The 57,671-nt window shown below is 63.9% G+C and carries 45 protein-coding genes, 1 tRNA gene and 1 other RNA gene (2 of these 47 cut by a window edge); 13 read left to right on the forward strand and 34 right to left on the reverse strand.

The features are described from left to right. The 3 genes in view from GTW58_RS00535 to GTW58_RS00545 are tightly spaced (at most 10 nt apart) and all read right to left on the reverse strand, a layout consistent with a single transcriptional unit that may run on beyond the window. On the reverse strand, positions 1-480 hold the 5' portion of the coding sequence (locus GTW58_RS00535) for a hypothetical protein (protein ID WP_119932487.1). It extends 255 nt beyond the left edge of the window; 480 of the gene's 735 nt are visible here — the first part of the coding sequence; the start codon lies at positions 478-480; its stop codon lies off the left edge, out of view. Beyond that, complete coding sequence (locus tag GTW58_RS00540; protein ID WP_119932486.1) at positions 477-1,175, reverse strand: hypothetical protein; 699 nt, start codon at positions 1,173-1,175, stop codon at positions 477-479. Before GTW58_RS00540 ends, GTW58_RS00535 begins: the two co-directional genes overlap by 4 nt. A gap of 10 nt (positions 1,176-1,185) precedes the next feature. Further along, positions 1,186-1,923 carry a hypothetical protein gene (locus GTW58_RS00545; protein WP_119932485.1) on the reverse strand — a complete coding sequence of 246 codons (738 nt, stop codon included), beginning with the start codon at positions 1,921-1,923 and terminating at the stop codon, positions 1,186-1,188. A 224-nt stretch (positions 1,924-2,147) separates the two neighbouring features. Between GTW58_RS00545 and ilvD the strand changes: the two genes are divergently transcribed. Then, positions 2,148-3,986: a dihydroxy-acid dehydratase gene (gene ilvD / locus GTW58_RS00550; protein WP_119932484.1), complete on the forward strand. Its 1,839-nt coding sequence runs from the start codon at positions 2,148-2,150 to the stop codon at positions 3,984-3,986. Between the two features lie 169 nt (positions 3,987-4,155). Further along, complete coding sequence (locus GTW58_RS00555) at positions 4,156-5,637, forward strand: alanine/glycine:cation symporter family protein (RefSeq protein WP_047692344.1); 1,482 nt, start codon at positions 4,156-4,158, stop codon at positions 5,635-5,637. Positions 5,638-5,790: 153 nt separating this feature from the next. Here the strand turns inward: GTW58_RS00555 and GTW58_RS00560 are convergent, their stop codons facing one another. From GTW58_RS00560 to GTW58_RS00580, 5 genes are all read right to left on the reverse strand, one after another. Further along, positions 5,791-7,251: a cryptochrome/photolyase family protein gene (locus GTW58_RS00560; RefSeq protein WP_119932114.1), complete on the reverse strand. Its 1,461-nt coding sequence runs from the start codon at positions 7,249-7,251 to the stop codon at positions 5,791-5,793. A gap of 29 nt (positions 7,252-7,280) precedes the next feature. After that, on the reverse strand, positions 7,281-7,988 hold the full coding sequence (locus GTW58_RS00565) for a 2Fe-2S iron-sulfur cluster-binding protein (RefSeq protein ID WP_047691480.1): 708 nt from the start codon (positions 7,986-7,988) through the stop codon (positions 7,281-7,283). Between the two features lie 41 nt (positions 7,989-8,029). After that, positions 8,030-8,788, reverse strand: coding sequence for a succinate dehydrogenase cytochrome b subunit (locus GTW58_RS00570; RefSeq protein WP_081994080.1), 759 nt, complete (start codon positions 8,786-8,788; stop codon positions 8,030-8,032). A gap of 31 nt (positions 8,789-8,819) precedes the next feature. Further along, positions 8,820-10,460: a glycosyltransferase family 39 protein gene (locus GTW58_RS00575; RefSeq protein ID WP_157980408.1), complete on the reverse strand. Its 1,641-nt coding sequence runs from the start codon at positions 10,458-10,460 to the stop codon at positions 8,820-8,822. A gap of 79 nt (positions 10,461-10,539) precedes the next feature. Beyond that, positions 10,540-10,938 carry a helix-turn-helix domain-containing protein gene (locus GTW58_RS00580; protein ID WP_119932116.1) on the reverse strand — a complete coding sequence of 133 codons (399 nt, stop codon included), beginning with the start codon at positions 10,936-10,938 and terminating at the stop codon, positions 10,540-10,542. Between the two features lie 257 nt (positions 10,939-11,195). Here GTW58_RS00580 and GTW58_RS00585 point away from each other — a divergent pair, with 257 nt between their 5' ends. Further along, entirely contained in the window at positions 11,196-12,671 is a 1,476-nt protein-coding gene (locus GTW58_RS00585; protein WP_119932198.1) for an anion permease, read from the forward strand. A 97-nt stretch (positions 12,672-12,768) separates the two neighbouring features. Here the strand turns inward: GTW58_RS00585 and GTW58_RS00590 are convergent, their stop codons facing one another. The 14 genes from GTW58_RS00590 to ffs all read right to left on the reverse strand — a co-directional run bounded on the left by GTW58_RS00590 (position 12,769) and on the right by ffs (position 29,004). Then, positions 12,769-13,521 (reverse strand): succinate dehydrogenase/fumarate reductase iron-sulfur subunit, encoded by a 753-nt coding sequence (locus GTW58_RS00590; RefSeq protein WP_119932117.1) that lies wholly within the window; start codon positions 13,519-13,521, stop codon positions 12,769-12,771. Between the two features lie 32 nt (positions 13,522-13,553). Then, positions 13,554-15,464 carry a fumarate reductase/succinate dehydrogenase flavoprotein subunit gene (locus tag GTW58_RS00595; RefSeq protein WP_370448254.1) on the reverse strand — a complete coding sequence of 637 codons (1,911 nt, stop codon included), beginning with the start codon at positions 15,462-15,464 and terminating at the stop codon, positions 13,554-13,556. A gap of 254 nt (positions 15,465-15,718) precedes the next feature. Continuing rightward, positions 15,719-16,462 (reverse strand): succinate dehydrogenase cytochrome b subunit, encoded by a 744-nt coding sequence (locus GTW58_RS00600; protein ID WP_047691490.1) that lies wholly within the window; start codon positions 16,460-16,462, stop codon positions 15,719-15,721. Between the two features lie 176 nt (positions 16,463-16,638). Further along, positions 16,639-17,154, reverse strand: coding sequence for a GNAT family N-acetyltransferase (locus GTW58_RS00605; RefSeq protein WP_052209684.1), 516 nt, complete (start codon positions 17,152-17,154; stop codon positions 16,639-16,641). A 47-nt stretch (positions 17,155-17,201) separates the two neighbouring features. Then, a complete protein-coding gene (gene purL / locus GTW58_RS00610) occupies positions 17,202-19,574 on the reverse strand; it encodes a phosphoribosylformylglycinamidine synthase subunit PurL (RefSeq protein ID WP_119932118.1) in 2,373 nt (790 codons plus the stop codon). Continuing rightward, on the reverse strand, positions 19,571-20,344 hold the full coding sequence (gene purQ / locus GTW58_RS00615) for a phosphoribosylformylglycinamidine synthase subunit PurQ (RefSeq protein WP_209436244.1): 774 nt from the start codon (positions 20,342-20,344) through the stop codon (positions 19,571-19,573). Before purQ ends, purL begins: the two co-directional genes overlap by 4 nt. Positions 20,345-20,375: 31 nt before the next feature. Continuing rightward, the gene (locus GTW58_RS00620; RefSeq protein WP_119932120.1) at positions 20,376-20,645 is read right to left on the reverse strand and encodes a phosphoribosylformylglycinamidine synthase subunit PurS; all 270 of its coding nucleotides are present in this window, start codon (positions 20,643-20,645) and stop codon (positions 20,376-20,378) included. 144 nt (positions 20,646-20,789) lie between these two features. Next, the gene (locus GTW58_RS00625; protein WP_342453283.1) at positions 20,790-21,356 is read right to left on the reverse strand and encodes a lipid II:glycine glycyltransferase FemX; all 567 of its coding nucleotides are present in this window, start codon (positions 21,354-21,356) and stop codon (positions 20,790-20,792) included. Positions 21,357-22,168: 812 nt separating this feature from the next. After that, positions 22,169-22,375 (reverse strand): hypothetical protein, encoded by a 207-nt coding sequence (locus GTW58_RS00630; protein WP_119932122.1) that lies wholly within the window; start codon positions 22,373-22,375, stop codon positions 22,169-22,171. Between the two features lie 198 nt (positions 22,376-22,573). Then, positions 22,574-23,530 carry a 3-methyladenine DNA glycosylase gene (locus GTW58_RS00635; protein WP_232817910.1) on the reverse strand — a complete coding sequence of 319 codons (957 nt, stop codon included), beginning with the start codon at positions 23,528-23,530 and terminating at the stop codon, positions 22,574-22,576. A gap of 8 nt (positions 23,531-23,538) precedes the next feature. Continuing rightward, positions 23,539-24,831 (reverse strand): aspartate kinase, encoded by a 1,293-nt coding sequence (locus tag GTW58_RS00640; protein ID WP_047691505.1) that lies wholly within the window; start codon positions 24,829-24,831, stop codon positions 23,539-23,541. 135 nt (positions 24,832-24,966) lie between these two features. Further along, positions 24,967-25,563, reverse strand: coding sequence for a recombination mediator RecR (gene recR / locus GTW58_RS00645; protein WP_119932123.1), 597 nt, complete (start codon positions 25,561-25,563; stop codon positions 24,967-24,969). Positions 25,564-25,625: 62 nt separating this feature from the next. Further along, complete coding sequence (locus tag GTW58_RS00650) at positions 25,626-28,811, reverse strand: DNA polymerase III subunit gamma and tau (RefSeq protein WP_119932124.1); 3,186 nt, start codon at positions 28,809-28,811, stop codon at positions 25,626-25,628. Between the two features lie 96 nt (positions 28,812-28,907). Next, an RNA gene (ffs, locus tag GTW58_RS00655) (signal recognition particle sRNA small type) lies at positions 28,908-29,004 on the reverse strand. Positions 29,005-29,196: 192 nt separating this feature from the next. On the opposite strand from ffs, the gene GTW58_RS00660 reads away from it, so the two are divergent. Next, positions 29,197-29,281: transfer RNA gene (locus GTW58_RS00660), tRNA-Ser, on the forward strand. A gap of 302 nt (positions 29,282-29,583) precedes the next feature. Here the strand turns inward: GTW58_RS00660 and GTW58_RS00665 are convergent. Then, a complete protein-coding gene (locus GTW58_RS00665) occupies positions 29,584-30,081 on the reverse strand; it encodes a flavodoxin domain-containing protein (RefSeq protein WP_157980410.1) in 498 nt (165 codons plus the stop codon). A 328-nt stretch (positions 30,082-30,409) separates the two neighbouring features. Between GTW58_RS00665 and GTW58_RS00670 the strand changes: the two genes are divergently transcribed. Together GTW58_RS00670 and GTW58_RS14950 are read left to right on the forward strand one after the other, a co-directional pair. Then, entirely contained in the window at positions 30,410-33,226 is a 2,817-nt protein-coding gene (locus tag GTW58_RS00670; protein WP_119932126.1) for a hypothetical protein, read from the forward strand. Positions 33,227-33,475: 249 nt separating this feature from the next. After that, on the forward strand, positions 33,476-35,395 hold the full coding sequence (locus GTW58_RS14950; RefSeq protein WP_157980411.1) for an LTA synthase family protein: 1,920 nt from the start codon (positions 33,476-33,478) through the stop codon (positions 35,393-35,395). A gap of 88 nt (positions 35,396-35,483) precedes the next feature. Here GTW58_RS14950 and GTW58_RS00680 read toward each other — a convergent pair whose 3' ends face one another. Together GTW58_RS00680 and GTW58_RS00685 are read right to left on the reverse strand one after the other, a co-directional pair. Further along, positions 35,484-36,152: a TetR/AcrR family transcriptional regulator gene (locus GTW58_RS00680; protein ID WP_119932128.1), complete on the reverse strand. Its 669-nt coding sequence runs from the start codon at positions 36,150-36,152 to the stop codon at positions 35,484-35,486. A gap of 52 nt (positions 36,153-36,204) precedes the next feature. Next, positions 36,205-37,035, reverse strand: coding sequence for a hydroxymethylpyrimidine/phosphomethylpyrimidine kinase (locus GTW58_RS00685; RefSeq protein WP_052209687.1), 831 nt, complete (start codon positions 37,033-37,035; stop codon positions 36,205-36,207). A 134-nt stretch (positions 37,036-37,169) separates the two neighbouring features. Here GTW58_RS00685 and GTW58_RS00690 point away from each other — a divergent pair, with 134 nt between their 5' ends. The 3 genes from GTW58_RS00690 to GTW58_RS00700 all read left to right on the forward strand — a co-directional run bounded on the left by GTW58_RS00690 (position 37,170) and on the right by GTW58_RS00700 (position 39,695). Next, positions 37,170-37,937, forward strand: coding sequence for a queuosine precursor transporter (locus tag GTW58_RS00690; RefSeq protein ID WP_119932129.1), 768 nt, complete (start codon positions 37,170-37,172; stop codon positions 37,935-37,937). A gap of 59 nt (positions 37,938-37,996) precedes the next feature. Beyond that, positions 37,997-38,617, forward strand: a complete 621-nt coding sequence (locus GTW58_RS00695; protein ID WP_119932130.1) for a DUF4126 domain-containing protein — start codon at positions 37,997-37,999, stop codon at positions 38,615-38,617. A 193-nt stretch (positions 38,618-38,810) separates the two neighbouring features. Further along, positions 38,811-39,695 (forward strand): hypothetical protein, encoded by an 885-nt coding sequence (locus GTW58_RS00700; protein ID WP_157980412.1) that lies wholly within the window; start codon positions 38,811-38,813, stop codon positions 39,693-39,695. Positions 39,696-39,705: 10 nt separating this feature from the next. Here GTW58_RS00700 and GTW58_RS00705 read toward each other — a convergent pair whose 3' ends face one another. The 6 genes from GTW58_RS00705 to GTW58_RS00730 form a co-directional block, all read right to left on the reverse strand. Beyond that, entirely contained in the window at positions 39,706-40,515 is an 810-nt protein-coding gene (locus GTW58_RS00705) for an MBL fold metallo-hydrolase (protein ID WP_232817911.1), read from the reverse strand. Next, on the reverse strand, positions 40,512-41,012 hold the full coding sequence (locus GTW58_RS00710) for an SRPBCC family protein (protein WP_119932132.1): 501 nt from the start codon (positions 41,010-41,012) through the stop codon (positions 40,512-40,514). Before GTW58_RS00710 ends, GTW58_RS00705 begins: the two co-directional genes overlap by 4 nt. A 24-nt stretch (positions 41,013-41,036) precedes the next feature. Beyond that, the gene (gene tgt, locus GTW58_RS00715) at positions 41,037-42,311 is read right to left on the reverse strand and encodes a tRNA guanosine(34) transglycosylase Tgt (protein WP_189587230.1); all 1,275 of its coding nucleotides are present in this window, start codon (positions 42,309-42,311) and stop codon (positions 41,037-41,039) included. Continuing rightward, a complete protein-coding gene (locus GTW58_RS00720) occupies positions 42,308-42,850 on the reverse strand; it encodes an NUDIX hydrolase family protein (RefSeq protein WP_047691529.1) in 543 nt (180 codons plus the stop codon). Before GTW58_RS00720 ends, tgt begins: the two co-directional genes overlap by 4 nt. 128 nt (positions 42,851-42,978) lie before the next feature. Continuing rightward, the gene (locus GTW58_RS00725) at positions 42,979-44,187 is read right to left on the reverse strand and encodes a glycoside hydrolase family 76 protein (RefSeq protein WP_119932134.1); all 1,209 of its coding nucleotides are present in this window, start codon (positions 44,185-44,187) and stop codon (positions 42,979-42,981) included. Positions 44,188-44,214: 27 nt separating this feature from the next. Beyond that, complete coding sequence (locus GTW58_RS00730) at positions 44,215-45,204, reverse strand: pseudouridine synthase (protein WP_232817912.1); 990 nt, start codon at positions 45,202-45,204, stop codon at positions 44,215-44,217. Positions 45,205-45,342: 138 nt separating this feature from the next. On the opposite strand from GTW58_RS00730, the gene GTW58_RS15070 reads away from it, so the two are divergent. The 4 genes from GTW58_RS15070 (at position 45,343) to idi (ending at position 49,419) form a co-directional block, all read left to right on the forward strand. Beyond that, positions 45,343-45,666 (forward strand): hypothetical protein, encoded by a 324-nt coding sequence (locus GTW58_RS15070; protein WP_425338819.1) that lies wholly within the window; start codon positions 45,343-45,345, stop codon positions 45,664-45,666. A gap of 3 nt (positions 45,667-45,669) precedes the next feature. Further along, positions 45,670-47,085, forward strand: a complete 1,416-nt coding sequence (locus GTW58_RS00735) for a hypothetical protein (RefSeq protein ID WP_157980413.1) — start codon at positions 45,670-45,672, stop codon at positions 47,083-47,085. A gap of 591 nt (positions 47,086-47,676) precedes the next feature. After that, positions 47,677-48,777 (forward strand): hypothetical protein, encoded by a 1,101-nt coding sequence (locus tag GTW58_RS00740; RefSeq protein WP_157980414.1) that lies wholly within the window; start codon positions 47,677-47,679, stop codon positions 48,775-48,777. Positions 48,778-48,855: 78 nt separating this feature from the next. Further along, positions 48,856-49,419, forward strand: coding sequence for an isopentenyl-diphosphate Delta-isomerase (idi, locus tag GTW58_RS00745; RefSeq protein WP_232817913.1), 564 nt, complete (start codon positions 48,856-48,858; stop codon positions 49,417-49,419). Here idi and GTW58_RS00750 read toward each other — a convergent pair. From GTW58_RS00750 to GTW58_RS00760, 3 genes are all read right to left on the reverse strand, one after another. Then, on the reverse strand, positions 49,416-54,188 hold the full coding sequence (locus GTW58_RS00750; RefSeq protein ID WP_119932139.1) for an ATP-dependent helicase: 4,773 nt from the start codon (positions 54,186-54,188) through the stop codon (positions 49,416-49,418). The two genes, idi and GTW58_RS00750, sit on opposite strands and share 4 nt — an antisense overlap. After that, the gene (locus GTW58_RS00755) at positions 54,181-54,975 is read right to left on the reverse strand and encodes a DUF4232 domain-containing protein (RefSeq protein WP_157980415.1); all 795 of its coding nucleotides are present in this window, start codon (positions 54,973-54,975) and stop codon (positions 54,181-54,183) included. Before GTW58_RS00755 ends, GTW58_RS00750 begins: the two co-directional genes overlap by 8 nt. 121 nt (positions 54,976-55,096) lie before the next feature. Next, positions 55,097-57,671, reverse strand: the 3' portion of a protein-coding gene (locus tag GTW58_RS00760) for an FAD-binding and (Fe-S)-binding domain-containing protein (RefSeq protein WP_198673399.1). Its footprint extends 296 nt past the window's final position; the window shows 2,575 of its 2,871 coding nt (coding positions 297-2,871); the start codon falls outside the window, past its right edge; the stop codon is at positions 55,097-55,099.

Here is a 57,671-nt window from a genome sequence, read left to right on the forward strand (position 1 = left end):
GCTGGATGCGCTGGTGGAGGTCTCGGTTGCCTCGAACTCGATGGAATTGGTCTGGGGGTCGTAGATGGAACAGGAGCCGGCCGAGCCGGACGAGACGGTGGGGTCGGCGGACATGACCCAATAGCTCTGCTCCGCTTCCAGGGTGTGAGTGCTTCCCGATTCCGCGTTGGCCATGTCCTGAGCGGTCCCGGCCATGGACACCACCGAGATGACCAGCAGGAGGATTCCCAACAACGGCCCGGCAACAGCCAGGGTGATGCCCAACCACAGTGGCGGTGTTCCCTTGATCTTCTGGCCCGAGCCCTGGGGTTGCTGACCGGAGGGGGACTGGCCGTAGTGAGGCTGTTGCCCTTGTGTGGCGTAGGGGTTCTGGTTGGTCTGCGCGTTGTATTGGGGCAGATCGGAGCCATGGGGTCCAGAAGTTCCATGGGGCCCAGGAGTTCCGGTGGGCTCCGGAGTTCCGTTGGTGGGAGTGCTCATGACGGTACCTTTCCTTGGAGAATCCAGATGATGCGAGTTCGGATGAGATCAAGTTCGGAGATGTATCGACGGTGCCGGAAATAACCGTAGATGCGAATCAGACCCGCAACGGCAGGTAGTGCGGCAAGCACGAGTGCTCCCACCTGCAGGGCTGGTAGGACGCTCAGCAGCTGGGTCTCAATCACCACGGGCTGCAGGCCGTCCTCCTGGACAACTCGGGGCCGCTCAGAGGTCCTGCACTCAAACGTGATGTCGCCACTGTGTTCAGGGCTCATGTCCCCGACCTGGCTGAACCACTGGTCACCCACGTGCAGGAGGGGATCGGGGGCAAAGGACCCACGCATGTGACCGTCCGAGCTGCTGCACTGGGTGCTGGCAGCAGAAGGGTCGTGCGCCAGAAAAACCAGGTACTCGTTGCCTTCCTCCACGGTGACGGTGGACGAGGCCTGCGTTTGTTGAATCCTCTGTGCCAGGTAGAGGTTGCCCAACGGGGTGATGCCCAACAGCAAAGCCGCAGCCAGAGGCCCGCTGAGGCAGACCAGAAGTGTGGCAACCCAGGGCCATCGGGGTGGTGGGGTACGCGCAAGTTCCGCGTCCACCTCGTAGAGCTGATGTTGCAGATCCACGCGCGCCGCCGCTTGATCCTCACGGCTGAGGTGAGCCAAGTGGTTCACCTCAGCGTTGCCGTATGCCATCGAGGCCTGCTCAGTACGGCCCGTAGGGAGTGGTTGCGCGCCGTGCGCGGGCCGCTGTGATGCGGTTGGCCACAATTAACACAATGCCCAAGGTCCCCAGGCCCAGCGCGGCCAGGACGGCCACCACACCACCCAAGCCCATGGTCACAAAGCCGTCCCCTGCAATTGCCACGGTGTCAAAGGAACCGTCGCACAGGATACGGTAGGTGCCTTCTTGATCCGTGGTGAACTCACCGGTCTCCCGGTACACCACTCCGTCAGGATCGGTCTGGGTGGTGGCGGAACTTGGAATCAGGGTCACTTGGTCAAAGTCCGGATTCACCACGGTGCACCCAGAGGCCAGGACGGCGTCGTCCTCCGGGGTGTAGAGGGTGTAGAGGGTGCCTGCGCGCAGCTCGTGCGTGATTCCGGGGTCGGCGTCGGCGATTTCCTGATCCAGCTGCTGCTGACCGATCACAAATGCCAGGATCAGGCCCACAACGGCCAGCACAGGTGCCAGGCAGGTGACCACAATTCCCAACCACAGAGGTGGTTTGCCCTTGGCAGGTGCTGGGGGCGGTGCATACGGGGAGGGCTGTTGGCCACCAGTGCCCTGCATGTACTGCGGAGCTTGGTATGGCTGCCCCTGGTACTGCGGCTGCTGGTACTGGGGCTGCTGCGGGGCGGGCCGCTGGTACTGGGGCGGACCGCTGTACTGAGGTGCACCCTGGTACTCGGGGTTGCGCGGAGGGGGGAACTGGTTGCTCACGTGGTGCCTCTCGGAGCGGATTTTCATTAGCAAATGTTGATGTTCAGATTAGCGGGCCGCTCGGCTTCGTGCCAATGTTGTGGTGGGCGTGTGGGGTTGAAGGCGCCAACATGACGGAACAAGGCGTTCGTCGACGTGGTTGGCGTGGAGTATCGGTGGTGGCCGTGCCCCAACACCGGGCCACCGCCCGCACGTCGAATGAGCTTGGATCTTGAGGAGTCACCGTGCCGCAGCTGCGTTCTGCCACATCAACCACCGGCCGCAACATGGCAGGGGCTCGCGCACTGTGGCGTGCCACGGGCATGGGCAGCGAGGACTTTGGCAAGCCCATCGTGGCCATTGCCAACTCCTTCACCCAGTTCGTCCCGGGTCACGTGCACCTCAAGGACATGGGTCAGTTGGTGGCGTCAGCGGTTCAGGAAGCCGGCGGTGTGGCCAAGGAGTTCAACACCATTGCCGTGGATGACGGAATCGCCATGGGCCACGACGGCATGCTCTACTCCCTGCCCAGCCGCGACATCATTGCGGATTCTGTGGAGTACATGATCAATGCGCACTGCGCGGACGCCCTGGTGTGCATCTCCAACTGCGACAAAATCACTCCCGGCATGCTCATGGCTGCCATGCGGCTGAACATTCCCACCATCTTTGTCTCCGGTGGTCCCATGGAATCCGGTGAGGGCGTTGAGGGCGTGGTGGAGCACCGCGTGGATCTGGTGGATGCCATGGTCATGGCCGTGGACGAATCCGTCACCGATGCCCAGCTGGCTCTGATCGAGGAGAGTGCTTGCCCCACCTGCGGCTCCTGCTCCGGGATGTTCACCGCCAACTCCATGAACTGTCTGACCGAGGCCCTGGGCCTGTCCCTGCCGGGCAATGGCACCGCACTGGCCACCCACGCCAACCGCAAGCGGCTGTTCCTGGAGGCCGGGCGCCGCATTGTGGAATCGGCCAAGAAGTACTACCACGACGACGACGAATCCGTACTGCCCCGCTCCATCGCCAACAAGACGGCGTTCAACAACGCCATGGCGCTGGACATTGCCATGGGCGGTTCCACCAACACGGTGCTGCACATCCTGGCCGCGGCTCAGGAAGCCGGTGTGGATTTCTCCATGTCAGACATTGACGCGCTGTCCCGGCGGGTGCCGTGCCTGGCCAAGGTGGCTCCGAACTCCACCAAGTACCACATCGAACACGTGCACCGGGCCGGTGGCATCCCCGCCATCCTGGGGGAGTTGCGCCGTGCCGGGCTGTTCGACGACTCCGTCTCTGCGGTGCACTCGCCCACCATGGGTGAGGCCCTGGATGAGTGGGACATCCGCTCCGGGAAGGCTTCTGAGGAGGCCAAGCAGTTCTTCCTGGCTGCACCCGGTGGTGTGCGCACCACGCAGGCCTTCTCCCAGGCCAACGAATACGAATCCCATGACGTTGATGCCGCTGAAGGCTGCATCCGGGACCTGGAGCACGCTTACACCGCAGAAGGTGGCCTGTGCGTGCTGTTCGGCAACATTGCCGAGGACGGGGCCATCATCAAGACAGCGGGCATTGACCCGGAGCTCTTCCACTTCGAGGGCAAGGCGTTTGTGGTGGAGTCCCAGGACGAGGCCGTGTTCGAGATCCTCTCCAAGAACGTGCAGGAGGGGGACATTGTGGTGATCCGCTACGAAGGCCCCAAGGGCGGTCCCGGCATGCAGGAAATGCTGTACCCCACCTCCTACCTCAAGGGCCTGGGCCTGGGGAAGAAGTGCGCGTTGATCACGGACGGCCGGTTCTCCGGAGGCACCTCCGGGCTGTCCATCGGCCACATGTCCCCGGAGGCCGCCGCCGGTGGCGCCATCGCGTTGATTGAAACCGGGGATCCCATTGTGATCGACGTGAAGAACCGCGTGCTCAAGGTGGACGTGGACGACGCCGAGTTGGCGCGTCGTCGTGAAGCCAAGGGTGCCCTGCCCTGGAAGCCGGCCAAGGAACGCGAGCGCAAGGTCTCGGCTGCCCTGCGCGCTTACGCCTCCATGGTGACTTCTGCGGACAAGGGTGCCGTGCGGGTGATCCCGGAGTAGTTTCAACTGCCGCCACCCAAACTGCCATCGGCTTGATTTGTGTCCGGCGTTGTGGCTTCTCACCTGCGTGAAACAACCTGGACAAGCATGCTGATGTACAGTGCGCCGGTCGGGAGCAAGCGTCCATGGTCTGCCCCCGTTTTCTGTCCCTCTCACCATCGGAGGAACCGTGGAACAGCTCATTGACCTGGTCGGCGTCGTCGACACCTGGATCTGGTACTTCGTTTTCATCATCTTGGTCGGGTCCGGTGTTTTCCTGACCATCCGCACCCGCGCCGTGCAGTGGCGCTCCATCCCGGAGATGTTCCGTGTCTTGGGGGATCCTCCCGGGGAGGACCCGGACGGCAAGAAGGGCATATCTTCCTTCCGTGCCTTCACCGTCTCCGCGGCCTCTCGCGTGGGAACGGGCAACATTGCCGGTGTTGCCCTGGCCATCAGCCTGGGTGGCCCAGGCGCCGTGTTCTGGATGTGGTTCATCGCTGCCATCGGCGGTGCCAGTGCCTTTGTGGAGTCCCTGTTGGGTCAGCTCTACAAGCGCACCGGACATCACGGCTACTACGGCGGTCCGGCGTACTACATGACGCACGGGCTCAACAAGAAGTGGATGGGTGCACTGTTCGCGGTCATCATCACCGTGACTTATGCGTTTGTGTTCAACTCCGTGCAGTCCAACGCCATTGTGGATTCGCTGGCGGGCTCCTTCGACGTCGACACCACCTCCCCGGACAGCATGATGTTCAAGGTTCTTGTTGGACTCGCCATTGTGGTTCTCACGGCGCTGATCATCTTTGGCGGTATTCGTCGTATCTCGGCGTTCACCCAGGCGATCGTGCCAATCATGGCGATTCTGTATGTGATTCTGGGTTTGTTGGTGGTCGTTCTCAACATCACCGAGGTCCCCAACATGATCGCGGACATCGTCCTGGGTGCATTCGGCGTGCGGGAGTTCGCCGTCGGCAGCCTTTTCGGCGTGTTCATGCTGGGCATGCAGCGCGGGTTGTTTTCCAATGAGGCTGGCATGGGTTCGGCTCCCAATGCCGGTGCCACTGCCTCCATCTCCCACCCCGCCAAACAGGGCTACGTCCAGTCCTTGGGTGTCTACTTTGACACCTGGCTGATCTGCTCCATGACCGCGTTCATCGTGCTGCTCTCCAACCCAACCGTTGGGGAGAGCGCACAGGGTGCGGCCCTCACTCAGTCGGCGCTGGCAGCACAGTTGGGAGATTGGGCGATCCACTTCCTGACGATCTCAATCTTCCTGTTCGCCGTCTCCTCCGTGATCGGCAACTACTTCTACGGTGAAGCCAACATCATGTTCCTCACGGGCTCCCGCGGTGCCATGTTGGCCTTCCGCATCACGGTGCTCGTGTTCGTGATGATGGGCGCGGTGGCCGCGCTTGAGCTCGTGTGGGCGCTAGCCAATGTGTCTATGGCCTTGATGGTCACCATCAACTTGATTGCAGTTGTACTGCTCTCGGGCGTGGCGGCCAAGGTCCTCAAGAACTACGAGGCCCAGCGCCGCCGTGGCGAGGAGCCCGTGTTCACCGGTTCCGACGTCCCCGGTCTGACCGGCCTGGACGCCTGGGACGGTTCCGACCGCGTCACCACCAGCATGTTCTGGACCCAGCAGCTCAAGAAGGTCAAGCGCTGACCCCTTGACCTCGGGTTCCTGAAACCCCAGTACGACGACGCCGGCCGCTCACCTCATCATGTGAGCGGCCGGCGTCGTCGTACTGGGGAGCCCGGCTGCAGCGCCACGAATAGGTCGACCACAATGCCCAGAGGGCCCAGCGGTGGACGTGAACTACTTGATGCTCTGGTAGGCATCCAACGCCTCGGCTCGTGAGGACTTGAGGTCCACGATCGGCGCCGGGTAAAGCTCAAGAGTCTGCGCCGGGGACAGGTTCGTGTCTGCGGGAAGGGAAGCTGGGGCGTCGTAGAGCTTCATGATGGATCCGGCTGGAACCTCCGCCAGTTCTGGAACCCACCGGCGGACGTAGGCGGCGTCGTCGTCAAAACGCTCCGCCTGCCGCCGGGGGTTGAAGATCCGGAAGTAGGGTGCAGCATCCGCGCCGGTACCTGAGGCCCACTGCCAGTTGCCGGGGTTGGAGGCGGGGTCGGCATCCACCAAGGTGTCCCAGAACCACTGCTCGCCCACGCTCCAATGCACTCCAAGGTTCTTGGTCAGCACAGAGGCCACCACCATGCGCACGCGATTGTGCATCCACCCGGTCTCCCACAGTTCACGCATCCCGGCATCAACCAGCGGATGCCCGGTGTGCCCGGAGCGCCACAGGGCCACTTGATCGGCCACTGTGCCTTCTTGCGCAGACTTCCAGGGGAAGGCGTCAAAGCGGGCGTTGAGATTGCGCTGGTGCAGATCCGGGTAGTGGTAGAGCAAGTGGTGGTTGAACTCCCGCCACAACAGCTCGGTCTTGAAGGTCTCGGCAGACTCTGACGGCGCTGCCAGGGCGTGCTGCTGTGCCATCTCCCATGCTCTGCGGGGGCTGATCTCACCGTGGGCCAGATAGGGCGAGACCCCGGAGGTGCCGGGGCGTCCAGGAAGGTCCCGGGCCGTGGCGTAGTCCTCCACTGCACCATCCAGGAAGTCCTCCAGACGTTCGACGCCGGCGCGCTCCCCGGGCTCCCACGTGAACTTGGCGGCCCAGTGAGGTTCCTCAGCAGATTCCAGAGCGGTTCCACAGTCCAGATCCGTCACGGCATCAAAAAGCTCCGTATCGGTTTCCAGCGGCTCGGGTACATCCACGGGGGCGCCGTTGAAAGCCTCGTCGGAATCCCCAAAACGCTTGGAGAACGGCGTGAATACGCGATACGGGCCGCCTTGGCCCGTGGTCAGGGCCCAGGGGTCATGCAAAGTGTGAGCGGTGTGACCGTGAACCGTCACGCCACGTTCTTTGACGGCCTCCGACCACTGACGGTCAACCTCCAGCGCATTTTCCCCCCAGCGCCGGTTGGCATGGATCTGCGTGACCCCCAGTTGCTCCACCAGACGGGGGATCAGTTGGCCCAGATCAACGCTGACAGCCACCAGCGGGATGCCCAGGTCTTCAAGATCCTGGCGGAACACGGGCAGAGACTTGGCTGTCCACCACGCGAATGCGGCCCCAGGTGCGCGCAGATTGGTGTCCTGGCAGACCACAGCCACCACCCGGTCATCGGATTCGGCAGCTTGAACAGCCGCGTGGAACAGGGCCGGGTTGTCATCCACCCTCAGGTTCATGCCGATCACGGCCAAGATGGTCATGCAGAAACCCTATCGGTGGACAGGCAACCTCACGTGTGGCGGGTCTTGCCTTGATTGCGCAAATGTTCCCTGGCCACCGCGGAAAGATTCTCCAACGGCAGACCTGCCGGGCACACCTCCGTGCAGTCACCCAGGGTGGAACACGGGCCAAAGGTCTCATCCGCGGTGGAGATCACCTGTGCCGTGCGCTCGCGGCGTTCGTCGTCGTCCTTCATCAGCGGCGGGAGTTCGGTGAGCAGCGAGCCCACGAACAACTGGCCTGAACCGTTGGGACAGGCGGCTACGCAGGCCCCGCAACTGATGCACCCGGCATTGGTCAGTGCTTTCATGCCGGCCGGGCCGCGGGCGGCCTTGACCACGGTGCGCAGTGCCTTCTTCTTGTCCACGGTCAAATCGGCCAGAACGGGGAAGGATTGGGCCCGTAGCGGTTCCAGTTGCACGCGGTCACCGTTGCGGAAGGCGCGTACGTGCTGCTGGCAGCTGGCCTTGTTGTACTCGGGTCCGTGGGCCACACCGTCTACCATCACACCGCATTTGCCGCAGTTGCCCTCCCGGCAACCGTCGTCGAACTTGACGGGGGCCTCCCCCTCCGGCAGCTGGGCGTTGAGCAGGTCCAACAGTTCCAGAACAGTGGTCTCCGGACTCACCCCGGTGACGTCGTAGGTGACAAAGCGCCCCTGGGCCTGAGCGGCGGACTGCCGCCACACGTCCACGGTCAGGGTGTTGGTGATCTTCACGCTGAAATCTCCTGCTGATTGCATTCGGGGACGGTGCGGGCTCAGCGCACCAGACGCAGTTGAACGGCCACCGGGATGCTCGCATTGCCCAGTGCCACGCCCGTTCCGATCACCCGCCCTGCCAGTGCCAGTCTTTGGCGGGTACGGCGGTCAGCGGCCAGGCCGGTGTCATTGCCCACCTGGGTGATGCCCTGTGCGGTGTGCGCGGCCAGGGCCACCATGGCAGCCAGGTACAGGGCGGCCACCGGCGGACGCTGCAGGGAGGTCACCAGGTTCTGGTAGGCCGCCCCAGGCGTGTGTTCGGCAGCAGCGGGCCGTATGCCCAAGGTCAGATCCGCCAGGTGGTGGGCGGCAAAGAGCCCCAAGACCGTTCCCGTGGAACGCATGGAGCGCTTGGCCACCTCCCACACCCCACGACGACGCCCCCGTGGCCGGGTCCGCTTCTGCGCTCGCGGACGTGAAGCCGACTGCTGGGCGCGGACCGTCAAGGCGGCAGCACAGCTCAGATGCGCCACGGTGCTGGCCAGAAGACCCAGGCGGAAGAACCACAGAACGGTGCCGCGTGGCAGAACCGGCGAGCCCACGGTGCGCAGGAAGTGGGCGTAGTCATCGAACTTCTGCTGACCCATGTAAACCTGCAGGTTGCCCATCATGTGGGCCACCGTGAAAGCGGAGAAGATGGTGCCGCTGGAAGCCATGGCCAACTTGAGCTCCGGGGTGGCGGGCATCCGGCTCACGGCCTGCTCGGCCAGGCGCAGCACCGCGCTCAGCGAGTCACCTGCAATATCCGATGAGGTCATGCACCGAAGCCTAAGCGTTGGAGTGGGAAGTTCAGGCACCGGGCGTAACAGGCTCGGCCTCACCGGCCTGATCCTGGGTCCCGGGCTCCTGGGGCGTCGGGCCGGCAGCATCCGGCTCCTGCGCATTCGGGATGGTGTCCGGGCACTCGAAGGTGGTCACCCGGAACCGTGAATCCCAGTTGTCATCCTCCAGGGTGCACTGGTTCTCCAGCAAATTGCCCTCCACCAGGGGGAAGTTGGCGTCGTCGTGGTAAGAGACCACGGCAACGCTGCCCGTGTCCTCCAGTTCCCAGGCAAGCTCATAGGGCTGGTTGATGCCCCACAGGGTTTCCGAATCCGCAGCGTCCACGACCAGCATGGGGTCTGCCACCTCATGCTCCGGCGGGTAGGCAATGAAGATCCCGCGGTGCTGTTCATTCATGAAGATCACGGTGTCCGCCTGTTCGGCCTCCTGGGCGGCAGTCCCGTAGGCGTCGTCCTTGGCGAACTCTCCGTTCTGCCCCAACAGGGACGGGAAGGAGAGACCGGCAAACACCACGGCCAGGACAGCCCCGGCCACACGCCACGGAATGGCCGCCAGGCCCAGGGCCAGCAGCACCACAACGGCGGGAGAGGTGAAGGCCAGGTAGCGCTCCTGGAAATACTGCCCACCGGTCAGCTGTGCGACCACCACCACGGCGAACGGGAAGAAGATCAGCGCCAACAGCCAGAGCATGATTCCGCGTGCCCTGCTCAAGATCAGACCGGCCACCGTGATCAGCACTGCAAAGAGCGCCAGGAACGGGGCAATGGCCATGATCTGGTCGGAGAAGTCCCCCCGGTAGTTGCGTGGGCTGATGAAGAACACGTGGTAGGCCATGTAGTACAGGACCTCCCGCAGCGTGTAGTGGATCCAGGAGACCTGGGCACTCTGCAGACTCCCGATGTAAGCCAGCGGGGCGCAGGCCACCACCACCAGCACACCGGCGATCGCGTAATTCAGGGCAGCCTTCCATCCCAGGGCCAGCACACGAATGAAGAACACCGGCAACAAGAAAATGCAGTACAGGGAGAAGCCTGTGGCAGCAGCCAGCGCAAGGCCAAAGCCCACCATGAGCAAACCGTTGCGGGTGACGATGAACCGTTCAAAGCACCACCACGCCAGGCTCACGCTCATGGCCGCCATGGCGTATCCACGCGCCTCCTGCCCGGTCCAGGTCAGTCCCGGCAGCACCGCGCCGATCACCGCGATCAGCAAACCCACGAACACCATGCGCTGTGGCATGTACCTCCGGGCGTAGGTCATCCCGATCCTGGTGATTACGGCAGCCGTGACCATCAACCCAAGCGCTGACGGGGTGCGCATGGCCAGTTCAGAGGTACCGAAAACCGCTGCCCAGGGATACATGACCAGGTAGTAGAGGCCATGGACGGCATCAATGGTGGAGAGCATGCCCACCATGGAGCTCAAAGGACGCTCGACGGCGGAGATGGTGGCCGTCTCGTCAAACCAGAACTGAGGCTGGGTCATCCCCCAGAAAGCCACAATGCCGGCCAGGACGGCAGCCACCAGCGACGGCCACCACGGGATGCGCGGCAGCGTGCTGGTGGCACCGGATGTGGTGCCACCGGTGACGGCAGGTGCCTTGTCCTGACTGGTCTCGGCCATCGCCCTGGGGGAACTGTTGTTCATTGCACTCCTAGAGAAGGTCGGAACATACAGTACGACGCCGCACCCCTCCCTGGGGGAACCGCTCAGGCTGCGCTGTGGTTCAGATCCACCCGTGCTCGCGCGCCTTGAGCGCCAACTGGAACCGGTTGCAGGCACCCAAGCAGTTGGACATCTCGCTGATCAGGCCGCGAAAAGTGTGCATGTCCAGGTTCAGCCGGTGCGCAATGATGTCGTCAGCGCACCCGCTGCTCAGCATCTCCAGGACTTCCCAGTGAGTTTCTGTGGGCAAGATCTCCTCGGCGTCATCCGCCTGACGGCCGTCAGAGGTTTCCAGAAACAGGGGTTCAGCGTTCTCATGACCCTCGGGTTGCACGGAGGGGTGGCGGCGAGCGTGGCCGGCCGTGTTGTAGGCGGCGAAGATGGGCACCACGACGTCGTCGAAGATCGACGGACCACGGTGGCCATTCGATGGGTGCAGATCCCTCGACAAAGGTGTCATAGGTTTCATCATGGACTGCCGCGGCTCAGTTCGCCACACGGCCAGACACCTGTCAGCCCAATGTTGCGTCCGCACCGCGAAGCACTCCATGAGGGTTGGGGTGCGGCTGACGGTCACGATGTGGCGTTGTGTGGGGATTTGCGGCAAGCGGATGAAGCCTGAAAACAACGCGAGTAGCGTGAGCTGTGCGCCGTGGTCAGGCCACAAAGATGACCGTGACGGCGCTGGCACTCCGACAGAAACAGAGAGCACACGTCATGACACCCTCGGCACCACCGACCAATCCCGAGGCACCGGCCCAACCAACAGCAAACCCACTCGATCGCAACATGATCATCAAGGTGGCCGTCATCCTGGCCACTGTGCTGGTCATCTGGCTCATTCCTCCGCCAGAAGGCGTGGACCCGCGCGGAATGCACATGGCCGCCATCTTTGTGGGCACCATTCTTGGCCTGGTGCTTCAACCCCTGCCAACGGCGGCGGTGTCCATCATCGGTCTGGCGGCGGCCATGATCACGGGCACCATGAACGTCGGCGACGACGAAGCCCTGACGGGTTTTGCATCAAGCGCCGTGTGGCTGATTGTTGCTGCCTTCTTCATTGCAGACGGCTTCCTGTTGACCGGGCTGGGGCGCCGGATCGCCCTGTGGTTTGTGACCAAGCTGGGCCGTTCATCCCTGGGCCTTGCCTACGGCATGGCGGCAACGGATCTGCTCATGGCCCCGGCGACTCCGTCCAACACGGCTCGCGCCGGCGGCGTGGTGTTCCCCATTGTGAAGTCCTTGGCCGTGGTGCAGGGCTCCACCCCGGAGACGGATGAATCACGACGCCGTTTGGGTGCCTTCCTGTCCATGTCCACGGTGCAGGTCAACACCATCACCTCGGCCATGTTCCTGACCGCCATGGCCGGTAACCCCCTGGTCCAACAGTTCGCCGCCGAACAAGGTGTGGAGATCACCTGGGGCAACTGGGCTCTGGCTGCCGTGGTACCGGGCCTGGCCGCTTTGATCGTGGCACCGTGGGCGCTGTCCAAGATCTATGCACCCACGCTGAAGAAGACCCCGGAAGCTCCGGGGCAGGCCAAGGAAGAACTGGCCAAGCTGGGCAAGCTCACCCGGCCGGAACTCATCATGGCCCTGACCTTTGTGCTGTTGCTGATCATGTGGTCCGTGGGTGGCTCCTTTGGCATCAACGCCACGGCAACCGCCTTTGTGGGCATCGCCATCCTGCTGTGCACCAAGGTTCTGACCTGGAAGATCATGGCGGCCAACAGTGGTGCCTGGTCCACGCTGATCTTCTTCGGTGTGCTGGTGGGCATGGCCGGTCACCTCAACACCCTGGGCGTGATCACCTGGATCGGTGACTCCGTTTCAGCCTCCGTGGGCCACCTGCCGTGGGGTCTGGCCTTTGTGGTGCTGTGCCTGGTCTACTTCTACGTCCACTACTTCTTTGCCTCCAACACCGCACAGATCGTGGCCATGTACGCCGTGTTCCTGGCTGCAGCCATTGCGGTGGGCACACCCCCTCTGCTGGCGGCTTTGATGCTGGGCTTTATCGGCAACCTGTTCGGTGGTCTGACCCACTACTCCTCCGGTCCCTGCGGCGTGATCTTCGGCTCCGGCTACGTCAAGACTCCGGAGTGGTTCCGCGTGGGCTTCATGATGTCCGTGGTGACCCTGGTGGTCTTCGGTCTGGTGGGCTTTGGCTGGATGAGCCTGATCGGGATGCTCTGAAACAACCGTCCAAAAGTGAGTTGTCCCGCCCATCAGCTCTGATGGGCGGGACAACTCACTTCCGGGCCACGAATGCTGAACCGTGGCGGCCAGGGACTCAATCGTCCTTGGTGCGCCTGATCGCTGTGCGAGCAGCCTCGCGGTTCACGGCGCTGATCGCGGAGATGGGGATGCCCGCGGGGCAGACCTCCACGCATTCGGCGTAGACCGAGCACGGGCCGAACTCCTCCTCCGTGGTGGCCACCACGGAACGAGCCCGCTTGGCGCGCTCCGGTTTGCCCTGCGGCAGCGTGGACATGTGGGACAGCAACGCACCGGAGAACAGGTGGGCCGCACCGTTGGGACAGGCCGCAATGCAGGCACCGCAGCCGATGCACCCGGAGAAGTCCAACGCGGTTTCTGCCACCTTGAACGGGATCTGCCGGGTGTCCGCATCCGGGGCGGTTCCGGCATCCACGGACACATAGCCACCGGAGGCAATCACCTTGTCCAGAGCCGTGCGATCCACCACCAGGTCCCGAACCACCGGGAACGACGCCGCACGGAAGGGTTCGAGCTTCAGGTGGTCGCCGTCGTCGTAGCTGCGCAGGTGTTGACGGCAGGTGGGGGTGTTGGGGACCTTGCCGTGGGGGACGTCGTTGACCGTGATCCCGCAGGTGCCGCAGATGCCTTCCCGGCAGTCCGTGTCAAAGGCGATCGGCTCGTCCCCGGCTTCCACCAGTTGATCGTTGAGTCGGTCCAGGAGCTCCGGCAGGGACATCTCAGGGGTGGCGTCATCCACCTGGTAGGTCACAAACCGCCCTTCAGCTTCCGCGTTCTCCTGCCGCCAGACTTCGATGGTCAGTTGCATGTGTCTCTCCTCAATTCACAAGTCGTGGCCGGTCAGGCGTAATTTCTGGTCTGCAGGGGAACGGCGCGGAACTCCAGGGGTTCTGCGTGGCGCACCGGTTGGCCCGGGTGCAGCCCGTCCCCGTCGGTGTGTTCCCAGGCGGAGACAAAGCACCACTGGTCGTCGTCACGCATGGCCTCACCGTCAGGTGTCTGGTGTTCCTCCCGGAAGTGGGCTCCGCAGGATTCGTCCCGGTCCAGGGCGTCCAGGCACATCAGCTCAGCCATCTCCAGGTAGTCGGCAATGCGCCCGGCGCGCTCCAACTCCTGGTTCAGTTGCCGACCGGTGCCCGGGATCCGCAGATCCGTCCAGAAGGCCTCCCTCAGGGCCCGAATCTCCTTGAGCGCGTTCTTCAAGCCGGATTCGGTGCGGGCAACGCCGCAGTCCGAATACAGGATGTCCCCCAGCGCCCGGTGGAAATGATCTGCACCCTTGGTCCCGCCGATGGACAGCAGCTTTTCCGTGCGGGCACGGACGTCCTCAACGGTGCGTTGAACGGCCGGTGCATCCAAGTCCAAGGGGGCCTCACCCAGGTGGTTGGCCAGGAAGTTGGGGATGGAGTACGGCAAGGTGAACCAGCCGTCCACGCAGGCCGAGAGCAGGGAGTTGGCTCCCAACCGGTTGGCCCCGTGGTAACCCCATCCGGCCTCACCTCCCACGAACAGGCCGTCCACGGAGGTCATCATGTCGTAATCACTCCACAGGCCACCCATGGCGAAGTGGGCGCCCGGAGCAATGCGCATGGGCTCGGTGTACGGGTCCTCGCCGGTGGCATCAAAGTACATCTCGAACAGGTTGCCGTAGCGTTCCTCGATGGTTTTCTTGCCCAGCCGGTCAATGGCGTCGCGGAAGTCCAGGTACACGCTGTTGCGCAGCGGCCCCACACCATGCCCGGCCTCGATCTGCTCGCGGGCGGCCCGGGAGGAGATGTCACGCGGGGACAGGTTGCCGTAGGAGGGGTACTTGCGCTCCAGGTAGTAGTCGCGCTCATCCTCCGGGATCTGGTTGGCCGGGCGGTCATCGCCAGGATTCTTGGGCACCCAGATCCGGCCGTCGTTGCGCAGCGACTCACTCATCAAGGTGGTCTTGGACTGCCAGTGCGAACTCACCGGCAAGGCCGTGGGGTGGAACTGGATGCAGGACGGCGAGGCAAAGTACGCTCCCCGCCGGTGAGCCCTCCATGCCGCCGTCACGTTGGAGTTGTGGGCCAACGTGGAGCGGAAGTACACGTTGCCGTACCCACCCGTGCACAGCACCACGGCGTGAGCCGTCTCGGCCTCGATCTCACCCGAGTACAGGTCACGGACCACCACACCCTTGGCGCGGCCGTCGTCCACAATCAGGTCCAGAACCTCACGGTGGGTGCGCAGATCCACGGTGCCCAGGCCCACTTGGCGCTGCAAGGCGCGGGCCGCGGCCACCTGAAGCTGCTGACCGGTCTGACCGCGCGTGTAATACGTGCGGGAGACCTGCACGCCGCCGAAGGAACGGGTCCGCAGCTCGCCACCGTACTCGCGGGCAAACGGTGCGCCGATCGCGTCCATGTGGTCGATTACCCGCACCGATTCCTCACCCAGCCGGAAGCAGTCCGCCTCCCGGGCACGGAAGTCACCACCCTTGACGGTGTCCTTGACAAAGCGTTCCAGGGAATCGTTGTCCACCTTCTTGGCCCGGGCCGAGTTGATGCCACCCTGGGCTGCCACCGAGTGGGCGCGGCGGGCGGCGTCGTGAAAGGTGTAGGAGACCACGTTGTACCCGAGCTCGCCCAGTGCCGCCGCACATCCAGCGCCGGCCAGGCCGGTGCCCACCACAATCACCTTGAACTTGCGCCGGTTCAGCGGGCTGACCAGCTTGTAGTCCAGTTTGCGGCGGGACCACGCGGTGAGGGGGTCCCCGTCAGGCACATTGCCGTTCAGGGGCTCGGAGCTGTAGGTGACAAATCCCTTGGTGCTGGCGGGCCTCTGCTTGCGCACGGATTCCGCACGGGACTTGGCACCGGTGTCCTGACCGGATGCCTCCACAGACGGCCGCTCCTGCGGGGCCTGCAGATCGGGGGAGTCCTGCTGCGGTTTGGCCACGGCATCATTCGGGGCGTTGTTGCCGGGGGAGGCCGAACCGAAGGTGGAACGACGTTTGGAACCGAAATCACGGAAAGAGTTCACTGGAGCACTCCTGTCAGGACAGCCACGGGAATGGTGATGTTGCCGATTGCCACCGCCAGGCCGAACAGCAGCCCCAGCCCGGCCAACGCGGAGAACACCCGCGGGCGCACACCCACTCCGAAGTCGACGACGGCGCTGACCACACCGTGCGCCAGGTGCAAGGCCAGGCAGAGCATGGCGATGATGTAGAAGGCGGCCACCGGCCAGCGGCTGAAGGAAGCCACCAGATTGGAGTAGGCGTAGGAGGTCTCATGGGTTGCGTGCTCAAAGGCCTCCGGGCCGGCCGGGGGGACACCCAGGGTCAGATCCAGGATGTGGAAAATGATGAACAACAGCAGCACAACACCGGAGACCATCATGGTGCGGGCTGCAAACACGTCCAGCCCCAAGCCCCGGCGCTTCCAGCGGCCCCGGGCAGTGGCACCACGACGCCGTAGCAACAGTGCGCAGTAGACGTGGGCGATCAGGCACGCCAACAGAACCACGCGCATGATCCACAACAGACCCTCATAGGGCAGCACCGGGTAAAAGGCCACACGCAGCCAATGCGCGTAACTGTTGAAAGCCTCAGCACCTTGGTAGATCTTCAGATTGCCGATCATGTGCACCAGCACAAAAATGGCAAAAGTGGCACCGGTGGCGGCCATGATCAACTTGGCGTAAACCGACGGCAAACCGCCGCTGCGCCCGGCTCTGGGCGTGGTGGACTGAGGTGACCGAGAAGTCAGTGACGTGGACATGGCGGCTCCTGGCAGCATCTGCAGGCGCCGGTTCCAGCCGGGCGGTCCGGTAATCCCGGCACCTGATTCCACCCTATGGACCCGGTTTCACAGGGCGAAGCCAGTTGCCCAGTTGCCAGCACGCCCCAGCCAGGTGAGGCAACGGATGTGCGTCACCGGTCATCCGCTGTACCGGATCAGCGGTTGATCCGGTACTCGGCCTCCGGCCCCACACTGTCCACCTTGGAGAAGCCCGCCTTCTCCAACAGCTCTTCAATGTGCTCGTTGTCCTCCGGAACCGAGGCCCGGATGGTGGAAACCTCCGGGTCCTCAAAAGCCAGAGTGGTCAGGGCAGCCAGGCCTTCCGCGCCGTAACCGTGGCGGCGGCTGGCCGGGGCCAGGAAGCCCACCACCTCCAGTGCGCCGTCAATGGGCGCGGCGGCAAAGCCCGTGGAGCCGATGACCTGACCAGAGGCCAACTCAACACACGCCAGCGGGGAGTACATGGTTTCTGTGAAAAAGAAACCTCCCGCCTGGGCGATGTCCTTGAGCTGATCCACGGATTCAGGGATGGGGAAACCGGTGGCAAAGTGATCCAGGCTCACGCCGTCGATCACCGCCTCGATCTCCTCTTCCGTGAACGGTCGCATGAGAAGCCGCGTGGTGCGCACCTCTTGGGCATCTGGGGCCCCCGGATGGATCTCCTGGTTCACGATGCTCTACCACCTTCCGAGGCATTCACCGGGCCGGTCCTGCGGACTCAACCGAAGTACTGAGGGAGCGTGGATTCGTGGGCCTGCTTCAGCTCCGGCAACGGAATGGAAGCAGTGCCCATCAGATCGAGGGCGTCATTGACCGCGTCAACCACGCCGATACGCGCAAACGGATAATTGCGCATGGTGCACATGTCCTTGAACCGGACCTCCTCCGAGCGCGGCACGGAAACCACCGCCCGGCCCTGGGATTCGGAGAACAGCATGGTGAATTCATCCACGCCGTCACGCTCAGCCACTTCACCCAGCCCGATCCTGGCACCGGTTCCGAACCGCAAGCACATCTCCGCCAGGGTGGCAGCCAGCCCGCCTTCAGAGACGTCGTGAGCGGCATCGATCATGCCGTCCCGGGACATGTTGATCAGCAACTCGCCCAGCAACTTCTCCTGAGTCAGGTCCACCTGGGGCGGCAATCCGCCCAGGTGCCCGCGCAGCCGCGCCCATTCGGACCCGTCCAGCTCATCCGCGGTGGTGCCCAGCAGGTAGACCGCCTGGCCATCGGCAGTGGCGTCCCAGCCGGAAGGGGTACGACGACGAACATCGTCCAGCACGCCCATCAAAGCCACCACCGGGGTGGGATGAATGGCCTCAGTACCCGTCTGGTTGTAGAGGGAGACGTTGCCGCCGGTGACCGGCACACCGATTTCCAGGCAGCCGTCTGCCAGGCCACGGACGGCCTCGGCGAATTGCCACATGACCTCCGGGTCCTCCGGGGAACCGAAGTTCAGGCAGTCGGAGACGGCCGCAGGCCGTGCCCCTGCGGTGGCCACGTTGCGGTAGGCCTCGGCCAGAGCCAGCTTGGCGCCGTTGTACGGGTCCAGATAGGCGTAACGGCCGTTGCAGTCGGTGGAGAGGGCAACCCCCAGTCCTGTTCGCTCATCCACGCGGATCACACCGGCGTCGTCGGGCATGGCCATGGCCGTGTTGCCCTGGACGTAACAGTCGTACTGGTTGGTCACCCAGTCCTTGGAACACAGGTTGGGGGAGGCCATCAACTCCAGGACGGCGTCCTTGACGGCAGCCCCTGACGGGCGGTCAGCATCAGCGGCGGACCCGGTGAAGTGGTCGGCCTGGATTGCGTCCTGACGTTCGGGCCGGTGATAGGGGCGTTCGTACACGGGTCCGTCGTGGGCCACGGTGCGCGGATCCACGTCCACGATCACCTCACCCTGCCAGTCGATGATCAACCGGCCGGTGTCCGTGACCTCACCGATCCACGAGTACTCGACTTCCCACTTGTCCAGGACGGCCTCAAAGTCCTGGACCTTCTCCGGGGTGACCACAGCCATCATGCGTTCCTGGGATTCGGACATCAGGATCTCGCCAGGCGTCAGGGAAGGATCACGCAGCAACACGGAGGAGAGGTCCACGTGCATGCCGCCGTCACCGTTGGAGGCCAACTCGGAGGTGGCGCAGGAGATACCGGCCGCTCCCAGGTCCTGGATGCCTTCCACCAGGCCGGCCTGGAAAAGCTCCAAACAGCACTCGATCAGCACCTTCTCCGCAAACGGATCCCCCACCTGGACGGCGGGGCGCTTGGAGGGCTTGGAATCGTCAAAGGACTCGGAGGCCAGCACGGAGGCACCGCCGATGCCGTCGCCGCCGGTGCGGGCGCCAAAGAGTACCACCTTGTTGCCGGTGCCAGAGGCGTTGGCCAGGCGGAGGTCCTCATGGCGCAGCACGCCCACCGCCAACGCGTTGACCAGCGGGTTGGCCTGGTAGCAGGGATCGAACTCGACTTCACCGCCGATGTTGGGCAGGCCCAGGCAGTTGCCGTAACCACCCACACCGGCCACGATCCCGTGGACCACGCGCTGGGTGTCCGGATGGTCGATGGCGCCAAAACGCAGGGGGTCCATGACCGCCACCGGGCGGGCACCCATGGAAATGATGTCCCGCACGATCCCACCCACGCCGGTGGCAGCACCCTGGTAGGGCTCCACGTAGGAGGGGTGGTTGTGGGACTCGATCTTGAAAGTCACGGCCCAGCCGTCCCCGATGTCTGTGACACCGGCGTTCTCGCCCATGCCCACCATCAGGTCCTTCTTCATCTCATCGGAGACCTTCTCCCCGAACTGACGCAGGTGGACCTTGGAGGACTTGTAGGAGCAGTGCTCGGACCACATGACCGAGTACATGGCCAGTTCCGCGGCAGTGGGGCGGCGGCCCAGGATCTCCACGACCTTCTGGTACTCGTCCTCCTTCAGGCCCAGCTCCGCCCAGGGCAACTCCGTGTCCGGGGTCTGCGCGGCGTGCTCCACGGTGTCCAGGTGGAACTGTTGCTCACCCTGTGCCTCCTGCGTGGCGGAGCCGGACTGCTGGGGGGAATCGGTCTGCTGGGATTCGTGCTGCTCGATCATGCGCGGGAGCCTCCGTTGATCAAGGTGTTCAGAACTGAGGTGAACAGGCCCAGCCCGTCCGTACCTTCTCCCATGGCAACCTGCCCCTGGGCGGTGGAATCAGGGCCGAAACCGGCTTCCACGGCGTGCTCCGGGTGGGGCATCAGACCCACCACGTTGCCGCGGGCATTGGTCACACCGGCAATGTCATTCAGCGACCCGTTGGGGTTGTGGCCTACGTAGCGGAAAGCCACGCGGCCCTCAAACTCCAGCATGTCAAGGGTGGTCTGATCGCAGACGTACTGGCCATCGTTGTTCTTCAGCGGAACCACGATCTCCTGGCCCGAGGTGAAATCAGCCGTCCAGGTGGTACCGGCGTTCTCCACCCGCAGCCGCTGATCCCGGCAGATGAACTTCAAGTGGTTGTTGCGGATCATGGAGCCCGGCAACAGATGGGACTCCGTCAAGATCTGGAACCCGTTGCAGATACCCAACACCGGCAGGGCGTCGTCGCTGTTCGCGGCGTCGATGATCCGACTCATCAAGGGGGCAAAACGGGAGATGGCACCGGCGCGCAGGTAGTCCCCGTAGGAGAATCCGCCGGGCAAGATCACGGCGTCCACGCCCTGCAGATCCGCATCCGCATGCCACAGTGGTACGGAGGTGCCACCGGCAATGTCCACGGCGCGTGCGGCGTCGCGGTCGTCCAGGGTGCCGGGGAAGGTCACGATGCCCACACGAACGTCCTTGAGGGCGGCATCCGGGGCGGGGGAGGAGAGGTCAGCCACCAAGGGGGCTTCAAAGGTGTTGGCACTCACGGGCTCAGGCCTCGGCAGAGTCGGAGTTGTCGATCACGCTGACGTTGACCACGTCCTCGATCACCGGGTTGGAGAGCATGGTCTCAGCGGCGTGGCGGGCTGTGGCCAGCACCTCCTCCGTGACCTCACCGTCAACTTCCAGTTCAAAGCGCTTGCCCTGGCGGACACCGGAGAAAGCGGTGATCCCCTGATGGGGGAAAGCTCGCACAATGGCCTTCCCCTGCGGATCCAGAATCTCCGGTTTGGGCATGACGTCAACAACAATGCGGGCCACGGGCGCTCCTGTGCAGGATGGTGCGGACGAGTCAGCAGCTGAGGTCAGGCCCGGATCACAGCGGGCTGGTGACACAGCAACGGACGGACAGGTTGAGTGTAGCCCCGTGGACGCCTGCCAGGCAGTCGGCGGTGCGCCGGGCCGTCATCGCATTGATGGCCTCATGGCGGCGATCACACGGCGGGCGCCAGTCATCGCGTGGTAGGCCATCGGCCACACCGGGAAATCCCACGCGCCGGAGTGTTCCACCACGTAGCCCCCAAATGAAGCCTTGAACTTGCTGAAGCCTGCCCACGGGTGCTCAGGGTCGTCGCTAGGCGCAATACCGTAAAGGTCAGCCACCAACAGCCCCCGTTCTTTGGCGTCCAGGATTGCAGTGACAATCAGCGACTGATGAGCGCGTAGTTTGCTGAAGTCGCGGTCAGAGGCCCCGTGGGCAAAGATGCGCATGTCACCACCGTCCACGGCCAAAACGGCGCTGACCACGTTGTTCTTGTGCTCAGCCAAGAACAACGTGGAGTCGCCCTGTGGAAGGGTCGCCTGAGCCAATGCGGCGAGTTCGGTGTGCGCGTGTGGCGTGAACCCTTGGCGGGCAGCGGTCCGGTCGATGAGCTCTGTCAGGTGGACCATATCTTTGGGATCGTGGCTGGTACGGATCTCCAATCCTCGTTCAGCGGTGCTGCGATACACCGTGCGATTCGTGCCAGTCATGTTTCCCAGAATCTCCTGGTCCGATGCCCTGAGGTCAATGCACCTGGTGCGCCGGGGCTGAAGGTCCGCCGGGGCGGAAACAAAGCCCCAGTGGTGGAGCAATGCCGCTTGGCGTGAGACCTCTACTTTCAGTGTCGAGCGGTACCAGGGGCCAGCTGTAGGCGGTTCAACTCTTAGAAACATTGCGCGTTGGTTGTGGGCAACCCCCCGGGCCCACCTGAGCGCTTGTTCCAGCGCTTCTGCATCCTGTGCCACCGGACCGTACGGCAAGTACAAGTATCGGCCGAACCGGCGGTGTTCCAAGATGGCCAAGGCGTGCCACCCGGTACCCACACCGCTGAACGTGGATTTCCCCCGGCCACGGCACACGGCCTCCCACGTGTCAGATTGCAGGGGAGAAAATGCCGATCTGGGAGATGTGGTCACCACACGCCGTCCTGAGTCTCTGATTCTTCGGTGGGCCCGGACGTCCGCCGGTCGCGTCGCCTGATATCAGGTCCGGTCATCAGAACCATAAGGCAACTCTTTAGAAAATTGAAGTACTTTGTCTCGTACGTTTCCCTTGCTGGAACGTCGACTCACGATCGCTGTCGGTGTGACAGGCCGAGGAAAATGCCCGCCGACATCGCAAAGAGATGCGCGCTGTGGCATGGAACCGGTGCCGAACCCTCACGGGACTCGCCCATCACGCCCTGATGGCCGAGTCCCGTGAGGGTTTGGCACAGAGCAAGGCGCCCGTCACGTGCAGTGGTGCGGTGTCGCGGACGTCTGCGACACCGCACCACTGTCGGCCATTCAGAGGGGATTCACGCTCACTCCGTAGCCACCGCAATCGCTTGAGCCCACCGGAAGAACTTGTTGGTTCCCAGATCCTTGACGGTCTTGATGTTGAAGGCCTCCTTCAAGTGCTGCGCATCCGATTCGGAGACTCCCTTGAGCGCATCCACCGGTGCTGCTGCCACCTCCTCCAACGACTTGTCCTGCCATGCCTTGTCCAACTTGCCGTTCAATGCGGTCATGATCAGCCCTTTCGTTCGGACCTCACCCGGAGCCCAACACGGGTGGTGAGGTGTTCCACCGCCCATGTTTGGCCTGGCCGGACGGGGGCACAAGGGCAACCACGAATCCCTGGGCTTACCCACGGTGTCCTCATGGCTGGCCCAAAGTTGTTCTGCGGTATCCACTGAGCAATCACCTGAGCAGCGTTCAGATGGCGGTCAGCTTGCGCGGATCCCGGCCGAATGGGCAAGCAGCGTTTCCGTCACGTCCAGCAGGCGCTCGCGGATGGGTTGCGCACGGCGTGCAAAGTCCTTTTGCCGCCTCACGTACTCGGCTTTGCCTTCCGGGGTTTCCACGGCAACGACGCCGTAACCCCACTCCGTGAGGTCATACGGGGAAGCTTCCATGTCCGTGGCGCGGACCTCCAGGGCCAGCTCGAAGGCATCAGCCATCAACTCGGAGGGGACGGCCGGGTACAGCTTGTACGCCCACTTGAACAGATCCATGTTGGCGTGCAGACACCCGGGCTGCTCCAGGTCGCGCTGGGTTTCTCGCGTTGGCTGAAGTTGATTCATGGGTGCGGCCTCCGGGGCGAAGAACCGGAAGGCGTCAATGTGCGTGCACTTGAGGTTGTTCGCCTCCACCACCGCATCCGTGCCATCCGCACCCAGCCGCAGCGGCAGTTGTTCATGGCGCACCCCGTTGACCGCTGAACGGTAGGCCATGGCCCATTCGTGTATCCCGAAGCACCCGAACAACCCCGGCCGTGCCGCGGTGCGGCGCACCAACATGTCCACGAACTCCACAGCACTGCCCCGAGCGGCCAGGAAGGCCTGCAGATCAACGGTGACAGCGCGGTCGTCGTCGTGAATCCCCACGGCAGCGGCTTCCGGGCCCTCCACGGCGCGCCAAAATTTCTGGCCCGCGAATTCCTGGGCAGCGCCCAACAGTACGACGCCGGACCCCGGGCTCCAGCGTTCGAACTTGCCAGGGGAGAAGGAGTAATAGGTGAACAGGAAGTCGTTGACCGGGTCTTTCAGGCCGCGGTGACGACGCAGGCGGAAAGGCTCGGTCCACTCGCGGACCCGCTGCACGTGAGCGGACTGCGCAGAACGCCACTGCCCCGGCTCCAAGACCAGGGCAGTGGCGTTCGTGCTGGGGGCAGAGTCGGTCACCGTGGGGCTCAGCGGCCCGTCCCCGCGTACACGGTGGCGTCCTGCTCCGAATCCAGGTTGAACGCGGTGTGCACGGCGCGCACGGCGTCATCCAGGCGGTCCGCTGCGGTGATCACGGAAATCCGGACCTCAGAAGTGGAGATCATGTCGATGTTGATGTTGTTGGCCGCCAGTGCGTCAAAGAACGTGAAGGAGACGCCCGGGTTGGACTTCATGCCGGCGCCCACCAGGGACAGCTTGCCCACCTTGTCGTCGAACTCCAGGCCTGCGTAGCCGATCTTCTCCTCGGCGGCACGCAACAGATTCATGGCCAGCTCGCCCTGGGACTCCGGCATGGTCACGGACAGGTCCGTGGTGGGGTCATCAGCCACGGAGACGTTTTGCACAATCATGTCCACGTTGACCTTGGCGTCAGCCAGCAGGCGGAAGATGGTGGAGGCAATGCCAGGGCGGTCCGGGACGCCCACCACAGTGACCTTGACCTGGCTGCGGTCATGAGCGATTCCGGCGATCAGGGGCTGTTCCAAGGGGATCTCCTTTGTGGAGGTGGAGAAAGTGGTGTCGTCTTCGCTGGGGATCACCCAGGTGCCTTCAGCGCGGGAGAAGGAGGAGCGGACGTGGAGTTTCACGCCAAAACGGCGCGCGTACTCCACGCAGCGCAGGTGCAGGATCTTGGCGCCGTTGGCAGCCATTTCCAGCATCTCTTCACTGGAGATCTCATCCAGCTTGTGGGCCTTGGGTGCAATGCGGGGATCAGCGGTGAACACGCCGTCCACGTCCGAGTAGATCTCACAGACATCGGCCTTCATGGCAGCAGCCAGCGCCACCGCGGTGGTGTCCGAACCGCCGCGGCCCAACGTGGTGATGTCCTTGGTCTTGCGGTGCACACCCTGGAAGCCCGCAATGATCGCGATGTTGCCCGCCTCCACTGATTCCTGAATGCGGAACGGGGTGACCTCCACCAGAGAGGCCGCACCGTGGTCCCCGTCCGTGATCATGCCCGCCTGAGACCCGGTGAAGGACTGCGCCGGTGCGCCCAAGTCATTGATGGCCATGGCCAGCAGGGACATGGAAATGCGCTCACCGGCGGTCAGCAGCATGTCCATTTCACGAGCCGGCGGGTGGGAGGAGACCTCGTTGGCCAGGTCAATCAGTTCGTCCGTGGTGTCACCCATGGCCGAAACCACCACGACGACGTCGTTTCCGGCCTCCTTGGTCTCCACGATCCGGCGTGCGACGCGGCGGATGCTGGCCGCATCCGCGACCGATGATCCACCGAACTTCTGCACGATCAAGCTCATCTGCTCTGGCTCCCCAGGTTTTGCGCTGTGTTCTGCTTCCCCGCTGCCGTGTTGCTGCGCAGGGCTCAAACCATGGTACCGGCGGAGGTTTGGTGGTTCTGACGGGGTTTGCCCCGCCGGTATCGGGGACTGGGCTCAGTTCACGGTGGTGCGGCCCTCGAACGCGCGTCCCAGGGTGACCTCGTCCGCGTATTCCAGGTCCCCACCCACCGGCAGCCCGGAGGCCAGGCGGGTGACCTTGATGCCCAGTGTTTTCAGCATGCGAGCCAGGTAGGTGGCGGTGGCTTCACCTTCCAGGTTGGGGTCCGTGGCCAACACAATTTCCTCGATCGACTCGTCCGAGAGTCGAGTCATCAGCTCACGGACCCGCAGCTGATCAGGCCCGATGCCCGCAATGGGGTTGATGGAGCCTCCCAGTACGTGGTAGAGGCCACGGAACGACTTGGTGCGTTCAATGGCCATGACGTCCCTGGACTCTTCCACCACACAGATCACGGTCTGATCCCGGCGGGCGTCCCGGCAGATGGCGCATTCGTCCTGCTCGGCCACATTGCCGCAGATCTGACAGTGCTTGACCCGTTCCTTGACCGCGCTCATGGCATCAGACAAACGCTGAACGTCTTGGCGGTCAGCGTCCAGCAGGAAAAAAGCAATGCGCTGAGCCGACTTGGGACCCACACCGGGCAGGCGACCGAGTTCATCGATCAGGTCTTGAACTGCACCTTCGTACACGTCACATACTCACTTCACGATTGATGGGCCCACACGCACGCTGACAGGTGGGGCGGCCTTGTTCACAGCAATGACTGGTGGGGGCGTTCTTCCACCAAGCGCCCGCCCAGGATCTTCTCGATCATGGCACGGCCTTGAAGCCCTGAGTTCTCCACTGCGACGTCGTCATCACTGGGCACAAAGTCTTCATCCGGGCTTGCCTCAGCCCCCCGGGCGGGTGGCTTGGTGGCCGAATCGGCACGGGCCGCTGCGATTTGAGCGGCGTGTCGTTCCCGGAAACTGGGCTTGCGTGGGGGAGCGGACGGTGCTGGTTTCGCAGCCGTGGCAGGTGCTGACCCGTTGCCGTTGCTTGACGACGACGGCCGCCACTGCTCCGGTGGCAGCTCATCCTCAGTGGCAGTGGCAGTGGCAGTGGGCTGGGCGGGGGCATCCGCCTCACTCGTGATGGTGGCCGTTGCATTGACTGAGGAAGGGGTGCCGGTTGACCGCGGCGTGCCGAGAGGTGGCGGGGCCGTGGGCAATTCGTGCCGGGTGGTTGGTGCTGAATGTGCGGCTGCCCGCGACGGGCGCCCCTGACCGTAGGTGTCCGCGAAGGGCGGTTCATCCTCTGGCGGAGGTTCATCAGGCCAGGGGATGTCGTCATACGGGCTGGCCGGCGGTTCCGGAGAGTCCGGAGGGGTGGAAGAATCCGTCCGCTCCCAGGTGGAGGTTGCGGACGGATGTCGTGGTGAGGACTGCCGGGGTTGGCCACGATCTGTGACTTCGTTGGCGGCCGTGGAGTCCGGGCCCGATGCGGTCGGCGCAGACGTTGATGCGGTGGGCTCAGATCCTGATGCTGTGGGGTCAGGGCGCGATGAGCCTGTGCCGACTCCCGAAGAGACAGGGCCACTGTTTGCTGAGTCGGTGTAGTTGCCTGATGTGTTGGCGTGGGTGCGTGTACGGGGGGCAGCGTCCGTGTGCTCCGACGGGGGAGTGGGCTGCTTCTCCACGGTCTGCGGGGATGATGCGGAGCCGTCAGCCCCAACCGAGGGCCCTGCGTTGGCGGGCGACTCCTCCGGTGCATCCCCCTGGTCCGGTGAGCTCGGGGCATCTTCCTGATGCTCGTCACCGGTTGGGATCTGGGCGACGGCCCAAGTGTTCACAGGGGCAGAATCCGTGTCCGCCGAGGGCGTTTGGTCACCCGCGTGGCTGCTTGTTCCGGTGCGCCTGGTGCGGTCGTTTGAGCTGGTGGGCTCCGCGCTGCCCTGGGGCGTGCCAGCAGTGCCAGGGTGTCCAGCAGCAGGCCCAGATCCAGAGCTGGCGGGTCCAGAGCCTCCAGCGGTAGGCCCGGGTACGCCGCCAGTAGGCCTGGATCCTCCGCCAGGCCCCGAGCTTCCAGTCGCAGGTCCGGATACTCCGCCGGCGGGTCCGGGGGCACCCCCAGCGGGCCGGTGACTGCCACCCTCTCCGGGGCCCACTGCCTCCACACGGCAGGAGACTCCCAGGACCTGTTGGATGGCTGCCACCAGGTTGGGCTCAAAGCGGGGGAAGTTCTTCCGATCTCCCGCAGCGTCAAAAACCACCTGCAGCACGGAGCCGTCAAAGGCCACGGGGGTGGCCCGCATGACGGTCATCCATGAGACCCGGTGGATGTCCGCCAGGGTGTTCACAATCTCCGTCCAGGAACCGCGAATCATGTCGATCCCGCCACCGCTGGATGGCCCCTGAGCGGTGGCTGGATCCGCATGGGGTGCTGGCGCTTCCTGCTGGGCCGCTTCGCCCCGGGGAGGCACCGATTCAGATACTGCATCAGGTGTGGGCGTGCTGCTGGCTGCCGACTCTTGGAGCTCAGGTTCCTCGGCACCAGACTGCGCGCCTGGGGAGGTTCCTGATTTGCGTTCTGCCGGCAGCGCGCGCTCCGTCGCCCTCAAATCGTTGGCGCTCTGTTCCTGCGCCGACCGGGAGGCCGCATCAGCCGTTGCGCTCGGGGACGGCGCGCTGGTCTGTGGTGAGTGTGCGCGCTCAGTGGCCGCGGGGGCGTCGTCGTTGGGGGAGGGCGAGGCTGTGTCAACGCCCACCAATGGCCCTGTGGGCGCGCCGGTTCGGCCCATGTTCAACCGGCGTTCCAAGCGGTCGATGCGGGCGCCCGCGCCCCGGGTGGAATTCTCTGCGGAAGGCAGCAAGAGGCGGGCGCACAGCAGTTCCAGATGCAGCTGCGGAGAGGTTGCCCCGGTCATTTCCGTGAGGGCCTCATTGGTGATGTCCGCGGCGCGGGAAAGTTCCGCAGCCCCCATCAGCTGAGCCTGATTGCGCAACCGGGCCACCTGGTCCTCCGGCATGCCGTGCAGGATGTTGGCGGCTGACTCCGGAACGGCGTCCACAATCACAAGATCACGGAATCGCTCCAGCAGATCCTCCACAAACCGCCGTGGGTCCTGACCGGTTTGGATCACGCGGTCCACGGCGCGGAACACGGTGGCCGAATCCCCAGAGGCAAATGCGTCAACGACGTCGTCAAGCAGCGCCCCGTGCGTGTACCCCAGCAGGGAAACGGCCAGGTTGTAGGTCACGGAATCCGTGTCCGTGCCGGCCATCAGTTGATCCAGGACGGAGAGCGAATCGCGAACCGATCCACCGCCGGCGCGCACCACCATGGCCATCACACCGGGTTCAACGCCCACGGACTCCTGGTCACTGAGCTGCTGCAGGTAGTCCATCAACGGTTCGGGCGGGACCAGGCGGAACGGGTAATGGTGGGTGCGGGAGCGAATGGTGGGCAGCACCTTGTTCGGCTCCGTGGTGGCAAAGATGAACTTGATGTGCTCCGGAGGCTCCTCCACGATCTTCAACAGGGCGTTGAAACCGTCCCGGGTGACCATGTGGGCCTCATCGATGATGAAGATCTTGTAGCGGTCCCGCACCGGGGCGAACGTGGCGCGTTCGCGCAGCTGGCGGGCATCATCCACGCCACCGTGGGAGGCCGCATCCATCTCAATGACATCCAGGGATCCCGCGCCGTCACGGGAGAGATCCACGCAGGATTCGCAGCGACCGCACGGGGTGGGGGTGGGGCCCTCCACACAGTTGAGGCAGCGCGCCAAGATGCGGGCGGACGTGGTCTTGCCGCAGCCACGCGGCCCGGAGAAGAGGTAGGCGTGGTTGACCTTGTTCTTGCGCAGCGCGGTCATCAGCGGATCAGTCACGTGAGACTGTCCGATCACGTCCTGGAAGGTTTCCGGCCGGTGGCGGCGATACAAGGCGGTGGTCACACAGACACCTTAATCAGGGAGGACGACATCACAGTGGGGTTCTTGGAACCTGTGGACCGGGGGAGGATGCGGTCACGTCTGGTGTGATGCACAGAAAGTGAAGACCCCTCGTGCACCCGCCAGAGCCCACGTACCCTTGCTGCCTTCCGGCCCTGGGGGAGTTCCGCAGGATGACGCCACACGAGGGGCTGGCCAATACCTTAGCCGACCCCGTGGCCGGGTGGAAAACTGACCGAGCGGGTCCTGCTCGCAGCGCTGCTTTCGGGGCCTTGGTTGGCGATGGACCCACGGTGTAGGGCGCCGGTTTTACCTCACCTGCGTTCTTGGTCTAGGCTGTCCTGTGCATGTCCACGCGGCGGTTCGCCCCGCAGTGTTCATGTGGCCTGGAGGATTCGCCTAGCGGCCTATGGCGCACGCCTGGAACGCGTGTTGGGTTCACGCCCTCGGGGGTTCAAATCCCCCATCCTCCGCAGATTGATCAAGAACGGCGCCCTCGCTCTTTGAGCGGGGGCGCCGTTCTTTGCTTTCTGTTCGCTTTCTTGTCCGGGGCCAACCCCCGAATCAGGGTGAGTGGCATGGGCTGGCCGGGTTCACGACGACGGTCGGCTCCCCCACTCGGTTGTTGACTGTCCAGCCAGCTGTGCAAACCCCACTCGGTTGTCGACTCCCCATCGCGTTTCCAGATCACCGCCCACAGCGTGGGCATCCGCAGGTTTTGTGGGGGACCAACCGTGCGGTGGGGACTCGGTACGGGTGGGGACGCTCGTCACCGTCAGGAGTCAATGTTCCCGGTGCCAGCTTCACCGGGTTCAGATGCTGCGATGCTCACAGCCCACTGATCAATGGCATCCCAGTCCCTCCAGTCGGCATCCAGGGGAGACTTGACCACCTTGAGGACAGCCTTCTCCGCCAGGTTGAGCTTGCTGGAGTCCACGGCTCCGCGGAAGTACTGGACCTGGTGAGCGGTGTACTGCTGCAGCTGCGCTCGCAGTTTGGCGTCCAGATGCGGCGATCCACCGGAGACAAAGATGAACACCTCTCTGGAATCCAGTTCATCTTGATGCTCGGCCAGAAAATCCACTCCTGAGGCCAGCAGTTTCTGCGTGTAAACAGGCAGGCCGATCACCACACAATCGGCAGAAGCCAGGTTGGCATCATCCAGGGCTCCAACAGTCACCTGAACGCCTTGTGTGGACAACGTCTCCGCAATTCGTGCGGCGATGTCCGTGGTGGAGCCGTGCTTGCTCGCGGAGAGGATCAAGGTGCTCACGGGATGCGTCTTTCCGGGGGAGATGACCTGCTGCTACACCAAGCCTATCCACGCCGATCCGGGCACCTTCCCTGCGCGCAGCAAGTTGCCGCGGGCAGGGTGCGAGGTTGTAGATGGGTGGCCGCGCGTGACAGCGGGTCGCATGGCCCGTGCCGCGTGACAGGCGCAAATACATGTGGAGTCGTATGCCTGCGCACACAAGTGTGGACGGTTCCGTTTATCGACAGTTTTCCGGTGACGGTGCAGGACAACTTGAGTAGGGTCCTCCGAGGTAACGATCCGACAACGATCGTTCCGCCTTCATTTCCAAGAGAACGGGGACCCTCCTATGAAGCCCTCCACACGGATGGCCCGTCTGACCGGAACCGCTGTGCTCACCAGTTCTGCCCTGGTTGCATGCGCGGTTCCCATGGGGCCACTCGGCGTGGTGTCCGGGGAAGCTCAGCCTTCCTCCAACGACTCCACCGCCAGCCCTCAGCCCACCACCCCGCCGGAAGCAACCACGGCGCCCGCAGCAGCTGCGGAGGTGAACACCTCTGGTGAGCGCGTGGATCGACGCGCCCTGGCGCGCAATCTGCGTGCCGCTTTGGAGCGCCCTCGCGTGGACTGGACCAGCACGTCAGCCCACCACGTGACCCGTGACCGGTGGCAGATCAACCGAGGGACGGTTGATCCAACTCCACCCCCGGCTCCGGCACCTTCTCCAGCCCCGGTGACACCGACGACGACCGGTGAGGCACCTGCCACCGAGACTGCGCCGGAGGTTGTTGACACTCCGGTTCCGGCAGAGGAGCCCCCGGCGGTTGAGGCACCGATCGTGGACTCGCCATCAGTTTCGACCCCACCCGTGGAAACGCCAGTGGTGGAGGCGCCCGCCGAGCCGGCACCAGAGGCCCCGACACCTGTGGTGGACGTTCCGGCGGCCCAACAACCGGAGATTCAACCGGAAACTGCCGTGGATCCCGTGCCCGCTGAACAACCGGAAAGCCCCGTGCGGGAGAGTCCTGCGGCTGAAGCCCCGGCTGAGGTTCCGACTCCTGAAGCACCGAACACTGACGGGCAGGCACCTGAGGCTCCCGTCACCGAGTCCCCTGTGACTGAAACCCCCACCGTCGCGGATCCACTTGATACGGCGCCGATTGACGCAGCACCCACTGAGTCGGAGCCCAGTGTTGTGGAGCCGAGTGTTGGGGAGCAGCCCACTGATGCTGTACCGACGGATGGGGCACCCGTCTCAGAGGTCCCGACGGTCGACGAACCGGCGGGGGAAACAGCACCGCCGGCGCCGACACCGGAACCCCAGGTGCCCGTGGCACAGCCAGAGACTGACCCGATTCAGGAACCGGTCACCGCGCCGGAGGCCCAGCCCGCTCCTGTGGCACAGCCTGAACCCACGGTGCAGCCCGAGCCTGAAGTTCAGCCCACACCGGCTCCGGAATCACAGCCTGTGGTCTCCCCGGCGCCGGAAGTTGATCCCACGCCAGCACCTCAGCCCACACCGACGTCGCAGCCCGCACAGCCGACTGGGACCACTTCCGGAACGAACACCAATGCCGGATCCGGGACCACCGTGCCCCAAACGCAGACCCCCGTTGTGCCGGTGAGCAACACGGACACCACCCCGGTGTCGACCCCGGAGACCCCGGCACCTGCACAGACCCCGGAAACCGCCACTCCGGTGCAGGGACCTGAAACGGTGGCACCGGAACCGGCAGTCCCCGAGGCGACAAAGGCCCCGGCACCCACTGAGTCGCCCGTACCCACGGGGGCACCCGCTCCCACGGAGTCGACCACTACGAACACCACGAACACGGGCAGCAACACCCCTGCCGGACGCGTGGCCTATCTGCACGGTTACCAGCAGGCCCAGGCCATGTGCCCGGGCGGTTCCATGGTGGGCCTGGTGGACACGGCGATTGTGGCTCCACTGGTGGCATCAGGTGTGCTGGCTGACGGTGACTGCACGTTGGCGGACATGAAGGCCGCCAACCCGGGCACCGAGTTCCTGGCGTACTTGAACATTGGTGGCATGCAGGCCATCTCCGGATGGGACAAGGCACCGTTCTACCCCAGTTGCGTGGATCCCGCCTACGGCGATCAGTACGCCGTGACCCCCAACAACGGCAACGTGGCCACCAACTCCAAGGGCTATGCCGTGTACCCGGCCTTTGACTTCATCACCATCGCGGACCAGTCGGAGTCCTACGCAAGGGCTTGCGGTGAGCACGCCGTCGCCATGGTCACCACGGACTCCGTGGTGGGGACCACCGGGGCCGTTCCGGTGCGGTTCGACGGGATCTTCATGGATGACATGGCCATGTCCCCGGCCCACGGGCAGGACATGGCAGAGATCGGCACATGGGGCCCGTGGGGCTCCGACGACGCCTACGGCCGCGCCATCCTGCGCACCGTGGACATCATTGCGGATGCCATGGAGGCAGCCGGTCCGGACAAGGTGTTGGCAGGGAACCTGGGCATCTATTCGGACAAGCAGAACCAGGTGGCACTGGCCCAGGAGCTTGCTGACAGCGGCAACCTGGACTGGATGATGCGGGAGTTCGTGATCGGCAGCCCCACGGGAAGCCAGTTCGGTGCCTTCTACGCGGTGGAGCAGAACGCGGACGTGCTGGCACAGCTGTCCCGTTCCACCCCCGTGGTCATGCACCAGTTCGCGGTGGATGCCACCACCTCCCCCAGCCTGACCGGCTCGATCGGTGGGCAGTGCCTGGTGGATTCCACGCCGAATACCGCCAGCCTCATGTGGCAGGTGGACCAGCGCCGCGTCCAGGACATGACCTTGAGCCTGGCCACCGTGCTGACGGGCAAGGAGACCGGCACCAACCTGGACATGGCCATCATGCAGGCACAGCCTGACTGCCAGGAAACTGCTGCCAACGGATCTTCCGCCTACGAGTCAGTCACGGATGTGTCCTTGGATGAATCGGATCCGTCCGTGGCCGTTCTGCGTGATGCCCTGAGCAACCCTGACGTGGTGGCCGTGGGGGAGAAGGACACCTGGTACGAGTACTCGGTGTGGCGCCGTGACCTCTCTGACGGTCGTCAGGTCTGGGTGAACTACCGGCAGGAGGCTGTGGTGATCGACGGCGTGACCATCCCGGCTCAGACGGGCATCATCACCGGCTGAGCGTGACCGGAAAACACGACGGCGCCCGGCGCGCGGTGCCAGCATCAACCCAACAGTGGGAGCTGGCGCCATGCGCCGGGCGTCTGTTTCGCATCTGAGGGTCAGGCGTCCGGATGGGACGTCGTCATCGTGGTCGGGCTGAGTGCCAGGTGCCGTTGAGCACAAACCCGTGGCGTGGGGCACCGCGGCTGGTAACCTGACCTGCCGCAAAACCATGTGAATTCTCTCTGACGGGTATCTGTATTGACCGTGAACACCACCTCCTCGCCTGAGCAGCCCACGCAGGCCGAGCCGAGGATCACCAAACGTCGTCGCCGCGCCACCTGGCGCGGCGCAGTGCTGGGCACGTTGGTTCTGATTGCTGCCGCCATGTTCAGCGCCGTGTGGCTGCAGTACACGGTGAGCGCACCGGAGGACACTTTCAGCCAGGCCATGGAAGCTGCCAGGTACCTGGACATGTTGGTGCTCTTTGTGGTGCTGGCATTCGTGTGGGCTGTGCTCGGGCGCCTCTGGTGGACCGTGGGGATCGTGATCACCCTGGTGCTGATTGTGGGGGAGATCAACCGCAACAAGGTTGAGCTGCGCCGCGAACCGTTTTTCCCCAGTGACCTGGACTTTGTCACGGAGGCAGGTTTTGTGCTCTCCATGGTGGAAACCAGTGCCGTGGTCCTGCTGATTGTGGCCGTGGTGGCGGGGGTTGCAGTGATCGTGGGACTGGGGTCACTGGCTGACCGCTGGTTCCCGCGTCCCCGGTTGCGTCGCGAAGGCGGTGGTATCAACAAGGGGTTCCTGGCCACCCGCATCGGCATCCTGGTGGTGACCGGCGCGCTGCTGGTCCATGCCGTCAACTTCAACAATCCGCCCAACATGTGGCGTTCCATGTATGAGGCCAAGGGCCCGGGCTGGACCACCTCCAGCCAGCTGTGGAACTACCGAGCCAACGGGTTCATGGGCGGTTTCCTCTACAACATGCCGATTGACCCCATGCTGCAGCCCGATGGCTACAGTGCGCAGACCATGGATGACATCACCCAGCGGTATGAGCAGCGGGCAGATGAGATCAATGCGCAGCGTCCCAACACCATGGATGACGTCAACGTGGTGGTGGTGCTCTCCGAGTCCTTCACTGACCCTTCCTGGATGGAGGGCTTTGAGCTGGATACCAACCCGGTTCCCAACACCCAGCAGACCATGTCTGAAACCCTGGCGGGCACGGTGTACGCCAATTCCTTTGGTGGGGGAACTTCCACCATGGAGTTCGAGTCCCTGACGGGGCAGCCTGTGGGCTTGTTCCAACCGCAGGTGACCTCCCCGTTCCAGATGTTTGTCAGCGAGCACGACACCTACCCCTCCGCGGTGGGCGCCTTCAACGCAACGGGGCACCACACGGTGGCCGCGCACGCCTACAACCTGCACATGTACAAGCGTTCTGACGTCTACGAAACCTTGGGCTTTGACGAGGTGATTGACGACGCCGCGATGCAGGAGAACATGCGCATTCAGGGCAACCCGTACGTGAGTGACCAGTCGGCCTACAACGAGGTTCTGTACCAGATGGACAACACGGAAGAACCGTTGTTCATGAATGTGGTGACCATGCAGAACCACGGTCCATACGGCGACTTCTACACAAACCCCATTGCTTCAGACATCCAGGATCCGGACACCGCCGCTCAGTACGGGCAGTACGCCCGGGGGTTGTCCCACACTGACACTGCCACCCAGGAGTTCCTGCAGGAGCTGCGCAACCGCGAGGAAGAAACCGTGGTGGTCTTCTACGGCGATCACCACCCGGGTGTCTACAACGATGACATTCTGGGCCAGAACGTGCCTGAGGCGCAGGTCCGCACCCCGTTCTTCGTGTGGAACAACAAGACCAATGAGGCACAGAGGGCCCCTGCCGTCACCCCCGCCATGTTCCTGCCCATGATCTATGAGGTGGCGGATGCCAAGGTGCCGCCCTACATCGCCCTGCTGGACGATGTCCGGCACACCGTTCCGGTGCCGCAGCACGTGCGGACCCTGAACTTCCGGGGTGAGTCCATTGACAGGGAAAACCTGGATGAGGCATCCATGCGGGCCTTGGATGACTTGACCATGGTGCAGTACGACTTCTCCACGGGGCAGCGGTATTCGGTGGACACCATGTGGCCAGGTGCTGACGACTGAGTCTGATGGCTGCGCCATGTGCAACAAGGCCCGCACCGGATTCCGGTGCGGGCCTTGTTGCACTTCACGTCCAGGGTAGCGCGATTCCTCAGACCGCCACGCTCAGTGCGGGGTGGGGAACCTCCAGGCGAACGGGCGAACCCTGGGCGTCGAACTGTGCGCCCAGGCCGCGTAGCGCGAACAGCACGGTGGCCTGGACATGCCGCTCATGGGCTGCCCGAGCTTCCTCTGACTGCGCCTCACGGTCTGCGGTGGCGGTGAGGGAGCTGTGCACCAGACGACCCATCTCCTGCAGGTCACCGTTGGGCAACCATCCGTCCTCGACGGCCTCCTGGAGGATGGCGGTCAGCATGCCGCGCAGCGCACCCACGTGTTCGCCCAGCTTCTGGAAGTCATCCGGGGAAAGGACCGTGCGCATGGCCGGCCCCGGGGGTAGATGACGCCGGGAGAGGTCATCGATCTGCGCCCGGACGTAGATTCCCAGCTTGTCCACCGGGTTCTCCACGCCTTCCAGATCACCTTGGAGGTCGGTCATGAACCGTTCGGTTTCATCCAGGGTGTAAGCCACCAGCAGCTCACCCATGTCCGCAAAGTAGTTGTAGACCGCGGTGCGACCCACCCCGGCCGTTTTGGCCACGTGGGTCATGGTCAGCCCGGTCAGGCCCTGCGAGTACAGAAGCTGCCCAAAGGCTTCGAGGATCGATCGCTTGGTGTGCTCGCGCTGTTCGGCATTGCTTGCCGCCTGGATTTTTGGCATGACGACATCTTAGACGGAGTTGTCACCAAAAACCCTGGGAGTGGGGTGAACGTCACCCGATAGCGCGTTCAGCCGCCAGCCCGCCCTGCCACAGAGCATCGAACGGGGCGTTGGAGGTGATGCGCTGACGGATCCCGGCGGAGACGAACTCCTTGGCCGCCCGTGCAGCTTCAAGGGGGCTCAAGCCCTTGGCCAGTTCTGCCGTGACGGCAGCAGCCATGGTGCATCCGGCACCGGCCACGGCCACATCTTCCACCTTGGGTGCGGAGAGGATTTCCGTGGTTTCGCCGTCGTGGTAAACGTCCACGGCCTCCGGGCCGTCCAAGCGGACGCCGCCCTTGGCCAGCACCACGGCACCGGAGCGTTCGTGGATGCGCTTGGCGGCCTCCTCCAGGTCCTCCACAGTGGTGATCGAATCCATCCCGGACAGGGAGAGGGACTCGAAGTGGTTGGGGGTCACAAACGTGGCCAACGGCAGGATCTTGGACTTCAGGGCTTCATCCGTGTCCAGGGCCGCGCCGGGTTCCTGACCCTTGCAGATCAGCACGGGGTCCAGCACCAGGTGCTTGGGCTTGAGCTCCTCCATGGCCTTGGCCACGACGTCGATGGTGGCCGGGGTGCCCAACATGCCCAACTTCACGGCGTCCAGGTTGTAGGCAGACGTGGTGGCTTCCAGCTGGTCAGCAATGACCTGGGGGTCAACGGGGACAAAGCGGTGACCCCAGTCGTTGTTGGGGTCAAAGGACACGATGCAGGTCAGAGCCAGGGACCCGAACACTCCCAGTTCTTGGAAGGTCTTGAGATCAGCCTGGGCGCCGGCTCCACCGGTCGCCTCGTTTCCGGCAACGGTCAGAGCAAACGGCGGGTTCGTAGAAGTAGTCATGGGCCTTATTGTGCTCTGCGGGTGTTTTTCTGACCAAGACCAGTCGACCAGTTTCGTCACCAGCTGTACGAACCCGTCCCCGGCGCTCTTGCAGGCACCGTCACCGACCCCTCACTGAAGAAAGCGGAACCACGATGTCCCAAGTTCCTTCCGAATCCGTGTCCGAGCCTGCCTCTGGGCACGCGGGCGCTGTTGCGGCACCCGCGCACACCTCCAGCAACACCGCAGCTGCCCGGTTCGCCCCGCGCACCCGAACCGCCTTTGATCTGTTTGTGGCTGCCTATGCCGTGGTGCTGATTCTGTCCAACATCGGCGCCACCAAGGGCATTGAGATCGGTCCGATCGTGACCGACGGCGGCTTTTTCCTTTTCCCCATCGCCTACGTCCTGGGCGATGTTGTTTCCGAGGTCTGGGGCTTCCGCGCGGCACGCCGCGCGATCATCACCTCCTTTGCCGCAGCACTGTTTGCCAGCATCTGTTTCTGGATCATCATTGCCTTGCCCTCCGCCTCCTTCTACGAAGGCCAGGAGGCGTTTGTCCAGGTGCTGGGCCCCGTCCCGCTGATTGTGGCCGGCTCCCTCCTGGGCTTCTTGGTGGGCCAGCTGCTCAACGCCTGGGTCCTGGTCAAGGTCAAGGAGAAGACCCGTGAAAAGCACCTGTGGGCACGCTTGATCTCCTCCACCCTGGTTGGCCAGTTCGTGGACACCCTGATCTTCTGTGCCGTGGCCGCACCCATCATCGGCATTCAGACCTTTGGCCAGTTCCTGAACTACGTGATTGTTGGCTACGTGTGGAAATGCTTGGTGGAGGTTCTGGTGATCCCGGTGACCTACGCCGTCGTGGCCCGGTTGAAGAAAACCGAGCCCTACTGGGACGGCGAGCGGCCTGAAGTCACTGCCTGATCAGTGGATTCGACCACTTGCTGACAGCGGGGGATCCGGGTGCGGCTAGTATCAGCACCATGGACGCCCTGACCGGCCTTGGCCTTGCATCTTCTGCCGGCCTCAACGCCTGGATCCCCCTTCTGGTCCTGGGACTTCTGGACCGCTACACCCAGTTTGTTGACCTTGGCCCCAATTTTGCGTGGCTCTCCAACGGGTGGGTGCTCATCATTTTTGCCGTGCTGTTGGCCCTGGAAGTGGTTGCGGACAAGGTCCCGGCCATCGATTCCGTCAACGACGTCATCCAGACCGTTGTCCGCCCCACCTCCGGTGGCATTGTGTTCGGGTCCTCCATGACCTCGGACATCGCCGGGCTCACGCTGGGTGGACAGACCGCAACGGTCACGGACCCGGAACAGTTCGTGAGCTCCGGAACCTGGGTGCCGATTGTGATCGGTGTTCTGCTTGCCCTGCTGGTCCACGGCGTCAAAGCCCTGACCCGGCCTGTGGCCAACACGGTCTCCGCCGGCACCGCCGCTCCGGTCCTCTCCACGGCGGAGGACGGTGCGGCCGTGCTCCTGTCAGTGGTTGCTGTTTTCCTGCCGGTCCTGGTGCTGCTGGGGTTGGTGGGCTTGGCCATCGGCGCCTGGTGGCTCTTACGACGACGACGCCGCACGGGCCCGCCGGTTTATTCGGTGTGAAGACGTGGCATGCACTGAAATGCTATTAGTGTTACACATCATGGATGTAGTTCTGCTGAATCGAATCGTGGATGTATTATCGGACGTTCTCTCATGGCCCGGGTGGGTGGCTATGTCAGCACTTGGGACGCTGGCAGCAGCCTCAGTTGCTGCATGGGTCGCAGTTCGAGACATTCGGCGCCATCGAGCATCTATGACGAAAGAAGAAAGGCGTGCGGCGAATCTGGTGTCCGCGTGGGTGGAAGTTGACTACTTGCGAAATGTCGAGAAGGGTCGATTTATCCGAAAGATCACCCTGTTTGTGAGCAACGAAGGTGATCAGCCCGTTTATGATGTTGTGATTAGAGTCGGGGTTGCCCAAGGGCAAATTAATCTTGGGCCACTAGGGGCACCGGATCCAATCTCCGTCCTGGCGCCGAGGACGCGCCGTTCATGGGACGTGTCGCTTGGGATACTCGCCCACGAATCTAAGCACGACTACCTTCCCACTGAACCTGTAACAAGGTTGTCGTTCACAGATAGTGGTGATACTCGCTGGGTTCGTGAGTTCAACTCACCCCTGAAGCGACAGGGGGACTCTCGGTTGGGTAGGTCAACTGCTTCCAGGCCCACGGAAATTCCTGATGAGCAAGTAGATTCCCAGCTAGGTGATTCTAATAGTATTTTCAATCCCTGGATGGTTGCGTCTACGTTCTTAAATGTAATTCGATCCGGCTCGGAAGATGAGTTCCAAAGAATCATTCCTAAATTGGTCTCCCAGGATGCAGAAAACTGGTCGAATTTTAGTTGGGAAGATGTTCTAGAGATTCGCGAAAATATCTCTGAGTATGTGGTGGGTACTTACATATCGTATAGGGCTGACAATATTGCATATTTGCAACTCTGGCATCCAGATGACTTGGCGGCGAAGTCCGATAAGCAAGGTTACGTGAGCGTTGAAAAGCTTCAGTATATGACATTGGTGTTTTATGCTGGTCGTGGCTGGAAAGTGTTTAGCTTCGGCCATGCGGTTAGCGCGCCCCACAGGATTAATTTTCCACCAGGGACACTGGCGGAAGATCCTTTCGAGTCTGGCTAATTCTAGTCATCTAAGTTCGATTCTCAAGTGCAGTGTCCAGATACTCCAGCTGGGCCTCGATGGAGCGCACTGCCGCGCGGCGCGCACCCTCTGGGACATCCGGGTAGATGCGGTCCGTGAGCAGTTCCGCATCCGGTCCCAGCTGGTCTGCTGCTGCCCGGACTTCTTCAAGACGCGCAACGCGATGTTCCTGCAGGGCAGCGCAGCTACCTGCCAGATCTCGCAGGACCTCGCCGTGACCCGGCAATCCCAACACCTCTGCGGGGCCGGAGGCCAGTGCCTCCAACCGGCCCAGCGTGGCCAGGTAGTCGGCCAGTGTGCCGTCCGGGTGATCAATCATGGTGGTGCCGCGGCCAAGGACAGTGTCACCGGTGAACACATGGGTTAGCGGGGTGCCGTCCTCGGAAATTTGTGTAACTACAAAACTCAACGAGTCCGAGGTGTGCCCCGGGGTGTGCATCACCTGAACCTGCAGACCCCCGGCGTGCAAGATCTCCCCGCCGGTCAGTGGCTCGGCATCCCGGCAGTGTTCGGCCAGGGCGGCCCGCACAGGGGCGCCGGTGCGCTGATGCAAGGAGTCGATGGCGCCAGTGTGGTCCCGGTGCCGGTGCGTCACCAGCACCAGCTCAATGCCGCCCACGGACACCAGACGGTCCACGTGCTCGGCCAGATCGGGTCCCGGATCCACCACGACGGCGCCACCGGCCCCGGAGTCACCGGGGGCCTGCAGAATCCACGTGTTGGTGCCCTCCAGCGTCATGGGACTGGGGTTCTCCGCCAGAATCACGGAAACGGTGTCCGTGACAAAACGCCTGCTCACGGTTGCTCCGCCAGGTGTGCGGCCAGACGGTCCAAGGTGCTGGCCCATGCCTGACGAGCGTGTTCGTGCACCTCGGCGGGTAACGGCCCCTGGGTGAGGGTCAAACGGGTGGTGTGGGGGGCGTCGTCGTCGGAGGTGGAAGCCACTGGGTCCAACTGGCAGCGCAGCACCACCACGTGCTGACTGGGCTGGCCCAAGTGATCCGGAATGAACTCGTGAATCTCCAGCAGGCGATCTGCAACCACAGCGCCATGCCGTCCGTGAATGGGCGCGCGCTGAGCGGGGTCCTGGTCCAGGACCATGTGGAAGGAGCGGGTGCCACCTTCGGTGGGGTCCAGGTCAACGGAGGCGGGATCCACCGTCCAACCCTCCGGCCCGTACCAGCGCGGCAGGGCATCCGGATCCGTTAGGGCAGCGAAGACCTGCTGTGCTGAGTGCGGCAGCTCCCGGGTCAGGGTCCAGGTCTGGTTGGCAGGTACGGGATCAAGTCCGGACATGGATCGAGCTTACGGGGTGGTGCCTCAGGGGTGGTTGCCGCCGTAGTACCGGCCCAAGGTCTGGTCCCGGTAGTCCACATAGGTTCCGTTGTTCATGGCCTCCCGGGCGCGGTCCACCAGGCGAACGGTGAAGCGTTCATTGTGGATGGAGGCCAGCGTGGCGGCCAGGCGTTCCTTGGCCTTGAACAAGTGGTGGATGTAGGCGCGGGTGTAATGGGCGCACGTGTAGCAGTCGCAGTCCGCGTCCACGGGGGTGAAGTCCCGTTTGAACCGGGCGCCCGTGATGTTGAACCGACCTTCAGGGTGATACACGGCCCCGGTGCGGGCAACCCGGGTGGGGGAGACGCAGTCAAAGGTGTCAGCACCGGCTTCAAGGGCCACAAAAATGTCATTGGGCTCGGAGATCCCCAGCAGGTGACGGGGCTTGTTCTCCGGCAGTTCCTCCGCACACCACCCCACAATGGTGCCCAGGTTCTCCTTTTCCAGGGCCCCGCCGATGCCGAAGCCGTCGAAGTCCATGGCACCCAGATCCTGGCAGGCCTTACGCCGCAGGTCTTGGTACTGGGCCCCCTGAATCACGCCGAACAACGCTTGGTAGGGGCGGTGGGAGCGAGCTTCCGTGAGCACCTTGTGCTCGGCGATGCAGCGCATGGCCCACAGGCGCGTGCGTTCCAGGGCTTCTTCCTGGTAGCCGCGCGAGTTGCGCAAGGTGGTCAGCTCGTCAAAAGCGAACATGACGTCCGCACCGATCCCGTGCTGCACCTTCATGGAGATCTCTGGGGTGAACCGGTGCTTGTCCCCGTTGAGATGGGAGATGAACGTGACGCCGTCGTTGTCCACGGCGGCCAGGCGTTCTTTGCCGGCGGCGACGTCGTCGTCCCCCACCGTCCCCGCTGCCGCAGCGGTGGACATGTTGATGACCTTCTTGAACCCGGAACCCAGGCTCATGACTTGAAAGCCCCCGGAATCCGTGAAGGTGGGGCCGTCCCAATTCATGAACTGCCCCAGGCCACCGGCCTCATCCAGGAGGTCATGACCGGGACGCAGGTACAGGTGGTAGGCATTGGCCAACAGGGCTTGCGCGCCCAGCTCCTTCATGGACTCCGGGAGCACGGCCTTGACCGTGGCGGCCGTGGCCACGGGGATGAATGCCGGGGTCCGGATCTCACCGTGTGGCGTGGCGATGGTGCCGGTGCGGCCCAACCAGGGGCCGTTACGACCGTCCGGGCGCGGTGTGGTCTCCTCCAGGCGGTTCTGGATGGCGAACCCGAACGTGGAGCGTGCGATCTCCCAGCTCATCGGCCCCATCCCACGTGGGCCAGAGCCTGCTCGATCAACCGGCCACGACCCCCTGCAAACTCAGCCTGAACATCCGTGCTGAGCGCCTCCTCCGGGGTCAGCCAGGACAGCTGCAGGGCGTCCGCGCGCGGGGAGCACTCACCGCGCAGGGCCACCACGTAGTTCAGGGCCACGGCGTGCTGCCGCTCATCCGTGAAACCAGTCTCCGAAGGATGCGGAAAGTACTCCGTGACGGAGAACGGCACGGTGGAAGGCGGAAGCTGCGGCATGGCCAACGGCCCCAGGTCCTTTTCCAGGTGACGCAGCAGCGCTGCCCGGATGGTCTCCCGGTACAACACCCGCCCGGAGACCAACGCCCGCTCCAACTCACCGGTGGCGTTTGGCTGCAGCAACAACCCCACGTCCGTCACACACCCCAGCGGGTCCAGCTGCACGGGCACGGCCTGGACGTAGACCATGGGCAGACGACGCCGCGCCTCACGGAGGTCATCCTGGTTGAGCCAGCCTGGGTTGGGGTCCGGGGTGCGTACGGAACTCATGGTTGTTTTCTACCTCATCCATCCGGGGCGTCAACAGCACTCCCGGGCCGTTCAGCGATCAGCGCACGACGACGCCGCCCACCTCGGCTTCCCAAGGAATCTTCCCGTGGACAACCGCGCTGGCCGTTTCACACCGTGGCCTCCAGGCGCGCTGCTGCTTCCAGGGCGGTCCATGCTTGGACCTGGGTGCCCAGTTCCACGGTGCGGCCCACCGGCTGGGCGGTGTCCGCGTGTTCCAGCGGGTTGGGGGAGAAGATGGCCACCACCCGGGCGGGATCCGGTTGAGCCTGGGGATCGTTGAAGTCCAGGTCCGGATCAAACTCCCGGCGTCCGGCCCAAAAGGCATCCGCGGTGTCCAGAACCAGGCGGCGGGCCGTGGCGCGAGCCTCCGGGTCCAAGGCCTTGGACTCAGCGGCTTCTGCCAGGTAGCGCACCAGGATGCCGGTGAACAGCCCGGCGTCCCCGGAGCCATGGGTCTTGAGCACCCGGCGATTGCCCATGTCCCGACCGAACTCTTTGTCAGCGCCTGCAATGATCTGTGCCGCAAATGTGGCCCACCGCTTGGTCTCAGCCCCCGTGGAGGTCTGTGCCAGCTCAACGGCTGCCGCCAGGGCCGGACCGGAGTTGTAGGTGTAGACGGCTTCTTCCAGCTTGGTCCCGGTGGAGCCGTCGTCGTGGGTGACGATGTTGATGCCGTCCTTGAACACACCCTTGGAGGCATCCCACAGGTGGCTTTCCAGCCAGCTCAGCAGGCTGGCGCACTCCTGGGCGGCGTGGGTGCGCACCGCAATCAGCGCGGCGGGACCCGTGGTGGCGGTGTTCTTGTAGGTGCGCTCGCGGGTCCAGAACACGCCGCCGTTCAAGTCACCCGTGTGGGCATCGCGGATGGCCTTGAGCAGGTCGGATCCGGCCTTGGTCAGGTGGCGGGTCTTGCCGCCGGCGTCCTCCTCCAGGTGGCGGAAACGGCCCAGGGCCAGCATGAGCCAGGACATGTCGTCGTAGTAGTTGTTGAACACCACCTGGCCGCCGCTGCGCAGGGCGATGGAGCGCAGCAGACGGTGGGCACGTTCACGTGTGGGTCCAGCGTCCTGGCCTGATGTGGCCTCCCGTTGGGCGGCATCCACCAGGGCGTCCAACAGGTGTGCCTGCCACCAGTAGTGCCACTTGGTGGAGAACTGCGTGGGGTGCGGGAACTCCACCGCACCGATCCACGTCCCCGGAATCCCGAACAGACGTTCGCCAAACAGGGACTGCACGGACCGTGCGGCCAGGCCTGCACGTTCGCGGCGGTCTTCGTTGGCGCCGGTGATCAGGGAATGGGCGGGGTCGTGACTCATGGGGCTCCTCGGGCGGATCAACGCCGGTCAAGCGTTGGACGGCAGTGGGTGTGGATCAAGCGTAGCCAGCGTGCGGTTGCTGACGAAGGTCATCTCATCCCCGCTGACGGGGTGGCGGATGCTCAGGCTGCGCGCCAGCAGTTGCAGGGGCTGGGAAGTGTCCTGCCCCTCGGGGGCGATGATCTCCGGATAGAGGGGATCCCAGCGGATGGGGGTACCCGCTGCGTTGAGATGCACCCGCAGTTGGTGGGTCTGCCCGGTGGTGGGGTGAAGACTCAGGGCGGCCCAGGCGCCGTCGTGATCCGTCCAGGGCTGGGGGAGAAGCGGCTGCATCCGCGTGACCGCATTGGCCGGGCCGTCCACCTCGATCGCTTGCAGGCTACCGGCGGGCTTTTCGATCCTGCTCTCCCGAATGGCGGGCAGGCCCGCGAGGCCGCGGCCCGGGGGTAGATGGACCACGGCCTCGTAGCTCTTGCGGGTGTGGCGGTCCTGGAACTGACGCTGCATGCGACCGCGGATGGCCGGGTCCCGGGTGAACAGCAGGACGCCCGCGGTGAGTCGGTCCAAGCGGTGGGCCGGTGCCAGGTCGGGTTCCTGCCGGATGTGCCGCAGCAGGCTCAGGGCGGTGTTGCGCACGTAGGAGCCCCGCGGCGTGGTGGGCAGCCCGTGGGGTTTGTCCACCACCAGAAGATGGGCGTCCTCAAAGATGACGGGCAACTCCCGTGGCACACCAGGTTCCGGAAGGGCTGGGCGGTGATACCAGACGGCCCGACCGGCACAGGGGTCTGCTGCGCGGACGGGGACTCCTGAGTCATCCACCATGGCGTTCGTGGCAAACAGCCGTGCCAAGTCCTGTGCGGAGCGCGGGAACCTGGCCAGCAGGTGCGCGGCCACGGACTCGGTGGTGTCCGGCAGCAAGACCCGCACGGCATCCACTCCCGCACGCTGCGGCAGCGCGGAGGTGGGACGACGACGGCGGGACACGTAACGATCCTGCCACCAATCAGGTGGGTGCACGTATGTGGATTGTGTTACGCCTGGTGAGAGGGTCCTGGTGTACGTTTGGGCAGGTCAAAGGATGTCCAGCCCGACTGGGGCCGGGTGGGCCATGGAATGAAGTAGAGGTTTTGAACAGTGACCTGTAATTATGACGTGGTGCCGGGGGGCTGTAGCGCAGTCTTTACCACGGTCAATCGCGAAGCTGACTCGGCCGCAAGCGATGGAAAGTCTGCCGAGCGAAGTCTCGAGAGCATGAGGGACGCGGCCGTTCACTCAAAGCTTCGTGGAGTTCTCGATACGTTGATCGATGAAACGGTAGTTCCTAGTATGCAGGGAATCGTTGGGCGAATGTATTCAGCTGCCTACCATGGAAATGAGGCTCTCGGCCACATGGTCCATGGCGACGAGATTATGGCGGAGCAAGCAACTATCAGCTCGCGCGGGATCAACTACCCGGACATGCCTGGAAACGGGTGGTGACGTATGCCCTACATTGACAAGAGTGGCCTCACTCGATGGGAAAATCCAAATGATTTCAACTGGAATTCATTTGACTTCATGCGTTACGCGGAATCATTTGCAAGTCGAGTCAGTGAAGGATATGACGCCTGGCGACTCTTGCCAAATTTATACAAAGGTCCAGGCGAGGATTTGCTCTTCACCACTCTCGATACGTCATCTGATCGGGCGGAATCCATAGATCTCTATGCCCGTCAAGCTTATCGGGTCTTTGAGGATTTCGTGGGTGAATTGGATCGCCTGAAGCGCAAGCTCGACGACCTCAACAATGACATTCAATTTTTCGAAGCCCAACATGGCCACAAATCGATTTTGGAACTCGATCCAATTTCACACGCACGTTTCATTTTACTCAGTCTTAATGTTAAGGGTATCCAGAATGAGTACGAGGATGCCGTCGATGCGGTCGTCGAAAAGTTAAATAAGGCTGATGGCTACAACCTGGGTGAGGTCGCGAGTGGCGCTGGGTGGATGGCCTATGGAATTGGCGCGACGATTGGGGCTGGTGCCGCGGCAGTTGGCCTCGATGAAAAATTGGCGCCTGTGGCAGAAAGGGTATTGGGCCTAAATCCCCCGTCAAGTAAACAGGGTTCGGGAGGGGCGCAAGGCAGAACTGACATGCCATCCAGTGAAGCCCCCAACTACTTTCCGGGCGTTCCTGGCGGCAAACTGCTGACGGGTGCGGTCGACGGACTCACCCAGGAGAGTGGGTCGGCGGATCCCCAAAGCCGCGATGGTGATCGAGGGCGCGAAAAAATGAACGCCAGTAGTCACGCAAGTAAAAGCGCAGCGATTTATGATGGCGTGACCTGGCGAAACATGAGTGGAAGTGAATTCATTCATTACGGCAGCAAATTGTTAGGGAGCATCGGTGTAGTTGCATCCTTTCAGTCGTCCTACGAGGCCAAGTACGAAGAGCGGCGAGATTACTGGGCGCAGAGTGGCGCAGGTATGACGGCTAGAGAGGTGTCATCTGAGGCGCAGCACGATGCGGCGGCGTATGCTGTGGCGAATGCCGCGAGTAGTGCAGTTGTTGGTGCTTCTACTGGTTCAATAACTGGCACGGCAGTGGGTGGCGTTGCGGGTGGCGGTGCTGGTTTGGTGATCGGAGCCGTCGTGGGTGGCGTCGCGTCTTGGCAGTTCGAAGATAGGGCGGTCATTGCCGGAAATCCTGGCGGTGGTGATTCAACTTCCACGCCTGATTTGTTTGGGGATTTTGCTATGGAAACCTGGAGAAGTGTCAGGGAGGTGTCTTCGCCGTATACTCAAACGTATAATGAATTTTTGGCGCCTGTGGATTCAAATCCGCGTGTACCAGGAGGGCGTGATGGTTACATACAGCAAAACGGCAAGAAATCGAATTGGAAGTATAGCCGCTAGGTGATAGGTGCGGGGAATATGGCAGCCGGAATGGTAATGGGTGCATGGGTATTTGTGTCAACCATGGGGCTTTTTGTGTACCTCTGGTTCAAATCTGAAATCACAGGGTGGGACAAATTTGGGTGGGGGTGGCTTCCGCATGTGTTCATCGGCATAGCATCATGGGGGGTGGTTATGATGGCCATGTCTGTTTCTGCGTATTCGCCCCATCGTGTGACGTTTGACCAACCATGGTTGGCATGGGTGCCAGTCGTGGCTGACACTTTCCTGCCATGGGGTGGAGCATTCGTGGTCTTCGTGGTCTGGCCCGTCAGTTTTTGGCTGGGCTTCCTTCCTTCTCCCCAGTGGACCAAGCCCAAGCGGTTGCGATCGCTTCAAGCCAAGTAGCGTTCCGCGTTGATCAGTTTGCGGTCAGTAAGACGTGCCGAGGCGTCCTCGTGCCCACATGTTGCCGTCCCGGGGTGGCGCCAAGTACCTGGGGGCACCTTGAATCATTGGCGCTATGTCCCAACGGGGCCACTGGGTTCGCGCGCACTTGCATCGGTGGAACTCCTGCCGGCGTCGTCTTTGCCGGCTCAGTGGCAGGATTTGATGGCATTGGACATCGGTGCAGTACGTGCGGAACTCTCCTGCGCAAGTTTGTTGTATTCACGAAGGATCAAGAACGACTCAGGTGGGTCGCGTTGGTCTTTCCGGGTGGTCGGGTTCAACGGCGCCGACTGGCTTTATTACGACACCTGGTATTCACGCCGCGGGCCCGGTGTTCTGCGCGTCACGCAGGTCACCCATCAGGCGGACTTCCCCCAGGTCCCAAACTTTTGTGAACCGGTTCTGACTGGGTGGGAGGGGCAGGTTCGTGATGTTCAGCAGCCGCCCAAATTGATCACGGAGGTTGCCGGGGATTCCATGCATTGCACGGGACCGAAGGTCCTTCACTTTGGGGCCGGATCGTATTTGGCATGGTCGTGGGGGTCCACGGAGTTCAGGCCGTTGGACTTCACATGTGCGTTGGACACCTTGGATTTTGTGGGTCGATTCCAGCCGCAGGAAAACATTGGGTCTCTGACGGAAAGATTCAACATCTCTGCCGCCAAGGAGGCCCGCCAACTGGGCATGATCGAGGGCGAGTGCCTGTCACCCCTGGGGGAGTACTGCTCGGTCCTCTTTGGGTCATCGCCGGACTTTGTGCTGTACGGACTGAGGCGCAGAACCGACCTTCGCTGCCAGGTGTGGTTCCAGGACGATCGTGCGGTGCTGCGCACCAACTGGTGGGGGCCAGTTGTCTTGGACGCCAAGCGCGTGGGTGTGATCAATGTTGCCAGGCAAGACCTTGCGGGAGTCCTGGCTTGGATGACTGGACTTCACGACGGCGCATCGACGTTGTCCCTTGCGGCGCGGAACTTTGATGAAGCCCGCTACGAATTCGAGAACAATCCGGCGTCGGGTGGTGCGTTGAACCTCACCTGTGAACCCCAGGATGAACCCGATTTCGTGTGTGAACCGGCGTCGTGGATTTTGCACCGGCCCCATGACAACCACGCACGCGGTTGGATTCAATCCGCCCATTCAGGTGTGATTCGGGCCGAACAAGAACTCCCCGGTGTGCACGAGTACGCACCAGTCAGCGCTGACCAGCTGTACCAAGAGTTTGTGCACGCTTTCCGCAAGGAGGACGTGGCTGCCAAGCAGTAGCGGCTGCGCATGAACTCCGCACCCTCTAGGGTGAGGGGGCAGGCCCAACGGCAGACGTCACCGGGCAATGGAGGAACCGTGCCTACACCAGCCGAACCCGCAGCCGAGCAGGTGGTGCTGCTGGATCCCCACCACCAGCCCATCGGTACCGCGCCCAAAGCAAACGTCCACACCACTGACACCCCGTTGCACCTGGCCTTCTCCTGCTGGGTGGTCAACGACGACGGTCAAGTGCTGCTCACTCGCCGTGCCCTGAGCAAAAAGACCTGGCCGGGGGTCTGGACCAATTCGTTCTGTGGCCACCCCGGTCCCGGTGAGGACTTCCAAGATGCCATCACGCGGAGGGCTGCTCAGGAGTTGGGAATGGAGATCACCAACCTGCAGGAAGTGCTCCCAGACTTCGCCTACCGAGCCGTGGATGCCTCCGGTGTGGTGGAGAACGAGTTCTGCCCGGTCTGGGTGGCCCAAGCCGCCAGTCAGCCGCGTCCTCAAGCCTCTGAGATCGCCGAGTTCACATGGGTGGATCCCGCTGACCTGCTGGTGGCCTCCCGCGGTTTGGCGCGGGTGTTCAGTCCGTGGCTGGTGGAGGAGATCGCGGAACAGCCGCTTCAGGAATCCCTGGGCCTGGCCGCAGGGTCCTAGACTCCTCGGCGCAACCGCAGCCCCTTGGGCGTGGTGGAGAACCCGGCGTGCACCAACGCGTCCCGCACGGCGGTCTCCAAGCCCCCTGCACCCAGCACATGACGGCCGTTGATCTTTTCCACGGACAACTTCTCCGCAGCTCCGGCGTGCACCAGATCAACCACGGCGGGTGCACACAGCCGGATCAAGGCGGGATCGTCCTGGAACACCAGGACGGTCCTGCCGCCGCGCTCGAAATAGAGCACGGGGGTACCGTCCACGGAGACCACCACGGCACCAGCTTTACGGCCCGGTCGGTGGCGTGTGGCAGCGTCGTCGTCCGGGGAAGCCAAGACCTGCGGCCAGGGAAGCGTTGCGCCCCACGGGTTGGCGGGGTCGGTGGCGGCCAGAGCCAACACGGAGGGCTCGCGGGGTGTGGTGCGTGCTTGCTCGTCATCGGCAAAGGTGCGCAACCGATCCACCGTGGAGGACTGGGCGAACTGGGCGGCCCCCAGACCCTCGATGAAGTACCCACGCCGCGTCTGCCCGGCGTCCTCCAGTGCCGTGAGAACACGGTAGATCCCGGAGAACCCACCGGGCAGGTCCTCCGCTTCCACGGCACCGCGGGTCAGCACTCCGTAGCGGTCCAACAACAACTCAGCCCCGGCACTGGCCCGCACCGTGGGCTCCAGCGGCTCCGGCGCCACCAGAGACCACCGGCCCGATGACTGCAGCTCCGCCGCCGAACGCGGCCCACTGGCCCGAGCACCTTGCTGGCGAGGCCGCAACCGTGCGGCACCCCGGCGTCCGGCCGAGCGCGCCACGGGTGTGCGTGCCTTCTGTTTGTGTGCCCCGCCGCCACCGGCCACCAGGGAACGCACAGGGGCAAAGGTGTCATTGGTGATCAGCCCTGCCCACACCAACTCCCACAAGGCCGTGGTCAGGTGCGGCATGGTGACCTGATGCCCCCGGTCAGCAAGGGCCGGAACCAACTGGTGACTGAAACGCGCGGCACCATCGGCCAGAACCTCCAACACAGCGGCCTGGAGCACGTCCGTGATCCCCGCAGCGGTGGCTTTCAGCTCGGCCCGTGGCGGCAGCGTCAGCTCCTGGGACTCGGCCAGATGCAACGCCAGCCAACCGTCATCCCCGCTCAGGGAACCGGCACCGGACCACAGGATCTCCCCGGCCGCCAGTTGCTCATCCAGAAGATCGGGGGAGTAATCGCTGATCCTGGCGCGCAACACCAGAGGCTCCAGCGCGGAGGCAGGCAGGGCCAGCCCACCCAGCTGGTCCACCACGGTCAGCAGACCGTCCGCCCCACGCAACCGGGCATCGGAACCCACGTACTGCCAGGGCGGCAGGAATCGGGCGTAGACCTCCGGCGCCACGGGCTCCACCTGCTCCCGCAGTGCAGCCAGGGAACGACGCCGGATTCGGTGCAACACCTCTTTGTCACACCACTCCGTGTCCCGGGTGTGTGTTCCGGCCGGGAGCATCTCCAGCGGACGGAACTCGCCCTCCACCACACGGCGCTGGGCGGCCAGCTTCTCCAAGGTGGAATTGACCACTGCCACCCCCAGGCCCGTGGCCGCTGCTGCCTCCTGGGCCGTGAACGGTCCGTGGGTTCGGGCATGGCGACCCACAAGATCTCCCACAGGGTCTGCCACCGGTTCCAGGAACGTCACCGGGACGCCGTGCGGGATGGGGGCGCCCAGGGCATCACGTAACCGGGCGGCATCCTCCACCGCCGCCAGTTTCTCCACCCCGGCCAGCCTGACCGTGAACGCGCGGTTCTCCCGGGATAGTTCCTGGGCCCACTGCTGAACGTCCTCACGGGAGGCCGGGTGGGGGTCGTCGTCGTGGTGTTGGGGGTGGTTCAACCGCTCCGTTGCCTGTTCCACGGTCAACGGGCCCAGCAGGCGCAGCAGATCAGCCAGACCCTCAGCACCCTTCAACCGGCGGTTGGGGGCCGTGTACTGGAGTTCGGCCTCCGTGCGGGTGATGACGGCGGCATCCAACAGCTCCCGCAACTGGGCACGCCCCAGCAATTCAGCCAAGAGGTCCGTGTCCAGGGACAGGATGGCTGCCTTGCGCTCAGCCAGTGGGGAGTCGCCCTCATAGATGAACTGCCCCAGATAGCCGAACAGCAGGGTCTTGGCGAATGCCGACGGTGACTCCGTGGTGGTCTCCACCACCCGGATGGTGCGCCGGTTGATCTCCCTGTGGATCTCCTGCAGCGCGGGGAGGTCGTAGACGTCCTGCAGACATTCACGCACGGTTTCCAACACGATGGGAAACTGCGGGTAGCGGCGGGCCACGTCCAAGAGCTGCGCGGAACGCTGACGCTGCTGCCACAGGGGGGTACGTCTGCCGGGATCGCGGCGGGGCAACAACAGGGCGCGGGCGGCGCACTCCCTGAACCGAGAGGCGAACAACGCGGAGGAACCCACCTGCTCGGTGACGATCTGATCCAGTTCATCGGGGTCGAACAGAAAGATCTCTGCCCCCGGGGGATCCTCGTCCGTCAAGGGAATCCGCAGCACAATGCCGTCGTCGGAGGCCTGAGCGGCACCGTCCAGACCCCAGCGTTCCTCGATCCGGGCACCCACGGCCAGTGCCCACGGGGCATGAACCTGCAGTCCGTACGGGGAATGGAGGATCACCCGCCAGTCCCCGAGCTCATCCGGGAAGCGTTCGATCAGCAGCGTACGGTCCGAGGGCACGTGGCCCACGTTCTCCTTCATCTCTGCCACGTAAGCCTGAAGGTTCTCCCGGGCCCACTGATCCAGACCTGCTGCCGTGAGCCGGTCCGTGGAGGTGGACTCGGCGGCACCGGAGATCTCCCGCAGGAACGCCCCCTGGGCGCGTCCCAGCTCCACAGGCCGGCCCAATCCGTCACCGTGCCAGAAGGGGAGTTTTCCCGCCTGCCCCGGAGCAGGGGTCACGGTCACCCGGTCATGGGTGATCTCCTCGATCCGCCAGGAGGAGGCGCCCAGCGCGATCACATCCCCGGTGCGGGATTCGTAGACCATTTCCTCGTCCAGCTCACCCACCCGTTTGGGGGCTTTGTCCTCCGGGCTTCCGGCAATGTGGACCGGGAACAGGCCCCGGTCCGGGATGGTGCCACCGGAGGTCACTGCAAGACGTTGGGCCCCGGGCCGGGCCGTGAGCGTGCCCTCATCCCGGTCCCACACCACGCGCGGTTTGAGTTGGGCAAATTCATCCGAGGGGTAGCGCCCGGACACCAGGTCCAGCACGGCCTCGAACGCGCTGCGCGGCAAGCCCAGGAACGGTGCACTGCGGCGCACCGTGTCCCACCAGTCCTCCACGCCAATGCTCTCCAGCGCGCACGCCGCCACGGTCTGCTGCGCCAGTACGTCCAGGGGGTTGGCGGGAATGTGCAGGGACTCCACCCGCCCGGCCAACATTTGCTCCACGGTCACCGTGGCATCCAGCAGGTCCCCGCGATGCTTGGGGAACAGCCGCCCGATCGACACCTCACCCACCTGGTGACCGGCTCGCCCCACTCGCTGCAGCCCAGAGGCCGCTGAGGGCGGGGACTCGATCTGAACCACCAAATCCACCAGGCCCATGTCGATCCCCAACTCCAACGAGCTGGTGGCCACCACACACCGCAGCTGCCCGCTCTTGAGGTCCTCCTCGATCAGTGTGCGTTGGTCCTTGGACACGGAGCCGTGGTGGGCCCGGGCAAGCACCGGTGCGGCGCCGTCGTAGCGCCCGTGCTGGCGGGACGGTTCGGCAGCCCCTGGATCCTGCGAGTGTTCCACCCGGAAGGCGTGGATTTCATTGAGCCGGGCCGTGAGTTTCTCCGCCAGACCCCGGGAGTTGGCAAACACGATGGTGGATCGGTGGGCCTCCACCAGATCCACCACCCGCTCCTCCACGTGCGGCCAGATGGAGGCCACGTTGGCGGGTTCATCCTCCACCGCGGCGTCCCCGAACGGTGTTCCCCCCAACGACGACGACGCACTCGGTCCGCCCAACACCGTCATGTCCGGAACCGGGACGCTGACCGTGAGATCCCACTGCTTCTGGGACTGTGGGCGCACCACAGCCACGGGTTCACGCCCACCCAGGAACCGGGTGACGGTCTCCACCGGTTCCACGGTTGCGGACAACCCGATGCGTTGGGCCGGCTTTTCAAGCAGGTCATCCAGGCGCTCCAGGGACACCGCCAGGTGCGCGCCACGTTTGGTCCCGGCCACCGCGTGGATCTCGTCAATCACCACGGTCTCCACCTGCTCCAGGGCGGAGCGGGCCTTGGAAGTCAGCATCAGGTAGAGGGATTCCGGGGTGGTGATCAGGATGTCCGGCGGGGACGCCACCAGGGCGCGACGAATGGCCTGCGGGGTGTCACCGGAGCGCACCCCGGTGGAGACCTCCGGCGGTTCCAGGCCCATGCCACGCGCGGTCTGGGTGATGCCGATCAACGGGGAGCGCAGGTTACGCTCCACGTCCACGCCCAGGGCCTTCAGCGGGGAGATGTAGAGAACTTTGGTGCCCTGCCCGGCCGGTGTGCCTTGCCCGGGTTCACCACTGCTCATCAGGCGATCAATCCCCCACAGAAAAGCGGAGAGGGTTTTGCCCGACCCGGTGGGGGCCACCACCAGAGTGTGCCGGCCATCAGCAATGGCGTTCCAGGCGCCGTCCTGGGCTGATGTGGGGGCATTGAACGCTCCGGTGAACCACCGTCTGGTGGGTTCGGAGAACCGATCCAGGGCGGTGGCGTGGGTGGGTTGCTCAGGTTGCTTGGGCTGCTCAGGCACCAAAAGCCTTGATCTCCAGTTGCATGATCTTGGGATTGCCGCACGCCTGGGTCTGGTACGGGACGGTCAGAGCTTCCGTGTTCTCCGGCGGGTATATCACCAAGTGATCAGAGGTGTGCGCGTTGCACACCTGACCGTAGTTGTTGGCGTTGCCTTGCTTGAGAGCGGCGGAGGCAGATCCACCGGGCAGGACCGTCACGGTTGCCCCGCTGCCACCGGCCCGTTCTGCCGGTACACCGATCATGGCGCCGTTTCCATCGGCAAAGGAGACGCCGGGGAAACCGGAGAGCTTGCAGGCCTGAGCGGACTCATTTGTCAGGCTCAGCGCCAGGATGGTGGAGCCGGTTGCACCTTCCTGCGGGGACACCGTGGCGCTGAGGTGCTGGGTGGTGCAGTTCTCCACCGAGGCCACAGCACCTCCCTCAGCGGCACCAGGTGGTGCAGTGGTGGTGGGCCGTGAAGCTGCACCACCGGAATCGGACTCCGAATGCTGTTCAGCAGTGGCGGACGGGGCCGGAGTCGATTCCGGTGCGGCGGAAGCCGGGGCATCCGGCGTGGAGGTCGCTTCAGCAGGTTCCTGGGCGGGGGTACTACCAGTGGCTGAGGCTTCCGGGGAAGCCGTGGAACCGGACTGAGTTGGTGAGGAACCTTCAGTGGTCCCCGTAGGGGTTTGCGCGGTGGTGGCAGGAGCGCTGGCATCCTCCGAACCCGTGCCGCAGCCGGTTAAGGCCAAGAATGCAGTCAGCGCAACGGCAGAGAACATTAGGCGGTGCTGACGAACAGACATGGCGGGCTCCTGTGGGGGGACAGGTCCGGAGCTACCCGGAACGGTTGGCAGCGCACGGTGTGTGCTTGCTCTCATCCTAGGGTTGGGCTCGGACAACACAGTGGCCGCGCCAGCACCGAACTCACCGGGGCGGCAGGGCTGCCCGCAGCACCTCCGCCAGCGTCAACCCCTCGGCATCCGTGCCCTGGGAGATCTGGGTACGGCAGGAGAACCCATCGGCCAACACCATGGTGCCGTCAGCTGCGGCACGGATCTTGGGGAAGAGCTCCCGCTCGCCCAGGGTCTGGGAGACCTCCAGGTGGCCGGGCTCAAAGCCGAAGTTGCCCGCCAGCCCACAGCAACCACCGCCCACCATGTCCACGTCCACTCCCAGCCGATCCAAGACGGCGAGTTCGGGGTCATAACCCAACATGGATTTCTGATGGCAGTGCACCTGGCACACGGCCTGGGCGGATTTTCCCTTGACCGTGAGCTTCTGGAACGGCCAGTCCCCGCCGGCATCCACGTGATCAGCCACGAACTTGCCCAACGTCACGGTGCGTTCAGACAGCGTCTTGGCCCGCGGATCCCCAGGCAGCAGCTCGGTGATTTCATCCTGCAGCATCACCGTGCAGGAGGGCTCCAGGCCAATCACCGGGTAACCGGCCTCCAACAGTGGCTCCATGACACCCAGGGTGCGGGCAACTTCGCGTTTGAGGGCGTCCAGCTGACCGGTGGAATGCCAGGTCATGCCGCAGCACACGTCCCCCATGGGCATGAGCACCCTGTAACCCATGGCCTCCAGGACCTCAACGGCGGCCTTGCCGGGGCCATCGCTCATGAAGTTGGTCCAGGAATCCGGCCACAACACCACGGAGGGGCGGCCCTCAGGGTCCTCACCGGGTTGCAGGTCCTGACCGGCTGCCTTGGCACGGTTCTTGAACCAGGAGGCCAGTGGCCTATTGGCAAAAGTGATCATCTCCCGCTGGGTTTCCACCCCGCCGAGCTTCATCACGGTTTTCTGCAACGGCTTCACGCCCATGGCGGCATTGGCCACGGCCGGGATGCCGGGAACCAGGTTCATCGACCGGGCAAGGACCGGCAGCCAACCCATCACAGCGTGAGCCATGGGGCGGCGGTTGCGGCCCACAAAGCTGCGCAGGCCCTCACCGTAGTGGTGGTGCAGGAATTCGGACTTGTAGGTGGCCATGTCCACGTTGACCGGGCACTCGGTGGCACAAGCCTTGCAGGACAGACACAGGTCCAAGGCCTCCAGGGTCTCCTTGGACTTCCACCCGTCCTTCAAGTTCTCCCCGCGCAGCATCTCCGCCAGGGAACGCATACGCCCACGGGTGGAGTGGACCTCATCCTTGGTGGCCACGAATGACGGACACATGGCGCCGACGTCGGACCTGCACGCACCCACCCCCACACAGCGGTTCAGCGCACCGGCAACCGACCCGCCGTCGTGACTGAATGCGTGCACCGGGGTGAGGTCGAATTTCCGGGCACCGGGGCCAGGGCGGATGCCTTGATCAATCGGTTCCGGATCCACCAGCACACCCGGATTGAACAGCCCGTCCGGGTCGAACGCACGCTTGAACTCGCGGAAGGCCTGCAGTGCCTCAGGCGAGTAGATGGTGGACAGCAGCGCGGAACGGGCACGGCCGTCACCGTGCTCACCGGAGACCGAGCCGCCGTAGCGGTGCACCAGTTTGGCGGCGCGGTCAATGAACGTCCGGTAGACCTGGACCCCGTCCTCGGTGTTGAAATCAAAGGAGATGCGGATGTGCACACACCCCTCACCGAAGTGCCCGAACGGGATGCCGCGCAGGTCGAACTCGGCCAACAGCGCGTACAGGTCCCGCAGATAGTCGCCTAGGTGCTGCGGGGGGACGGCGGAGTCCTCCCAACCGGGCCACGCCTCACCGCCGTCGGGAAGCCGCGTGACAATCCCGGCGCTGGCCTCCCGGATCCGCCACAGATCGCGTACCTCTTGGGGATCGGTGACCACGACGGCGTTGCGCACGCTCACCGATCCTGCTGCATCCACCAGTCCCCGCAGCTCATGCGCGCGTGCCTGGGCAGCCTCGCGGGTGGCGCCGCCGACCTCGCAGTAGAGCCAGCCGTTGCCTTCCGGCAGCTGCTCTCCAGCGTTCTCCTGGCCGGGGCGCGTGCGCAACGCATCCAGCAGGTCCCCACCCATGCCTTCAATGGTGGCCACGTCCTTGACGCGCAGAGCCGGTGCGGCCGTTGCGGCGTCAAAGGAGTCGTCAAAGCTGAGCACTGCCAGGGCCGTGTGGGCGGGCTTGCGCACCAACTTGACGGTCATGCGCGTGATGATCCCGCAGGTGCCCTCCGTGCCGGCGAATGCCTTGGCGGCATCAAAGCCGTTCTCCTCCAGCAGGTAGTGGAGTCCGTAGCCGGAGACCTGGCGGGGGAACTGACCCAACTCGGTGCGCAACATGGCGCGGTGGTTGTCCCTGATTCCGGTCAGGGTCTGTGTCAGCGCGGGTTCGCTGGTGTCCCCGGCGGACAGTTCCACCTCCCGGCCGTCGGCCAGCATCACGGTCACGGCCACCAGGTTCTCAGCGGAGGTTCCCCAGGCCACCGAGTGCGAACCACAGGCGTTGTTGGCCACCATCCCGCCGATCGTGCAGCGGCTGTGGGTGGACGGGTCCGGGCCGTAGGTCAACCCATGCGTGGATGCAGCATCA

It is taken from the genome of Kocuria subflava (assembly GCF_012163155.1).
Lineage (GTDB): Bacteria > Actinomycetota > Actinomycetes > Actinomycetales > Micrococcaceae > Kocuria > Kocuria subflava.

What these genes read in the sequence shown, in the direction of transcription:
- GTW58_RS00540 (WP_119932486.1), bottom strand. Translation starts at nt 1,175, where the DNA reads ATGGCATACGGCAACGCTGAGGTGAACCACTTGGCTCACCTCAGCCGT.
- GTW58_RS00560 (WP_119932114.1), bottom strand. Translation starts at nt 7,251, where the DNA reads ATGACCATCTTGGCCGTGATCGGCATGAACCTGAGGGTGGATGACAAC.
- GTW58_RS00570 (WP_081994080.1), bottom strand. Translation starts at nt 8,788, where the DNA reads ATGACCTCATCGGATATTGCAGGTGACTCGCTGAGCGCGGTGCTGCGC.
- GTW58_RS00575 (WP_157980408.1), bottom strand. Translation starts at nt 10,460, where the DNA reads ATGAACAACAGTTCCCCCAGGGCGATGGCCGAGACCAGTCAGGACAAG.
- GTW58_RS00580 (WP_119932116.1), bottom strand. Translation starts at nt 10,938, where the DNA reads ATGACACCTTTGTCGAGGGATCTGCACCCATCGAATGGCCACCGTGGT.
- GTW58_RS00585 (WP_119932198.1), top strand. Translation starts at nt 11,196, where the DNA reads ATGACACCCTCGGCACCACCGACCAATCCCGAGGCACCGGCCCAACCA.
- GTW58_RS00590 (WP_119932117.1), bottom strand. Translation starts at nt 13,521, where the DNA reads ATGCAACTGACCATCGAAGTCTGGCGGCAGGAGAACGCGGAAGCTGAA.
- GTW58_RS00600 (WP_047691490.1), bottom strand. Translation starts at nt 16,462, where the DNA reads ATGTCCACGTCACTGACTTCTCGGTCACCTCAGTCCACCACGCCCAGA.
- purL (WP_119932118.1), bottom strand. Translation starts at nt 19,574, where the DNA reads ATGATCGAGCAGCACGAATCCCAGCAGACCGATTCCCCCCAGCAGTCC.
- GTW58_RS00625 (WP_342453283.1), bottom strand. Translation starts at nt 21,356, where the DNA reads ATGACTGGCACGAATCGCACGGTGTATCGCAGCACCGCTGAACGAGGA.
- GTW58_RS00630 (WP_119932122.1), bottom strand. Translation starts at nt 22,375, where the DNA reads ATGACCGCATTGAACGGCAAGTTGGACAAGGCATGGCAGGACAAGTCG.
- GTW58_RS00640 (WP_047691505.1), bottom strand. Translation starts at nt 24,831, where the DNA reads ATGAGCTTGATCGTGCAGAAGTTCGGTGGATCATCGGTCGCGGATGCG.
- GTW58_RS00670 (WP_119932126.1), top strand. Translation starts at nt 30,410, where the DNA reads ATGAAGCCCTCCACACGGATGGCCCGTCTGACCGGAACCGCTGTGCTC.
- GTW58_RS00680 (WP_119932128.1), bottom strand. Translation starts at nt 36,152, where the DNA reads ATGCCAAAAATCCAGGCGGCAAGCAATGCCGAACAGCGCGAGCACACC.
- GTW58_RS00685 (WP_052209687.1), bottom strand. Translation starts at nt 37,035, where the DNA reads ATGACTACTTCTACGAACCCGCCGTTTGCTCTGACCGTTGCCGGAAAC.
- GTW58_RS00690 (WP_119932129.1), top strand. Translation starts at nt 37,170, where the DNA reads ATGTCCCAAGTTCCTTCCGAATCCGTGTCCGAGCCTGCCTCTGGGCAC.
- GTW58_RS00695 (WP_119932130.1), top strand. Translation starts at nt 37,997, where the DNA reads ATGGACGCCCTGACCGGCCTTGGCCTTGCATCTTCTGCCGGCCTCAAC.
- GTW58_RS00700 (WP_157980412.1), top strand. Translation starts at nt 38,811, where the DNA reads ATGACGAAAGAAGAAAGGCGTGCGGCGAATCTGGTGTCCGCGTGGGTG.
- GTW58_RS00710 (WP_119932132.1), bottom strand. Translation starts at nt 41,012, where the DNA reads ATGTCCGGACTTGATCCCGTACCTGCCAACCAGACCTGGACCCTGACC.
- tgt (WP_189587230.1), bottom strand. Translation starts at nt 42,311, where the DNA reads ATGAGCTGGGAGATCGCACGCTCCACGTTCGGGTTCGCCATCCAGAAC.
- GTW58_RS00720 (WP_047691529.1), bottom strand. Translation starts at nt 42,850, where the DNA reads ATGAGTTCCGTACGCACCCCGGACCCCAACCCAGGCTGGCTCAACCAG.
- GTW58_RS00725 (WP_119932134.1), bottom strand. Translation starts at nt 44,187, where the DNA reads ATGAGTCACGACCCCGCCCATTCCCTGATCACCGGCGCCAACGAAGAC.
- GTW58_RS00735 (WP_157980413.1), top strand. Translation starts at nt 45,670, where the DNA reads ATGCCCTACATTGACAAGAGTGGCCTCACTCGATGGGAAAATCCAAAT.
- GTW58_RS00740 (WP_157980414.1), top strand. Translation starts at nt 47,677, where the DNA reads ATGGCATTGGACATCGGTGCAGTACGTGCGGAACTCTCCTGCGCAAGT.
- GTW58_RS00755 (WP_157980415.1), bottom strand. Translation starts at nt 54,975, where the DNA reads ATGTCTGTTCGTCAGCACCGCCTAATGTTCTCTGCCGTTGCGCTGACT.